This window comes from Arthrobacter sp. 10T44, assembly GCF_056393885.1.
The window spans coordinates 898,369-954,702 of sequence record NZ_JBFTGT010000001.1; the positions used below are offsets into that span (position 1 = coordinate 898,369).

Here is a 56,334-nt window from a genome sequence, read left to right on the forward strand (position 1 = left end):
TGCAGGCGCATGGACTCGGGGACGCGGACCTCTTCGAGCGTGATGTGCGCATTCTGCATCATCCGCAGGGATGTCTTGCCGTGGATTTTCTCCAGGGTCACCCCGGCGGCCTCACGGTCCACGAGGAACGCTTTGACCTGTGCGTCCGCCTCGTCGCGGGCGAACACCGCCAGGACATCGGCGGTGGCTGCTCCCCCGATCCAGCGCTTGGCGCCGTTGATGACCCAGGTGTCGCCCTCCCGCCGGGCGCTCGTGGAGAGCCCGCCGGCGATGTCCGAGCCGGACTCCGGTTCGGTCAGCGAAAAGACGCCTTTGAGGGAGAAATCGAGGACCTTGGGCATCCACTCGGCCTGCTGTTCCGCGGAGGCGCCGACCCGGATGGTGGTCCGGAACAGCCCGGCCTGGGCCGTGTAGAACGTGGCCAGGGACGCATCGGTTCTGGCGAGTTCGAAGATCCGGAAGCCGTGGTAGATGCCGCGGGCGGGTGTTTGCCCTGCACCCGGGGCGCCTGTCAGTTCCGCGGGCTCCATCAGGTCCAGGTCGATCAGCGGCCGGGCCAGCTGGTCCGGGAACTCGCCGCGCTCCCAGTACTCGGCGAGCAGCGGCCGGGCCTGTTCGTCCAGGAAGGCGCGCAGCCGGCCCAGGACCCGCCGTTCGGCGGGGGTGAGCAGGGATTCCGCGTCGTAGAAATCGCAGACGCCGTAGAGCCGCTCCTGCGCGGCGAGTTCCGAGTCCACGCTCACCTCAGGCCTCCAGACCGAGCAGGCGGACGGCGTTGTCCTTGAGGATCTTGGGCCGGACCTCGTCCTTGATCGGCAGGTCCGCGAAGGCGCCCAGCCATTTCTGCGGGGTGATCAGCGGGAAGTCGGTGCCGAACAGCACTTTGTCCTGAAGCACCGAGTTGGCCATCCGGACCAGCGACTCGGGGAAGTACTTCGGGGACCAGCCGGACAGGTCGATGAACACGTTGGACTTGTGCGTGGCGATCGAGTTGGCCTCGTCCTGCCACGGCACCGAGGGGTGCGCCATGATGATCTGAAGCTCCGGGAAGTCTGCGGCGACGGCGTCGAGCAGGAGCGGGTTGGAGTAGGCGAGCTTGATGCCGAATCCGCCGGGCAGTCCTGCGCCCATGCCGTTCTGGCCGGTGTGGAAGATCGCCGGCAGGCCCAGTTCCTGGAGGGCTTCCCAGAGCGGATAAAACTGCTCGTTCGAGGGGTCGAAGCCCTGCAGGCTGGGATGGAACTTGAAGCCGCGTGCGCCGAGATCCACGGCCTGGTGCTTGGCGCCCTGGATGGCCTCGGCGCCGGTGCGCGGGTCAACGCTGCCGAACGGAATCAGCACATCGTTGTTCCGGGCCGCCCCGGCGATCAGCTCGGGAATGCTGTTGGGTTCGTGCTTGAGCTGGGTGCGGGCGTCGACGGTGAAGATGACGGCTGCCATGTTCAACTCACGGTAAATCTCCGCGATCCGGTCCAGTGACGGCGTCCGGTCCTCGGCTTTGAAGTACTTGGCCGAGGCTTCGGTGAGTTGGTCCGGCAGGGAGCCGTGGCCGTGGCCGTCGACCTCGAGGTGGACGTGCATGTCGATCGCAGCGAGCTTTGCGGCGTCGACGCCGAGTTCGTAGCGTGCGACGGTCATGGCTGGCCGACCTTCGCAGGTGCCGCTGCCGGTTCCGGCTGCAGGTCCTCCGGCAGCGGCAGGAACTCCTCCCCCACGCTCTGCAGTTTGTCGCCGAAGAGCGCGCCGAAGTTCTCGACAAGGTCCTGGTAGCCCCAGCCGCCCTCGCGGTACTCGGTGGCCGCCGCCTCGGGATGCGTCCAGAGCTGCAACCTGTCGCCGCCTGCGCCGATTGCCTGGCCGCTGATTCCGGAGGCAGCGTCGGAGGCCAGGAAGGCTACCAGCCCGGCGACGTCGTCGGCGGTGCCGAAGCCGAGGTCGTGGCGGAAGAAGGCCGGCATGGCCTCGCCGCGTTCGTCCGCCTCGACGGCCTTCTGGAAGTACGGCACGGTCTTGGTCATCGCCGTGGCGGCCACCGGGATGACGGCGTTGGCGGTGACGCCCGCCTTCTTCATCTCCAGCGCCCAGGTGCGGACCATGCCCACGATTCCGGCCTTGGCGGCGGCATAGTTGGTCTGGCCGAAGTTGCCGCGCTGGCCGGTGGGAGAGCCGATGGTGATGATCCGGCCGGGGATCCCGTTCTCCTTGAAGTAGCCGAATGCTTCCCGGGCACAGGTGAAGGTGCCACGCAGGTGGACGTTGATGACGGCGTCAAAATCGTCATCGGTCATCTTCAGCAGTGACTTGTCCCGCAGGATTCCCGCGTTCGTGACCAGGATGTCCAGCCGGCCAAACTCAGTAACGGCGGCCTGCACCAGCTGCCTGGCGACCTCGGAGCTGCCCACCGGCGCGACGACGGCGGCCGCCCGTCCGCCGTCGGACTCAATGGTCCGGACCGCATCGGCCGCAACACCTTCATCCACATCGTTGATCACGACGGCGGCGCCCTGCCGGGCCAGCTCCCGGGCGTAGGCCAGGCCCAGGCCGCGGCCGCTTCCCGTGACGATTGCTACTTTTCCTGCCAGGCTCATCGCTGCTCCTTTGCTAGCTGCCGTGTGCATCCTGCCGCTCGGCATGGGATGCTGTTCTGCATCCATGAAAGTATGGATAATTGAGAATGTCAATGATTTATTTTCTGGACTATTGGAGTGGGCATGACGACCGAAGTAGACGAAGCGCCGGGCACCCGGGCCGCGGACAAGCTCGTGGCGGCGTCGATCAGCCTGGATGCCGGTTTCCTGCTGGCCAAGCTGCACGCCGCCGGCTCGATCCTCAACAACCGGGCACTGGCCGAATTCGGACTCAAGGAACGCTCCTACTCGGTACTGGCCCTGGCCAACAGCGGACTGGAGCCCACGCAGCGCGAAATGGCGGAATTCCTGAGCCTCGATCCCAGCCAGATCGTGGCCCTCATAGATGAACTCGAGAAGCGCGGCCTGGTGCTCCGCGCACCCGGAAGACAGGACCGCCGGGCCAAAATTGTTTCCGCCACGGCGGAGGGATCCGCCGTCTTCCGGCAGGCCGAGGCAGCCGCACGGGCGGCCGAATCCGAGGCCCTCACCGGTCTCAGCCACGCCGAGGTCGGCGAGCTGAAGGGCCTGCTCCGGAAGGCGCTCTGGAACGAATAACTCTGAGTCCGCGCCCCACCCGCCCGCAGGGGGCGAGCCGCCCCGGTACCCGCGGGCGGGATCAGCCGCCCGCGCGAAGGCCCGGCAGCAGCGCCCTGACCGTGTCCGCCGCGATCGCGAAGCTGATCCCGTTCGCGGCGGTCCGCGAGGTCGACGTGGCCACCATGGTGTTGATGCCGACCACGCGGCCCCCGGCGTCAAGCAAGGGGCCGCCGGAGTCGCCCGAGCTGATCGACGCATCCGTCTGCAGCAGATTCACCAGCCGGGACTTCCTGCCGAAGCCGGCCTCGGCCGCGGTGGTCCGCCCGGTGGCCGAGATGATGCCGGTGGTGACGCTGGGTCCCCCGTTTAACCCCAAGGCGTAGCCGATGGCAACGACGGCGTCCCCGGGCGCCGCAGACCCCGAGTCGCCCAGCTCCAGCACCGGCAGGTTCTTCACGCCCTCGACCCTCAACAGCGCCAGGTCGTGATCGCCGTCCGCGGCGACGATGCGGGCGGCGCGCGTGCTCGAGTCGTGGAAGGTCACGGTCACGCTTGAGGCTCCGCCGGCCACGCCCCTGACCACATGGGCGTTGGTCAGGATTTCCCCCGAGCTGCCGATTACTATCCCCGTCCCCTCGGCCGTCGCCCGGCCGCCGCCGCCGGGATCCAGGAACGGGTTGGACTGCGTGGTGGTGGCCTTCACGGCGACCACCGCGGGCAGGGCTGCCGCGAGCAGTGCCTTGATATCGGCGGGATGGTCGGACACCCCGCCGCCGGTGACGTACTGCTTGACCACGGTTTCGGCTCCCCAGCCACTGGCGCGGGCAACAAGCAGGGCCGAACCGGCTCCGGCGAGCGCGGCGACCAGGAGGATGCCCAGCAGCCGCAACAGGCCCAGCGAGAACCGGTTGGCCCGGCCGCCGGATGCTTTTGTCCCTGTCCGCGCGGCGGCCGCCTCTGCAGATGGCGCAGGCCTGGCTGGCCCGGCCGTACCGCCCGTCCCGTCCGACCCGTCCCTCCCGTCCGAGGCGGCCTCCGGCGCAGCCCCGTACGGCGCGTCCCCGTCCGCGGCTCCGAACCCAGGCGTTTGGACCGGGGAATCCTGATCCGTCATGGGACACAGTCTGGGAGCGGCACCGACGGCGGTCCAGAGCATTAGGGCCCGCCGGGACCGCCAAGGGCGGCGGCCCCGCCAACAGCGGCAGTCCGGCACACTTGACGCGAACGGAAAGCCGTATGACAGGACTTGTAATATTGCTCGGGTTCCGGCTAGCCAAGAGGCCTCGGCATCCGCCATGCTTAGTCATGACCTCAATGTCGAGCCAGTACCGGATCATCACGGTCTGCACCGGAAACATCTGCCGGTCCCCGATGGCCGAACTGATGCTGGCGGAGGCCGCGGCCGCTGCCGGGCTTACCGGCGTCGACGTCGATTCTGCCGGCATCACCTCCTACGAGGCGGGCCGCCCGATCGATCCCCGGGCCGCCCGCAAACTGGCAGCCCACAACATCCCCTCCGAGCTGCATGTCGCGCGCGAGTGGCGCAGCGAGTGGTTCCACTCGCGCGAGCTGATCCTGGCCCTTGATGTGGACCATTACGGCTGGCTGCGCCAGGCCGCGCCGGATCAGGCCTCGCTGGCGAAGATCCGAATGTTGCGCAGCTTCGACCCCGCGGTCGCCGACAGGGATCCGCTGGATCAAGGCATCGAAGACCCCTGGTTTGGCGGGCACACCGACTTCGACAACACCTGGGAGCTGATCCACGCCGCCGTCCCCGGCATCCTCAAGCACGTTCGCGCCGCCCAGCTGCAGGCCCGGGCAGGGCAGCCGAAGCAGCAACAAGACCAGCCGCACCGGGACGACGCGGGGCACCGGGTACGCTCTAGTTCATGAGCCGCGCACCCGTCATCATCGCCATCGACGGGCGCTCCGGCGCAGGAAAGACCACCCTCGCGATCGAACTCGCGGCCCGGCTCCGGGAGCACCATAAGGTCTCGCTCTTCCACCTGGAGGACATCTACCCGGGCTGGAACGGCCTGGCCGCCGGCATCGAACGCTATGCCGCCACCGTGCTTGCCCCGCTGCGCCGCGGCGAACCGGCCCGTTGGGTCAGCTGGGACTGGGTACAGCACTACGACGGCGCGATCCGCCTCACCCAGCCGGCCGAAATCGTCCTGGTCGAGGGTGTGGGCGCTGCCGCCGCGGCCGCCATGCCGTTCCTCGACGCCGTCGTCTGGGCCGATTCCCCCGAGCAGGAGCGCCGCACCCGGGCCCTTGGCCGCGACGGCGCGAGCTATGAACCCTACTGGGAGCAATGGGCCGGGCAGGAAGACGAATGGCTGGCCGCCGACGATGTGCCCTCCCGCGCCGACGTGCGGGTACTCAACCGCGCCGACGGTGCTGCGCCGAGCGAGGTGCTGCAGGCCCTCCAGTACCTCCCAGCCCTGGCCCCGGTGCTGCTTCCCGAGCTGTCGGCCCGCCGCGGACTCCAGTTGACCGCCGAGCGGATCGATGCCGCGCCGGACCCCGCCCGGCTCTTCGAAACGCTCTACGGCCGTTCGCCGAATGCGGTCTGGCTCGACTCCTCCCTGCCCCCGGACGGCCGGGACGGCGAGGACGGCGAGGACGGCCGGGCCTGGGCCCGGGAGGCCGCCGAACGCAGCCGCTTCAGCATCCTGGCGGACGACGGCGGCAGCTACGGCCAGTCGGTCCGGCACCGCTCCGGCCGGACCCGGGTGCGTGTCGGCAACGCCACCGTGCAGACCGAGGGAGGGTTCTTCCGCTGGCTCGACGGGGTCTGGGGGCGCCGGGCCCTGCGCGCCCCGGAGGGCTACCCGTGCGAGTTCACCCTCGGCTGGCTCGGCTACCTCGGCTATGAACTCAAGCGTGAGACCGGCGGCAGCGACGTCGAAGCCGACACCCCGGATGCCAGCCTGATCTTCGCCGGCCGCGCCGTGGTGCTGGACCACCGGGAACGCACGGTGTGGCTGCTCGCCCTCGACGCCCCGGACGCCGGCGACTGGCTGGCCGCGGCACGCGCGGCCGTCGCGGCGGCGGCCACGGACCTGGAACCGGGCGGCGGCAGCGGCGGCGGCGCCGCCGGGAACACCCCGGCCGCGGAGTTCAGCGCCCGGGACACCGAAGCCGCGTACAAGGCCAAGATCGCCGCGGCGCAGCACGAAATTACCGAGGGCAACAGCTACGAGGTCTGCCTGACGACGGCGCTGACGGCCACCGCGGCCGCCGGGGAGCTCGATCCGTGGCAGGCATACCTGGCGCTGCGCCGTCGCAACCCGGCACCGTTCGCGAGCTACCTGCGCCTGGCCGGCCTCACCGTCGCCAGCACCTCCCCGGAGCGCTTCCTGCGGATCGCCGCCGACGGCGCGATGCGCGCCGAGCCGATCAAGGGCACCCGGCGCCGGGCTTCCGACGCCGCCCGCGACGAGCTGCTGCGCCGCGAGCTGGAAACTTCACCCAAGGACCGGGCCGAGAACATCATGATCGTGGACCTGCTCCGCAACGACCTGAGCCACTTCGCGGTGCCCGGTTCCGTATCGGTCAGCAGGCTGTGCGCGATCGAAAGCTACGCCACCGTCCACCAGATGGTCAGCACCATCGATGCGCGTCTCCGGCCGGGCATGCCGCGGGCCGAGGCCGTGGCGGCCTGCTTCCCGGCCGGCTCCATGACCGGTGCCCCCAAGGTCAGCACCATGGCCATCCTGGACCGGCTTGAGGCGGCACCGCGGGGCGTCTATTCCGGGGCGATCGGCTACTTCTCGCTCAGCGGGGCCACCGACCTCGCGGTGGCGATCCGGACCCTGGTGGTGGCGGCGGGCGCGGACCGGGGAACCACACTCAGCCTCGGCGTCGGCGGCGCCATCACCGCGGATTCCTCACCCCAGGAGGAGTACGAGGAGATCCGGACCAAGGCCTTCGGCGTGCTCTCGGCGCTCGGCGCGGAGTTCCCGGCGGGCTAGTCCACGCGTGAGCCGGCCTGGCTACTGCAGGGTCGACGTGAGCCGGGCGACGTTGTCCACGTACTTGACCCCCATGGGCCGCTTCATCCAGTCCTCGAGCGTCAACTCCCTCGAAATGCCGCGGTACGTGTCCTCGACGGCGCTGATCCGCTGCACGATGTCCTCGCCCAGGAGCATCACCGAGACCTCGAGGTTCAGCGAGAAGGAGCGCATATCCATGTTGCTCGAACCCAGCACGGCAACCTCGTTGTCGATCGTGAAGTGCTTGGCGTGCAGCACGAACGGGGCCTTGTAGAGGTAAATCCGCACCCCGGCCTCCAGCAGCGCCTCGTAGTAGGACTGCTGGGCGTGGTGGACCAGGAACTGGTCGCCCTTTTCCGAGACGAAGAGTTCGACGTCGACGCCGCGCTGCGCCGCCGTCGTCACCGCGTAGAGCAGCGAGTCGTCCGGGACGAAGTACGGGCTGCAAATGGAGATCGTGCGCTGCGCCGAGTAGATCAGCGTGTTGAACAGGCGCAGGTTGTTTTCGGTGATGAAGCCGGGACCGCTGGGCACCACCTGGGCGGTGATGTTGCCGGCGTGCAGTTCGGGCCGGTGGGCGAGCTGGTGCTCCAGGGATTCGTCGGTCTCACTGAGCCAGTCGGTGGCGAAGACCACGTTGAGGGTGGTGACGATCGGCCCGCGCAGGCAGGCCATCAGCTCGACCCATTCCCGGCCGATCTTGCGGTGCCGCGGGTTGTTGTAGGACGGTTCGATCAGGTTCTGCGACCCGGTGAAGGCGACCTCGCCGTCGATCACCATGATCTTGCGGTGGTTGCGCAGGTCCGGGCGGCGCCACTGGCCGTGCACGGGCCGCAGCGGCAGCATGGGCCGCCAGCGGATCTTGCTGGCCTTGAGCCGGGCGATGAGCTTGCTGTACCCCTTAATCCGCAGGGTGCCCAAGTGGTCGAACAGGAGGCGGACTTCGACGCCGCGCTCGGCGGCCTCTTCCATCGCCGTCAGCAGGTCATCCGTGATGTGGTCCGAGCTGAGGATGTAGAACTCGGCGTTGATAAAGGACTCGGCTTCGCGCACCGCCGCCGCCATCGCCTTAATCGAATCCGGGTAGCCGGGCAGGAGCTCCACGTGGTTGCCGTCCACCATGGGCAGGGAACCGAGCGTCTTGTTCAGCTCCGCTGCGGAGGACACCCATTCCGGGCCCTCGTACTTGCTTTCCACCATGGCCAGTTCCGACGTGCCGGCCCGCACCCGGGTGTTCACCGCGTCCTGCTGCGCCCGGCGCTTGCGGGAGAGCCGGAAGTTGCCGAAGAGCAGGAAGAGGACCACGCCCACGGCCGGAACGAAAAAGATGATCAGGAGCCAAGCCATGGCCGTGGTGGGGCGGCGGTTGCCCGGGATGATGCCGAGGGCAACGACCCGGATACCGAGGTCGATGACGGTCAGGATCAGGATCACCCAGGACGGAAGTGACCCCGCCAGCGAAAATGGCCACAGCACAGGCAAACCCCTCAAGCTCCAGACCCGCGGAACAGTTCCGGAACGGGCAACCCGCACAGCTTATCCCGACCCGGGCCGCACTAAGCTGAAGGCATGACTACCCCCGCCTCTGTTCCGGCCCGCGCGACAGTGCTGGTGTTCCTCGATCCCGCGTTTGAGAAGGGCCGCGTCGCCGACTCGTCCAAGCCGCAGCTGATGGCCACCGACCAGGGTGCCACCCGCGGCGACGGCGTTTTCGAGTCGCTGCTGGTGGTGGGGGGACGCCCGCGCAAGCTGCAGGCCCACCTGACCCGGCTGGCCGGCTCGGCGCGCGCGCTGGAGTTGGACATCCCGGCGGAGGACGCCTGGCGGCGCGCGATCGAGACCGCGGTCAGCGAATACCGCGGCCGGGCCGCCACGGCGGTCGGAGCCGCCGGCGACGGGGCCGGCGGAGCGGACGAGGTCGTGGTGAAGCTGCTCGCCAGCCGCGGCGTGGAGGGCGCGGCCACGCCGACGTGCTGGGTGCAGGCCTCGCCGCCGCCGGAAGCCGGCCGCCGGCAGCGCGAGACCGGCATCGACGTCATCCTGCTGGACCGCGGCTACGACAGCGAGGTGGGCGAACGCGCCCCGTGGCTGCTGCTGGGCGCCAAGACCCTGTCCTACGCGGTCAACATGGCGGCGCTCCGGTACGCCCACCACCAGGGCGCGGACGACGTCATCTTCACCTCCGCCGACGGCCGGGTCCTGGAGGGCCCGACGTCGACCGTGCTGCTGGCGCACCTGGAGACCAGCGACGACGGCGCGGGCGGCGTCCGCACCGTGCGCCGGCTGATCACCCCGCAGCTGGACAGCGGAATCCTCCCGGGCACCTCGCAGGGCGCCCTGTTCACCGCGGCCAAGGCCGCCGGGTGGGAGCTCGGCTACGGCCCGCTGGTACCTGCCGATCTGTACGACGCCGACGCCGTCTGGCTCATCTCAAGCATCCGGCTCCTCGCCCCGGTGAACCACATCGACGGCAAGGAGATCGGCACCCCCGAACTGCGGCGGCAGCTCACGGCCGAGCTCAACGAACTGTTCGCCACGATCGAGTAGGAGCCGGCCGGTCCCGGGTGATGCTGCTCCGCCCCCGGAAAGGTGCCATGCCAGCGTCCGCGTGACTTAACATGACGACGCCGCCGGTGCCGCCGGCGTCGTAAGTGCTACGTTTTTGGGGAGTAATGAGACCCGGCGCCAAGCCCTGACTGGCCGGTCGGCAACCCTCCCTTTCGCGGCGGGGTGCCTCAGGTGAATACTCGGCATATCGACCATTCGAGCTGCAAGCGTGAAAGTAAGGAGATCCGTCGTGCCCGACGCATCCGCACCCGCTGTGCCCGCCACAGCCCCCGCCCAATCCCCCGCCGCACCCGGACCCGCCGAGGAAAGACTGGCGTACCGGCTGTTCACCGGGCCCGATGACCGCAGCTTCTGCGAGCGCGTTTCGGCCGCCCTGGCCGAGGGCTACGTCCTGCACGGCAGCCCCTCCGCCACCTTCAACGGCAGCACCGTGATCGTGGCCCAGGCCGTCGTGCTGCCGGCCGCGATCGCGAGCGCCGACGCCGCCGTCGCCAACGCGGTGGATGAGCTCGACGGCGCCGAGTTCACCGGCGAGGGCCACGCATGAGTTACGCCGGAGACCTGAGCCCGCAGGAAGCCTGGGCCAAGGTCGGGGCGGGCGCCATCCTGGTGGACGTCCGCACCGAGGCGGAATGGTCGCAGATCGGCGTCCCGGTCACCGGGGCCGGCACCGAAGACCGGCAGGATCCGCTGTTCGTCCAGTGGACCCTGGCCGGCGGAGCCCCCAACCCGCACTTCCTGGAGCAACTGCAGCGGCAACTCCAGCGGCAACTGCGGCAGCACGCGCCTGGCGCCACGGCGGCCGAGCTCATCTTCCTGTGCCGTTCCGGCGCCCGCTCGGTCGCCGCCGCGAACGCCGCCACGGCGGCCGGCTTCACCGCCTACAACGTCCTCGAGGGCTTCGAAGGCGAACCGGGCCCGACCGGCGCCCGGACCGTGAACGGCTGGAAGAACCACGGCCTGCCGACCAACCTGGAAAGCACTAAGTGAGCTTCAATCCCGATGCCCAGGGCTGGAGCCCGGACACCCAGGCCGTCCGCGGCGGACTCGACCGCACCGGGTTCCAGGAAACCACCGAACCGATCTTCCTGAACTCGGGCTTCGTCTACGAATCCGCCGCCGCGGCTGAGCGCGCCTTCACCGGCGAGGACGAACGGTTTGTCTATTCCCGCTACGGCAACCCCTCGGTGGCCACCTTCCAGGAACGCCTCCGGCTGTTGGAGGGAACCGAGGCGTGCTTTGCGACGGCGTCGGGCATGTCTGCGGTGTTCACCGCTCTCGGGGCATTGCTGGGGGCCGGCGACCGCGTGGTCGCCGCCCGCTCGCTCTTCGGATCCTGCTTCGTCATCCTCAATGAGATCCTGCCGCGCTGGGGCGTGGAGACAGTCTTCGTGGACGGCCCGGACCTCGAGCAGTGGCGGTCGGCGCTGGCCGTGCCGACGACGGCCGTGTTCTTCGAATCTCCCTCGAACCCCATGCAGGAAATTGTGGACATCGCCGCCGTGAGCGAACTGGCGCACGCCGCCGGTGCGACCGTGGTGGTGGACAACGTCTTCGCCACTCCCCTGCTGCAGCGGTGCGGGGAGCTGGGCGCGGACGTGGTCGTGTACTCCGGCACCAAGCACATCGATGGCCAGGGCCGGGTGCTCGGCGGCGCGATCCTGGGCACCCGGGAATTCATCGAGGGCCCGGTCAAGCAGCTCATGCGCCACACCGGCCCGGCATTGTCCGCCTTCAACGCCTGGGTGCTGAGTAAGGGACTGGAGACGATGGCCCTGCGGGTGAACCACTCGTCCGCCTCGGCGCTTCGGCTGGCCGAATGGCTGGAGGCCCAGCCCGCGGTCAGCTGGGTTAAGTACCCGCTGCTGCCGTCCCACCCGCAGTACGAGCTGGCCGCCAGGCAGATGAAAGCCGGCGGCACGGTGTTGACTCTGGAGCTTTCGCCCTCGCCCGGCCGCTCCGCCAAGGAAGCCGCGTTCGCGCTGCTGGACGCGTTGCGGATCATCGATATTTCCAACAACCTCGGTGATTCAAAGTCCCTGATCACGCATCCGGCCACCACCACGCACCGCGCCATGGGCCCGGAGGGGCGCGCGGCTATCGGGCTGAGCGACGGCGTCGTGCGGCTCTCGGTGGGGCTGGAAGACGTCGAGGACCTGATCCGCGACCTCGGGCAGGCGCTCAAGCAGGTCTAGCCCCGGCGCACCCGCGAAAGCACGGGGGCCGGTTCTGACATTCCCTCGGCGTCCGCACCGTGCATCGTGACCCGCACGGCATGGGCGACGACGGCGGCCAGGCCGGCGTCGTCGGAGGGGGTGTCCAGCCCCGGAGCGCAGAGCGCCTGGCGCTGCAACTGCGAGCCCGTGCCGTGCGCCAGGACGCGGTCCACGCCGCGGCGCACCAGGTCCAGCTCCCCTTGCTCCGCTAGGACGGGGGCCACGAAGTCGACCAGGGCGTGCGCCACCTCGCCGGCGGGAGCGGGACGGAAGCTGCCGAAGTCCAGCAGCTCGCCGCGCAGCCCGCAGTTGCTGGCCTGCCACGCGGCCATTTTTAGCAGGACCGTCGGCACCGGGGCCGGATCCACACCGTCGCGCCACTCCCGGCTGGCGGACTCCACGAGGGCGCGCACCAGCACCGCGATCAGCGCCGCGTCCTCCGCCCGCAGGCAGACATCCGCGACCCGGACCTCCACAGTGGGGTGGTGCCGGGCCAGCCGGGCATCAAAATAGATCATCCCTTCGTCGAACAGCACCCCGCTTTCCAGCAGCCTCGTGACCACCCGCCGGTAGACCGGAAGGCTCCCAAATATCATGGAGGGCCCCGCCGCCGGCCAGCGGTTCCAGGCCTGGGTGCGGTAGCTTTCGAAGCCGGTCTCCGTCCCGTTCCAAAAGGGTGAGTTGGCGCTGAGCGCGATCAGCACCGCCAGTTTGTCCCGGATCCGGTCGAGGACGGCGACGCCCTCCTCCGGGGACTCGATGAAGGTATGGACGTGGAAGCCGCACGTCAGCTGCTCCTGCACCGTAAGGCCGAAGCGCTTCTGCATGGTGGCGTACCGCGGGTTGGGCGTCGTGTGGGTGGCAGCTGCCAGCGGCGATGTGGCCAGGGCTGCCACCCGGGCTCCGTGCATCCGGGCTACGCGGCCCGCGAAAGCCCGGGACTGCCTGATTTGCTGGAGCAGCGCGCTGTGGTCAAGGCAGGGCACGGTCTGGGTCTCGATCTGCTCCAGCTTGAGCTCGAAACTGAAGCCCGAGTCATCGTGGTTCGGATCCGCGGCAGACGCCGCGGCCGCTGCCGCGGTGGCGGGTTTCAGTCCGCGCAACAGTGCGTCGGCCAGTGCCAGCGGGACCCCGGTAACGGGATCCACGATCAGCAGTTCCTCCTCTACGCCAAAGGTGCGCATGCAACCATTGTGCGTCAGCACCCGCCCCGGCGCGCTACCCCAAAATCGCCGCTCAGACGATTCAGTCCTGGAAATACTCGATCTTGGCGCCGATGGTGTTAAGCCGCTCGGCCAGGTCCTCGTAGCCGCGTTCGATCACGTAAATGTTGCGCAGCTCTGACACGCCCCGCGCGGCGAGCATGGCCAGCAGCAGGCAGGCAGCCGGGCGCAGGGCCGGCGGGCAGCCGACTTCCGCGGCCCGCCACTTGGTGGGCCCGTTGACGTAGATCCGGTGCGGATCCAGCAGCTGGACCTGGGCGCCCAGCTTGTTCAGCTCGGTCAGGTAGATGGCCCGGTTCTCGTAGACCCAGTCATGGATCATCGTCTGGCCGTGGGCGTTGGCGGCGATGACGGCGAAGAACGGCAGGTTGTCGATGTTCAGGCCGGGGAACGGCATCGGGTGGATCTTGTCCGTTGGCGCCCGCAGCTCGGAGGGTTTGGTGGTGACGTCCACCAGTCGGGTGCGGCCGTTGCGGGCAAGATACTCCGCGGATACCTCCAGCCGCTGGCCCATCTGCTCGAGGGTCGCCAGTTCGATCTCCATGAACTCGATCGGGACGCGGCGGATCGTGACTTCGGAGTTGGTCACGATGCCGGCGGTGATCAGGCTCATCGCCTCGATCGGGTCCTCGGACGGGAAATACTCGATGTCTGCGTCGATCGACGGGCGGCCGACGATCTTCAGCGTCGTGGTTCCCACGCCGTCGATCTCCACGCCCAGCATCTGCAGGTAGAAGCAGAGGTCCTGGACCATGTAGTTTGGGCTGGCGTTGCGAATGATGGTGGTGCCGCGGCGGTGGGCGGCGGCCATGATGGCGTTTTCGGTCACGGTGTCGCCGCGCTCGCTCAGGACGAAGGAACGGTCGTGGCCGTCTGCGGGCGGTGCCTGCACGCTGTAGAAGCCGGACTTCGCCTCGACGCTGAGGCCGAACTGGCGCAGGGCCTGCATGTGCGGCTCCACGGTGCGGGTGCCAAGGTCGCAGCCACCGGCGTAGGGCAGCCGGTATTCGCTGGACTCATCGAGCAACGGGCCGAGGAGCATGATGACGCTGCGGGTGCGGCGGGCGGCCTCGACGTCCATCGAGTCGAGGTCCAGCACGGCCGGTCGGCGGATCTGCAGGTCGTTCGCGTCGAGCCAGGTGCACTCGACGCCGATGCTGGTCAGGACCTCCACGATCCGGTTGACCTCTTCGATCCGGGCCAGCCGCCGCAGGACGGTGGTGCCGCGGTTGATGAGACTCGCGCACAGCAGCGCGACGCCGGCGTTCTTGCTGCTGTTGACGTCCACGGCGCCGGAGAGCGTGCGGCCGCCCTCCACCCGCAGGTGGGTCATCTGCGGCCGGCCGACTTTGACGATGGCGCGGCCGAAAATGGATTCGAGCCGCTCAATCATTTTCAGGCTCAGGTTCTGCTTGCCCTGCTCCATCCGGGCGATGGCGCTCTGGCTGGTTCCCAGCTCGGCCGCGAGCTGTCCCTGGGTCCAGCCCTTCTCGCCGCGGGCGTCCCGGAGTACGGCGCCGACATATTCAGCAGTCTGTTGAGTCATATGCAATAAATATCACGGATGAGCTATTTTGACGGGCCAAATCCCCAGAACTGCAATAAAGCTCACAGAATATCCATCTCGTGCGATATGTAGCGGCTACTGCTGGCCGAGGAACACCATGTTCCACGTCCCGGCAGCGACGGCTGCGGCCACGGCGGCACCTGAGATCAGCAGGCCCCCGAGAACCACCCACGCGTCCAGCCGGCTGAACGTCGCCTTCCGGGCCCAGGTCCGCTGCGCGCCGCCAAAGCCCCGTGCTTCCATGGTCACGGCGAGCCGGGAGGCGCGGCGGACGGCCTGGACCATCAACCCGAAGCTTTGCCCCAGCGTGGCCCTGAGCCGCTGCACCGGGTTTCCGTGCGAGCCGACACCGCGGGCTCGCCGGGCCATGCCGATGGTCTGCCATTCCTCGGCCATGAGCCCCACCAGCCGCATCGCGGCCAGGGTGCCGAGCACGAAACGGTGCGGCAGCTTCGCCTGCTGCGCCAGGGCGTCGGCCAGGTCCGTGGGGTCGGTGCAGCTCATCAGCAGCACCGCCGGTAGCGCGATCGCGAGGCCGCGCAGCAGGAAGCCCAGCCCGAGCTGCAGCGAGCCCTCGCTGATGGACCAGACGCCGACGTCGAGCAGTATCCTGCCGTGGTCCGGGGCCAGGATCGCGGTGCTCCAGCCGCCCACGGCGGCCGCGAGGATCAGCGGCCAGCCGCGCTGCCAGAGCAGGGCCAGGGTCAGGCCCGCCAGCGGGAACAGCAGCAGTTCGAAGGCGAGCGCCACGGACGCGGACACCCAGTCGATGGACAGCGCCAGCGCGACCGTGATGAGCACGACGCCGGAGAATTTCGCCAGCGGGTTGGCGCGGGTCAGCAGAGCGTGGTTTCCGCGCAGGGTCAGGGCGTCCCTCATGGCGCCGCCACCCCCGGATTCGTCCTGCCGGGTAGTCCCGGCGCGCCCGACTGCGGTGCGCCGAGCTTCAGCTCGGTGCCGCCCAGGACCTCGCTGAACTCCGCGTCGTGGGTCACCGAGACCACCGCGGTCCCGGCGTCGAGAAGCTCGGAGAGGAAGGAGGCCAGTTCCGCCCAGGTGTTGGCGTCCTGGCCGAAGGTGGGTTCGTCCAGCACCAGCACCTGCGGGTGGGCAGCCAGCACGGTGGCCACGGAGAGCCGCCGTTTCTCGCCGCCGGAGAGCGTGTAGGGGTTGGCATCCACGAGCTCGCGGAGCCGGAGCCGTTCCAGCAGCTCCTCGACCCGTTCTTCGCCGCGGCCCAGCTGACGGGGACCGAACATCAGTTCGTCCAGCACCCTGCCGGTGACGAACTGGTGCTCGGGTTCCTGGAACACCGTGCCGATCCTGGCGATCAACTGCTGGGCCCTCCATTTGTACGGATCGATGCCTGCGCCGGCGCTCAGCTCGGTGGTGGCGGACACCGCGCCGGAGACCGGGGAGAGCAGGCCTGCCAGGGTCAGGGCGAAGGTCGACTTCCCGGAACCGTTGGGGCCGGTGACGGTCAACGCCTGGCCGGACCGGACCCGGGCCGTGATGCCGGACTGCACCGGGACGGGTGTTACCGTGCTGAAGCCCCGCAGCAAACCGGTGCGGCGGGGCCGTTCGCGGGACACGGCCAGTTCCTCTGCGGCCAGCAGCAGCTGGCCGGCCCCGGCGTCCCCTTCCGGTCCTGTTCGGCCGCGGCGGGCCCGGGTGGCGGGCACATGGCCCGGCACCCAGACGCCGGCGGAGATGAGCATGTCCCGCGCCTGCTCCAGGACCAGGTCCGGGGGCCCGTCCAGCAGCACGGCGGAGTCCGTGGCGGATCCGGGCTGCAGCACGACGATCCGGTCCACAAGGTCTTTCCAGACAGCAACCCGGTGCTCCACCACCACCAGGGTGGCCCCGGTCTTGTCCAGGCACCGTCCCACGGCGTCGCGGACCTCCAGGACACCGGCCGGGTCAAGGTTGGCGGTGGGCTCATCGAGGAGCAGCAGCCCGGGCCGCATCGCGAGGATCCCGGCGAGCGCCAGCCGTTGCTTCTGGCCTCCGGAGAGCGACGACGTCGGGTGATGCAGCGGCAGGCCGCCCAGCCCGACGTCGTCGAGCGCCTCCCCCACCCGCCGCCAGATGTCCGCCGGGGGGACCGAGAGGTTTTCGGCCCCGAAGGCCACGTCGTCGCCGAGCCGCGACAGCACCACCTGGGTCTCCGGGTCCTGCTGCATCAGCCCGGCCCGCCCGCGCCGGGCCCTGGGCGGGGCTCCGTCGATCAGCAGGCTGCCGGTCTCATCGGAGTCCTCGGCATCAGCGGAAGCAGCAGCGGACGCGGCTGCCGCAGTGCTGTCCCCCAGCACACCGGCCAGGGCGTGCAACAGCGTGGACTTGCCGGCGCCGGACGGGCCCAGCAACAGCACGCGCTCGCCCGGACGGATGTCCAGGTCCAGGCCGCTCACGGCGGGCCGGGCCCGGCCGGCGTGCCGCCAGCCCCAGCCGCGGGCGCTGACCGCGGCCGGGCGTACGTCGTCGACAGACCTCATGCGTGTGCGGGCATCAGGAGAAGACGGGTTCCGATGCCGCCTTGCGGGACCCGAACGAGGCCAGCACCCCGGTCTTGGCCAGGCCGCGGGTGGCGAGCCAGGACAGTCCCCCGGCAATCACCGCTCCGGAGATGGCGCAGAAGATGATGTAGGCGAGCTTGTCACCGGTTTCGTACGCGATGTTCCAGCCCCAGGGCAGGAAGGAGTCGTTCAGGCCGCAGAACAGGCCCGCACCGGCACCGGCCAGCAGGGACACCGGAAGGTTGAACTTCTTGTACAGGAACGCGGCAAAGATGAGTTCGGCGCCCAGGCCCTGCAGGATGCCGGAGATCAGCACGGTGGTGCCGTACTGCGAGCCCATGATCAGCTCGCCGGTGGCGGCCACCGCTTCGCAGAACAGCGCCGCCCCGGGCTTGCGGATAACGAGCATGCCCAGCACCGCCGGGATCATCCAGCCGCCGGCGTAGAGCCCGGTCAGCGGCGGGTAGACCGCGTTGAGCGGGACGGAAACAAGGTTGGAACCCTGGGACCAGGCCCAGAAAATCACACCGCCGGCAACAGCGATCAACGCGGCCACCACAATGTCGACCACGCGCCAGCTGTATTTGCCGGTGGTCAGTGTCTGCTTCGCAGAAATGTCAGTCATATCGTCCTCCTGAGGAACAGGAGGGGAGGGTGCTCCGGCGGCACCGCGGCCTTCGCCACGGGTGCCGGGCACCCTGAGAACTCGACTCCCTTGCGCCGGTACTAACCGGATCAGGTTCGAGGGTCTGCGGCTGTCCGCACTCTCAGCGCCCACCTACGGTTACCTTGGATTTCTCCAGTGATGCCCGACGGCGGCGCTCCCCTGTCGTATCTAAATCGCCCTTGTGGGCTGGCTCAGTTTACACCCGGCGGCACTCCCAAGTGACTCGCAGTCGTTGTCGTTTTGAGGGCTCATAACGGCAACAACTGCGAGTCAGTTGGGCTTGCGCGGCGGCGGCCACCTAACGGAAGCTGAGTCCCATGACCGACGCACCAGTGCCTTCCCCCGAGTACGACCCGGACTCCGCGGAACCACAGCCGCCGGGATCCCTGGCCGCGCTCATCGGCCGCATCCTGGCCGAAATCGACGAACTGCAGTTCCGGTCCTTCAGCAAGGACGACGCGCTGGACCTGGGCCTCCTCCTGGTCCAACTCGGCCGCCAGCGCTCCTACCCGATCGCCATCGACATCAGCAAGGGCGATCAGGTCCTCTTCCACGCCGCACTGGAGGGCGCCACCCCGGACAATGAGCGCTGGATCAAGGCCAAACAGCGCACCGCGGTGCGGTATGAAGTCCCGTCGCTGCTGGTGGGCCTGCGGGCGCGTGCTGCCGGTCAGAGGATCGAGGACAACGCCTGGTTCGACCAGCGGGAGTTTGCAGCCCACGGCGGCTCGTTCCCCATCTACCTGCGCGGAACCGGGGTGGTAGGCACCGTCACGGTGTCGGGGCTGCCGCAGAAGGACGACCACGAGCTGGTGGTCGAGGCACTGACCGAAATCCTCGGCCGCCCGGGGACGCTAGGCTAGGGGAAGCCCTGTTTCCTCCCGCAAGGAGTACGAAGTATGAACATCTTCATCAAACTGCTTGGCACCGGCGTCAGCCTCCTCGCCGGCTTCGTCGGCACCAAGGTAGTCGACACCGTCTGGGAAAAGACCACCGGCAACAAACCGCCCAAGGGCCACGACGACGACGTCCCCACCACCCTGCGCCAGGCCCTGACCTTCGCCCTCATTTCGGCCTCGGTCAGCGCCATCATCCAGGTCCTCGCCAACCGCGGCACGCAGCGGGCGATCACCCGCTTCGCCAAGACCCAGGACCTGGTCTAAGCCATATCGCCGCCGGCGGCGTTACTCGTCGTCGTCGTCCGTGAATCCGCGCTTGCCGGCCGCCTGCTGCACCACGGCTTCCAGCTCGTCGGCGCTCAGCAGCTCGGGGTGCAGGTGCTTGGTGCGGTAGCCGGCGCGGCCAACCATGTGGGCGGAGACCGGCACTGTGAGCAGCTGGAAGATCCACGCGACCACCAGCACCGGCCACACCCACCAGGTGCGCAGCTGCAGCCCCACGGCGCAGAGCAGCAGGAAAAGCCCCAGCACCTGCGGCTTGGTCGCGGCGTGCATCCGGCTCATGAGGTCGGGGAACCGCAGCAGGCCGATGGCCGCGCCGAGGGACATCAGCGCCCCGACCACCATGAACACAGCCGAGACGGTGTCGATTACGGCGTCGGCGGAAATCGTGTCAGGACTCATTGGGCTGCTTCCTCCGGTCGGCCACGAATCGGGCCACCGTCACCGAACCGACAAAGCCGATGATCGAGATGGACACCAGCAGCATCAGGTTGTTCAGGTGCCGGTTCACGGCCATGTCGATGCACAGCGCCGCGCCTAGGATGGCCAGCAGCACGTCGGCGGCCAGCACCCGGTCCAGCAGCGAGGGCCCCCGCGCGATGCGGATGATCGCGCCGGCCGCGGCGAGCGACAGCACGACCGCGGTAATGGTCAAAACCAGCGGCATCACGCCCCGGCCTCCTGCTTCAGTGCGGACAGTTCGGCCCTGGTGCCCATGATCCGGATCAGCCCGGCCTCGGTGTCGCGGACCTCCTTGCGGAGCTTGGCCGCGTCCTCGGCGTCTCGGACATTGATGCCGTGGATGTAGAGCGTGGACGTGGACCTGTCCACCTCCACCACCACGGACCCCGGGATCAGGGAGATGACGTGTCCCGTGGCGGTCACCAGCAGGTCTGAATGGCTGCGGAGCGGGACGGCTATGACGGCGCTGATCACCCGCGGACCACGGACCACGGCCAGGTACAGGACCTGGAAGCTGGCCGCCACGACCTTGGCCAGGAAGACCAGCGCGAACGGCACGGCGCGCAGCACGTTGAAGCGGCCCCCCAGTTCCACCGGCGGCAGGTAGAACAGCCGGGCCACCACCACCGCGATCAGGGCGCCGAAGAGCAGGTTTCCGGCGCTGAAGTCCTGCCACAGGGCGCCCCAGACAATAACGAGCCAGACCAGCAGCGGCAGCTCCTGGCGCAGCGAGACCCTCTTCCGTGTCATTTGCCGCCCTCCTGCCGCATCGGCTGGGCGATTACCGGAACCGGCGCCTCGTCCCCAAGCACGGCCTGGATATAGGCGGACCGGTTCAGCATCTCCCCGGCGGACTGGTCCGCCACCCGGAAGAGCGGCCCGGCAAACACCGTCAGCGCCACCCCGAACAGCACCAGGCCCAGAGTGGAGCCCACCATGGTCCGCGGCAGCAGGGTCACGTTCTGCTGGCCCGCGCGGTGGCCGGTGGCCGCGTCGGCGGGGGCGGCGAGCAGCACGGGATCGGGATGTTCGGCGTCCTCGGGCTTGCGCCAGAAGGCGCGGTTCCAGACGCGTGCGATGGCCAGCAGGGTCAGCAGGCTGGTCAGCACGCCGCCGGCCACGAGTGCGTAGGCCAGCGGGGTGCCGAGGGCGACGCCGGCCTGCAGGAGGCCCAGTTTGCCGAGGAACCCGGAGAACGGCGGGATCCCGGCCAGGTTCATGGCCGGCACGAAGAACAGCACCGCCAGCAGCGGCGAGAGCTTGGCCAGCCCGGCGATCCGGTCCACCGAGGAACTCCCGGCGCGGCGCTCGATCAGGCCGGTCACGAGGAACAGGCTGGTCTGGATGGTGATGTGGTGCGCCACGTAGAACACCGCGGCCCCCAGCCCCGCCACGGACGACATCGCCAGGCCGAACACCATGTAACCGATGTGGCTGACCAGGGTGAAGGAGAGCAGTCGCTTGATGTCGCTCTGCGCCAGGGCGCCCAGGATCCCCACCACCATGGTCAGCAGGGCAGCGACCATCAGCGGGGTGTTGAACGTGTCCCCCGGGAAGAGCAGGGTCTCGGTCCGGACCATGGCGTAGACCCCCACCTTGGTGAGCAGGCCAGCAAACACGGCGGTGACCGGGGCGGGGGCCGTCGGATACGAGTCCGGGAGCCAGAAACTCAGCGGGAACACGGCGGCCTTGATGCCGAACGCCACGAGCAGCAGCACGTGCAGCAGGTTCCGGGTGCCCTGGTCCAGATCCATCAGCTTGATGGCAAGGTCCGCCATGTTGATGGTTCCGGTGGCGCCGTAGATCATGGCGATCGCGATCAGGAACAGCACCGAGGAGACCACCGAGACCACCACGTACGTCACACCCGCGCGGATCCGCGGACCCGTCCCGCCCAGGGTCATCAGCACGTAGCTGGCGGTCAGCAGGATCTCGAAGCCCACGTAGAGGTTGAAGAGATCACCGGAGAGGAACGCGTTGGACACGCCCGCCACCAGGATCAGGTAGGTGGGGTGGAAGATCGAGACGGGCGCGTCGCGGTCGCCGTCGGCCATGCCCTGCCCGGTGGCGTAGACCAGCACGGCAAGGCTGACGGTCGAGGACACCACCAGCATGAGCGAGGAGAACTGGTCCACCACCATCACGATGCCCCAGGGCGGCAGCCAGCCGCCGATGTTGACCGCCGCCGTGCCGCCCTGCCAGACGGAGGCCAGCAGCAGGCATTCGAGCAGTAGCGTCAGCGAGAGGAGGGCGATGCTAACGGTCCGTTGCGCCCGTGGTTGCCGGATCAGCAGGAAGGTCAGGGCGGCCCCCAGGATGGGGAGGACGACGGCGAGCGGGGCAAAGCTTGCGATGTTCACTTGGTCCCTCCTTCCGGGCCGGGCGTGATGTTGCGGGATCCGGGTTGTTCCTCGGCGGCGGCGTCCATGGCCGGCATCCGGCGGGCGCCCGCCTGCACGGTCTCCGTCGGGTCGGGTCCCCCCGCAGCGTCCGTCGGATCGGCCGCCACGAGAGGGAACTCCGAGGTCTCCGCCGGGATGACGGCGTCGTCCTCGGCGTCGAAGCTGGGGGTCTCGGCCACCCGGCGGTCCTCGGCGTCGTCCTGGATTTCGTCCTGCCGGGCCAGCACCCAGGTGCGGTAGATGATGCCCAGCATGAAGGCCGTGACGGCGAAGGAGATCACGATCGAGGTCAGGATCAGCGCCTGCGGGAGCGGGTCGCTGTAGTCGCCGGCGGCCGTGTCTTTGTTGAACAGCGGTGCGAGGCCCGCATAGCCGCCAGTGGCCAGGATCAGCAGGTTGGTGGCGTTGGCCAGCAGCATCAGGCCCAGCAGGACCCGGGTGAGGCTGCGTTCCAGGATCAAATAGATGCCGCAGGCGTAGAGGGCTCCCATGACCGTCAGCAGGGTCAGATTGACGCTCATGCGCTCCCCTTGGCGGTGGTTTCGGCCGGGACGCCGTCGGCTTCCCGGTCGTCGGACGGCTCCGCGGGTTCTGCCGCGGGCTGTTCCTCGAAATGTTCGTCGATTTCCGCGCCGAGGCTGCGGAGCACGTCCAGCGCCAGGCCGACAACGACGATGTAGACGCCGATGTCGAAGATGGTGGAGGTGACGAACTTGATGTCGCCGAAGACCGGCAGCCAGAGTTCGATCACGGCACTTTGGAAGACCTGGCCGCCAAGCAGCAGCGGCGCGACGCCGGACGCCGCGGCCGTCGCGAGCCCGATCCCCAGCAGGGCGCCGGCGCTGACCGGGGTGGCCTCGCGCAGCTCAAAGCGGCCCCCGGCGAGGTAGCGGATGGTGAGGGCGAGCCCGGCCGTGAGCCCGCCGGCGAAACCGCCGCCGGGAAGGTTGTGTCCGGCGAGCAGCAGGTAGATGGAGAAGACGATCATCGAATGGAAGATCAGCCGGGTGACGACTTCAAAAATGATCGACCGCCGCTCCGGGGCCATGGTCCGTCCCGCCACTAGCCACGCGTCGCGAGTCGACGCGGCAAACCGCCGGCTCAAGGCCAGCGCCGCGTTGTCCCTGGTATGGGCGGGCTGATGCGTCCGGCGGCCGACGGTTCCTTCCGCCACGGACGACGAGGGCCCGATGCGGTCGCCGCGGCCGCGGACGAAGATCAGGCTGGCGACGCCGGTGGCGGCGAGCGCCAGCACGGAGATCTCGCCAAAGGTGTCCCAGGCCCGGATGTCCACGAGGGTGACGTTGACGACGTTCAGTCCCCCGCCGCCCTCGTAGGCCAGGCGCGGGAACTCCAGCGAAACCGGAGTGGCGACCCGGGAGCTGAGGGCATAGATCGCTACGAAGACCATGGTGAGGCCGAACGCCGCGCCGATGATCACCCGGGTCACCCGGTACTTACCGCCGGTGCGGTCCCGCAGCTCCGCCGGCAGGCTCCGCATGGCGAGGACGAAGGCCACCAGGATGATGGTTTCCACCAGCATCTGGGTCAGGGCCAGGTCCGGGGCGCCCTGGAGCGCGAACATCAAGGCGATGCCGTAGCCGGTGACCGACACCATCAGCACGGCCAGGAAGCGCTTGTTGGCCCGGACCGCGGCGAGTGCGCCGATCACGATGCCGGCGCCCGCGACGAGCTGCAGCGGCGAACCGGGGTCGATGAAGTACAGGCCGCCGGGCAGCGGCTTGTTGGCCAGCAGCATCGCCGTGAGCGGCAGGACGAAGGCCACCGTCAGGATGACGGCCAGGTAGAAGAAGAGTGAGCCTCGCTGGGTGCGGCCGGTGACCCAGACGGCGACGTCGTCGAGGGCGCCGATGGTGCGCTGGTAGCTGCGGTCGCCGTCGATCCAGCCGGGCACCAGCGCCTGCGCGCGGGAAACGGCGTTGCGTCCGTAGAACATCGCCAGTCCAAGGGCGAACGTGATCGCGGTCAGGCCCAGCGCCGGGGTGAACCCGTGCCACAGCGCGAGGTGCCCGGCGGCGTCGGGATCCACACCACCGGCTTCGGCGTGGCCGGCGAAAAGCGCCGCGTACGGCTGGATCCAGGCGTCCACCGGCGCCGGCCACACGCCGTAGAGGAGGGTCAGCAGGCTCAGCACGGCGGGGGCGGCAAGGAATGCCGGCTTGACGGCCTTGAAACGGGTGGCCGGCACGCCGGATTTGACCGCGAAGGCGCCCCACATGAAACGTGCGCTGTAGGCGAAGGTCAGGATGGAGCCCAGCACCAGGCCGACCAGGATAACCAAACCCCACGGCCCGGTCCCGGCGTGATGCACGAAGGCCTCGAAGACGGATTCTTTTGCCACGAAACCTGCCAGCGGCGGCACTCCGGCCATCGACGCGGCACCGATCGCAGCCACCACGGCCAGGGCGCGGGAGGACCGGTAAACCCCGGAGAGCTTGCGGATGTCGCGGGTCCCCGCCTGGTGGTCGATGATGCCGACCACGAGGAACAGCGTGGCCTTGAAGAGGCCGTGGGCCAGCAGCAGAGCGAGGCCGGCGAGCGCCGCATCGGGCTTGCCGAGCCCCACCACCATGGTCAGGAAGCCGAGCTGGCTGACCGTGCCGTAGGCGAGGATGAGCTTGATGTCCGTCTGGCGCAGGGCCCGGTAACCGCCCACCAGCATGGTGGCCAGGCCGAGGCCCAGCACCAGCGGGAGCCAGTACGCCGTCTCGGCGAACCCGGGGGCAAGCCGCGCCACGAGGTAGATGCCCGCCTTCACCATGGCGGCGGCGTGCAGGTACGCGCTCACCGGCGTCGGCGCGGCCATCGCCCCGGGGAGCCAGAAGTGGAACGGGACCAGCGCGGACTTGGTGATCGCGCCCACCAGGACCAGCACGACGGCGGCCGCCACGGCGGCCGCGGCCGGTCCCGTCACCAGCTCGGGCGCCATCTGCAGGATGGTCGAGATCCGGTAGGTACCCGCGGTTGAGCCCAGCATGATCAGGCCCACCAGCATGGCCAGGCCGCCTGCAGTGGTCACCACCAACGCCTGCAGCGCCGAGCGACGGGCCGACAACCTCGTGCGGGCGTAGCCGATCAGCAGGTAGGACAGGACCGTGGTGAGTTCCCAGAAAATAAACATCAGGAGCAGGTCGTCGGCGGTGACCAGGCCGAACATGGCCCCGGCAAACGCCAGCAGTTGGGCTCCGAAGCCGCCGAGGTGGCTGTCCTTGTCCTTGAAGTACCGGGCACAGTAGACCAGGACCAGCGCACCGACACCCAGGACCAGCAGGGACATGACCCAGGCCAGGGCATCCATCCGGAACGCCAGCTCCAGCCGGAGGTCCGGAATCCACGGGAGGGTCACCGCGGTGGACCCGGCGTATGAATACACCGCGCCGTGCTGGAGGAGCAGCCAGACGAACGAGCCTGCGGGCACCGCGGCCAGCGCGAAGAACGCGTTCCTGCCCAGCCTGCGGAAGAGGAACGGCGCCACAGCAGCCACCGCGAAGTGCACGGCAAGGACTGTGATCACTGGTATCTCCGCAACGTCAGGAATTCGATTGTCAAAAAGTTGGAGCAGGCGGGGCAATTGGTTAGGTTCGGTGCGGCTAGTTTACCAAGCGTGCACAAATTGTTTTTACGGTGACGTGCGCGGAGGACGGCGACCATTGGAGCCGCGGTTCCACCGGCCCGGCAACGAAGACCCGGCGTTGCCTAGCCGTTTCTCCGCCGGCGGTCCGCCGCGGACGGCTAACATTCAGGCTATGAACTCCGCCACCGCCCCCGAGGCCATGCGTCCGGCCTCGGAACTCGAGTCCGGCAGCCATGCCACCGGCAAGGGCCGGGTCGTGGCCTGGGCCGCCTGGGACTGGGGCTCCGCGGCCTTCAATGCGGTCATGACCACCTTCGTCTTCACCGTCTACCTGACCTCCAAGGCCTTCGGCGGCGAAGACGAAGCCTCGGCGGTCCTCGGCTCCGCCCTGGCCATCGCCGGGGCGGCCATCGCCCTGCTGGCCCCGGTCACCGGCCAGCGTTCGGACAGCGGAGGCCGCCGCAAGCTGTGGCTGGGGGTCAACACGGCCGCCGTCGCGCTGCTGACGGGGCTCTGCTTCTTTGTCTTCCCGCGTCCCGAATTCCTGCTCCTCGGGGTGACCCTGATCGCGCTTGGCAACGTGTTCTTCGAATTCGCCGGCGTCAATTACAACGCCATGCTCGCCCAGATCTCCACGCCCGCGAACATCGGCAAGATCAGCGGCTTCGGCTGGGCCTCTGGCTACCTCGGCGGCATTGTCGCGTTGCTGATCGTGCTCCAGCTCTTCGTCCAGCCCAGCTTCGAGTGGTTCGGGGCATCCACCGAGGAGAGCCTGAACATCCGTCTCGTGGCGGTGTTCTCCGCGCTCTGGTTCCTGGTCTTCGCGATTCCGGTGATGCTCGCAGTCCCGGAAGTGCCCAAGGCCCGGCAGTCCGGTCTGGGGTTCTTCGCCTCCTACAGCCTGCTCGTGCGCCGCATCCGCGCCATCTACCGGACAAGCCCGCACACCATTTACTTCCTGCTGGCCAGCGCCATCTTCCGCGACGGGCTGGCCGCGGTGTTCACCTTTGGCGGGATCATCGCCGCCGGCACCTTCGGCTTCGAACTCAAGCAGGTCATCTTCTTCGCCATCTTCGGCAACGTTGTGGCCGCGGTTGGCGCGCTGCTGGGCGGTTTGCTGGACGACCGGGTAGGGCCCAAGGCGGTCATCATCGGTTCGCTGATCGGCCTGCTGATCGCGGGCAGCGTGCTCCTGGCGCTGGGGAACGGGAACTATTCCTTCTTCGGCATGGACTGGGCCGGAAGCACGACGTTCTGGGTGTTCGGCCTGTTCCTGTGCCTCTTCGTGGGTCCGGCCCAGTCCTCGTCCCGCGCCTACCTGGCCCGGCTCGCGCCGCACGGTGAATCGGGCGAGCTCTTCGGCCTCTACGCCACCACCGGCCGGGCCGTCAGCTTCCTGGCGCCGGCGCTCTTCACCCTGTGCATCGCGGTCGCGACGCCCCTGGTTGCGCCCGGCGAAGCGCAGCGCTGGGGCATCCTCGGCATCATGGTCGTCCTGCTGGCCGGGCTGCTGGTGATGCTGCCCGTCAAGCCGCCGGGCAGAACCGAAATCGCCGTCGTGCCGGGGGCCTGAACCCGCCCCAAAACTCCGCCGGGACACTAGGCTGGAGGCATGAACGTGGATGAGACAGACCTTCCCGGCCTGGGCCGGCGCAAGGACTTCATGACCGCCTCGGGACGCCGGATCGGCGTCGTCGAGTACCGCGAAGGCCAGACCGAGCTGATCGTCTCGACCTGGGACGACCCGGACACCTGCCAGGCCTCCATCCCGCTGACCGCCGACGAGGCCGCCGCCCTCGGCAACCTTCTGGGCGGACAGCGCCTTGCCATGCAGCTGTCCGAAGCGCACCGGGAGGTCCCCGGGATCGTCACCCGGCAGTTCTCCATCGCCGCGGATTCCCCCTTCCAGAACCAGCCCATGGGCAAAGCCTGCATCCGGACCCGCAGCGGCGCCTCGATCGTGGCCATCATGCGCGAGGGCGAAGTCCTCCCCTCGCCGGGCCCCGACGTCGTCCTGCACCCCGGCGACCTCCTCGTCGCCGTCGGCACGCAAGAAGGCCTGGACACGGCAGCCAGCATCCTGCGCAACGGATAAGCGGCATGGATCCGCTCGCCCTGACCCTCATCGAACTGGGGGCCGTCGTGTTCTGTCTTGGCCTGCTGGCCAGACTGGCCGGGCGGATCGGCATGTCCCCCATTCCGCTTTACCTCGTCGGCGGCCTGTTCTTCGGGGCCGGCGGTCTGGTCAAGCTGGAAGGGATGCACGAGTTTGCCCATCTCTCCAGTGAAATCGGCGTCATCCTCCTTCTGCTTATGCTCGGGTTGGAATATACGGCGGCCGAGCTGGTGACAGGCCTGCGGCGGTCCTGGCAGGCCGGCGTCCTGGACCTGGTGCTGAACTTCCTGCCGGGGGCGGGCCTGGCACTGCTCCTGGGCTGGGGGCTGGTGGGGGCGATGGTGATGGGCGGTGTCACTTACATTTCCTCGTCCGGGATCGCCGCGAAAGTCATCACGGACCTCGGCCGGATCGGTAACCGCGAGACACCCGTGATCCTGTCCATCCTGGTCTTCGAGGACCTGGCCATGGCCGTCTACCTGCCAATCCTGACGGCCACGCTCGCCGGAGTCAGTTTCCTGGTGGGGCTGCAGACGGTGGGGATCTCCCTCGCCGTCGTCACCCTGGTGCTGGTGGTCGCCTTGCGGCACGGCCACCACGTGTCCAAGGCCGTCCACAGCGAAAACTCCGAGGTGTTCCTGCTCAACCTGCTAGGGGCCGCGCTGTTGGTCGCGGGACTGGCCGCCGCCATGCAGGTCTCCGCCGCCGTCGGCGCCTTCATGCTCGGGATCGCGATCTCCGGAGCCACCGCGCACAGCGCCACACGGATCCTTGAACCCCTGCGCGACCTTTTCGCCGCGATCTTCTTCGTGGTCTTTGGCCTCAACACGGACCCGACGTCCATCCCGCCCGTGCTTGGCTGGGCCCTGGTCCTGGCCGTCCTGACGGCGGCCACCAAGATGATCACCGGAATCTGGGCAGCCAAGCGGGCCGGCATCGCCCTGCCGGGCCGCTTCCGTGCCGGGGCGGCCCTGATCGCCCGCGGAGAATTCTCCATCGTGATCGCCGGGCTCGCGGTGGCTTCCGGCGTGGTGCCCAGGGAGCTCGCTGCCCTGGCCACCGCCTATGTGTTGATCATGGCCGTGATGGGTCCGCTGGCTGCCCGCTTCGTGGAGCCGATCGTGCGGACGCTGCGCCGCCCGGCCAGGCGCACTGCCCTCCCGGTCCGGCCCGCAGGCTAGGACCCTTCCGGCCCGCCTAGATCTCGGTGCGGTGGAAGTTCAGGTGGCTGCGGCTTGCCGTCGGGCCGCGCTGGCCCTGATAGCGGTTGCCATACTCGCCGGAACCATACGGGTGTTCGGCGGCCGAGGACAGCCGGAAGAAGCAGAGCTGCCCGATTTTCATGCCCGGCCAGAGCTTGATCGGCAGGGTGGCCATGTTGGAGAGCTCCAGTGTGACGTGTCCGGAAAATCCGGGGTCGATGAACCCCGCCGTCGAATGCGTCAGCAGGCCAAGGCGGCCCAGCGAGGACTTACCCTCGAGCCGCGCCGCAATATCGTCCGGCAGCGTGACGGTCTCGTAGGTGGAGCCCAGCACGAACTCGCCCGGGTGCAGGATGAACGGCTCGCCCGCGTCAACCTCCACCAGGCGGGTCAGCTCGGGCTGGTCCTCGGCAGGGTCAATATGCGCGTACTTGTGGTTATCGAAAAGCCGGAAAAAGCGGTCAATCCGCACGTCCACCGACGACGGTTGAACCATGTCAGGGTCGAACGGCTCCAGCACAATCCGCTGGGAGTCGATTTCGGTACGAATGTCGCGGTCAGAGATCAGCACAGGATCAAAAATACCCCAGTAATTGCCGGCTGGTCCGCGTGGGGCAAGTGTTACTCCCGTGAGGCCCTATGCGGCGGCCCGCTGGTGCTCCAGCACGGCCTTGAGCCGCTCGAGCTGCGCGACCTGCGCCTTCATGGCCCGGCGCACCCTTGGATACATCAGTACCCCGGCGCCGGGCGGCCGGTACCGGAGGGCGAAGCGGACGCGGGTGCTGCCGCCCTCTGTGCTCAGGTAGTAGCCGCCGTGCGGACGCGCCGGTCCGGCAATGACCTGGAACTGGATCTCGGCTCCGGGCCGGGTCGCGGTGAGTTCGAAGTCGGCAACCGCCGGCCGCCCCGTGCCGGCAAAGACCGGGCGGTAGACCGCCCCCATCGATCCCGCTGCGCCGGAAATGAGTTCAACACCGCTGATCCCGTCCCGCCAGGACGCCAGGTTCCGGGGATCCAGCAGGAAGTTGTAAACGCTCATCGCGTCGCGTTGGATCACGACTTCGTACTCGGCAAAGGCCACGGAAATCCTCGTTCGGCGGACGGCTAATGGACGTAGCCCGTTCCCCGGAGACTGCAGCTAACCCCTTCAGGGTACCCAGCAGGGCCCGGCACACCACCCCTGCGCGGCAGGCCTTTACCGAAGAGTTACCGACGGAGTTGGTGTCCGGGCATCACGGTGGGGCCGGTCCCGGCTGCGTAGCCGATGCGAAAAGTCATCGCCCCTCAGTACGCGCCGACGGGGCTGCGCATGGCCCTGAAAGTCCTCCACATGATGATGAGGTCGCCGGTGAGGGACCAGTTCTCCACGTAGTACAGATCCAACCGGACGCTCTCCTCCCACGGAAGAGTGGAACGGCCATTAACCTGCCACAGTCCGGTGATTCCAGGCTTGATGAGCAGCCGGCGGTTGGTGAACTTCTCATACCGTTCAACTTCCGATGGCAGCGGCGGCCGAGGGCCGACCAAGCTCATCTCACCGGTCAGTACGTTCCAGAACTGCGGGAGCTCATCCAAGGAGTACTTGCGCATCCAGCGTCCGCACCTGGTGACCCGCGGATCGTTCCGGATTTTGAACAGCAGTCCGGATCCTTCGTTGAGTTCCCGCACGGACTCCAGGTCCTTTTCGGCGGTTTGGACCATCGATCGGAACTTCAGCATGTAGAAAGGCTCGCCGTTTCTGCCTGCCCTCAACTGGCGGAAGAAGATGGGGCCGGCGCTGTCCCGCTTGACGATGATGGCGAGAACCAGCATGAGCGGCGACAGCACCAGCAATGCCAGCGACGCGACGGCGATGTCGATGACGCGCTTGAGAACGTGCTTGCCGCCCGCATATTGGGGAAGCTCGACGTGCACGAGCGGCAATCCATCAACCGGACGCCAGTGGATTCGCGGACCGGCAACGTTGGTGAGGGTGGAAGCCAGGACGAGTTCCGTCGCCGTCGCCTCCAGCTTCCATCCCAGCTCCCGGATGTACTTGCTGCCACCGGGTACCCGTCCCGCGACGATGACCGCGTCCGCGCCCGCGACTTCTACCATCCTCGACACGTCCGCCAGGGTGGACACCACCGGGATCCGGTACCAAGGCGACCGGAGCTCGGTGGACTTCTCCAGGGTCGGCAACCCCACGCCGGAAATTTCGTAGCCGGCGGTAGGGTTCTTTTCGATCTGGTTGATGACGTACTCGACGTCGCTCCGGTCTCCGATCACTATCACCCGCGACAGGTACTTGCCTTCCGCCCTCTTGCGGTTCAACCACCGGCGCCAGAGCCAGCGGTTGCCGGTAAGCAGCAGGAGCCCCAGGGGCAACGCCACAGCGAAGTAGCCGCGAACCACTTCAAAGCGGAAGAAAACCATCGCAATGGCCAGGGCGCCGAACAGCTTGAGCGTGGCCTGTGCAACTCTCTTGTATTCGGCTCCGCCGACGCCAAACGTCCGGCAATCGCGGGTGTGGTAAATCTCGAGGGAAGCGATCCAGGCAACAAGGAGCAGTGTGGAGACCACCAGATATTTCGCTTCAAATTCCGCCCCGGCCGAGGTTGTTGCCTCGGAGCCGAACCTGAACACGTAAGCCGACGCCACCGCGACGGCAATGGCTGCCCCGTCGGTGATTCGAAGGCGGTTGGCGAAGTTCCTCCACCGAAGTGAGACCGCCCTCCTGGAGGCCGCCATGTCAATCCGGGATTCGTCGTCCCACACCGAGTGCTGCGGCCTCGCCGAAGCCAACTTGCGCTGCGGGATGCTCGCTGGGGCGGCCAACCGGGCCGCTGCGTGCAAAGGCCGGCGGTGTTTGAGTTCGCTCATGACCGCCGCCGCGCGGAGCCGGAAGCCTCTTCAGCCCTTTGAGCGGGGGGCTGGACATTGTCAAAGCCAGAGCCCCGCCATTTGCCTATATCCAATAGTCGGACAACAGGAACAGGGATAAGCGCTCCACGAACCATGATGAGACCTTCTAGCGACTAGGGGTTGGCTGCGATCTCCCCTAGTCAAGTGGATGGTCTTGGGGGGCACACGAGTGTGGGCTACCTCTTTTTGCCTTCTGACCACGCGACAGTGGAGGCAGGTATACGCGCATCTGAGATGGGTCTACCCGTTGAAATTCGAGTCCGTCCTGAATTGGCAAAGCGAGGTGTCCGCCGGACGCGAAGGGGAGGCCGGAGATCCGGTCTTCCATGGGTAGAGGCCCTGGGCTCCTCGCAGAATGGCCCCGGTGTGGCTGTTCCAAGTGGGCTTCAGACTGCGGTAGTGTAAATCTCGTTGTTTTCGCCGGGATTATTGGCCAGTCCCACTGCGGCTGTAGCTCAATGGTAGAGCGCTAGCTTCCCAAGCTTGATACGCGGGTTCGATTCCCGTCAGCCGCTCCAGTTCGTCCACCGCTCCGCGCCCGCACGACTGCACCGGAGTCGGTTAGGTAGCTACCTGTATCGTCAGGAGTCAGGAACCTCTTCGGTTCCGCTACAGGAGCAATCATGGCTGACAAGTCCCCCCGTCAAGCAGCATCCAAGAAGTCCGGCAAGTCCATCAAGGAAAAGCGCGCTGACAAGAGGGCCGCCGCGGCGCCGCCCAGCTCCCTCGACAAAGTGACCGCCGCCAAGACGGCGAGCCCCAAAAAGAAGTGACCGGTTCCCCGAACCACCTCACCCTCGGTGTCCTGGCCACCACACGCAAGCCGGACGAACGCCGCCTTCCCATCCATCCCCGGCACTTTGAACGCATTGCCCCGGAGCTCAGGCAGCAACTGATCCTGGAAGAAGGCTACGGCGAGCGCTTTGGCGTTTCGGACGCCCACTTGGCCGGTCTCGTGGGCGGCATCGTGCCGCGGGCGCAGCTGTTGGCCGAGGCCGACGTCGTACTGCTGCCCAAGCCGCAGCCGGAGGACCTCGCTGAATTGCGCGACGGGCAGGTCCTCTGGGGCTGGCCGCACTGCGTCCAGGATGCGGCGATCACCCAGCTGGCGATCGACAAGAAGCTCACGCTCATCGCGTTTGAGGCGATGAACCACTGGGCCAGCGACGGCGGCTTCGGCCTGCACGTCTTCCATAAGAACAACGAGTTGGCTGGCTACTGTTCGGTGCTGCATGCCCTGGCCCTGACCGGCACCACGGGGGACTACGGCCGCCGGCTGAGCGCCGTCGTAATCGGTTTCGGCGCCACCGCCCGCGGCGCCGTGACGGCCCTCAACGCCCACGGCGTCCACGACGTGCAGGTGCTGACCAACCGCGGAGTCGCCGCGGTGGGTTCACCCATCCACTCGGTGCGGATCGCGCAGTTCGACCACGACAATGAGGCGCCGTTCCTGAGCGAAGTCATCACCGAACGGGGCCGGGTGCCGCTGGCGCCCTTCCTCGCGGAGAGCGACATCGTGGTCAACTGCACCCTGCAGGACCCGAACGCTCCGCTGACCTACCTGCGCACCGAAGACCTGGACGCTTTCCGGCCGGGCAGCCTGATCGTGGACGTGTCCTGCGACGAAGGCATGGGCTTCAGTTGGGCGAAAACCACCACCTTCACCGAGCCCATGTTTACGGTAGGCGACCACATCGACTACTACGCGGTGGACCACAGCCCGTCCTACCTCTGGAACTCGGCCAGTTCCGAGATCAGCGAGGCGCTGCTGCCGTTCCTGGAGACTGTGCTCGCCGGGCCCGCAGCCTGGGACAGCAACGAAACCATCCGCCGCGCGATTGAAATCCGCGACGGCGTGGTGCTCAACCCGGATGTGCTGGAGTTCCAGCAGCGGCAGTCGGGGTACCCGCACCTGCCCGTGGCCGGCTAGCAGCTTCGCGCCGCACCCGGTTTTCTGCTCCGTTTCCGGACAGCCGCTACGCCGATCCGCGTAGCGGCTGTCCGTTTTCGGCGCGAAAAGTCGTAGCCGGCGCGGAAAGCTTAGGCCGGGACGATCCGGAGCAGGCGCCGCCGGTCCTTCAGGTCCACCTTGAGCGTCAGCTCGCCACGCCGGGCCAGCACGACGGCGACCACCGCGGCCGCCAGCGCGGGCACGCCGCCGGAAACCAGGATCGCCGTGCGGGGATCCAGGTGCTCTGCCAGCCATCCCATCAGCGGGCCGCCGATCGCCTGCCCGCCGATCAGCACCATGATGTACAGGCTCATGACCCGGCCGCGGATTCCCATGTTGGCGCTGACCTGGACGAGCTGGTTGGCCGCGGTGAGGAACATCAGGCACCAGAAGCCGGCCAGCACCATGGCCGCGCCGAACCACTCCTTCGAGGGTGCCGCGGCGGCCAGGCAGAGCATCAGCCCGTACATTCCTGCCCCCAGCATGACCGAGCGCAGCCGGAGCTGCCGGCGCCGGGCGGATGTGATGGCCCCGGCCAGGGCCCCGAGTGCCACCAAAGAGTTGAGCAGCCCGTAGCCGCCCGCACCGGCGTGGTACACGTGGTCGGCGAAGGCCGCCAGCAGCACGGGCAGGCTCATCGCGAACACCGCGACGAAGCCCGCCATCAGCCAGGGCCAGTAGATCGTGGGCTTGGCCAGGGCGTAGCGCAGCCCCTCTTTGAGCATGCCCTTCCGTTTGGCGGCCGGCAGCGTGAGGTGCAGCTCGTCCCTGCGCAGGACCAGGAGCATCGTCAGCGTGGAACAGCACGCCACCGCATTGGCGGCGAACGCCCAGCCGGCCCCCACCGCGCTGAGCAGGACCCCCGCAACGGCCGGGCCGATCAATCCCCCGAGCTGGAAGATGGTGGAGTTCACGCTGATGGCGTTCCGCAGATACGCCGGGCCCACGAGTTCGTTGACGAAGACCTGCCGCGCCGGCTGGTCCAGCACCGTGACCAGACCCAGGACCAGCGCGATCGTGTAGACGTGCCAGACCTCGATCCGCTGCGTCAGGGCCAGGCTTGCGAGGGTTGCCGCCAGGACCGCGGCCGCGCACTGGCACAGCACCAGGATTTTCCGCTTGGCGAAGCGGTCGGCCATCATGCCGCCCCAGGGGCCCAGAAGAAGCGAGGGCAGGAACTGCAGGGCCACGGTGACGCCGACGGCGGTGACGGAACCGGAGAGCTGGAGCACGAGCCAGTCCTGGGCGATCCGTTGCATCCACAGGGCGACCACCGCGATGAAGTGCCCGATCGCGAAAATCCGGAAGTTGCGGACCTTGAGTGAAATGAAGGTGTGCCGCCACGGCAGCCGCTCACTGACGACGCCGACCGGCTGGGTGACAGGTGGCAGCGAGAGCTGCGCGGGGTGGTCATGCTGGGAATCGGCGGCCTGGAGAGGCGGAGGGGGTGGCACGGAAGATCCTCAGGGGAACGGGGCCTACGGGGGTTGGCTTAACGCTAAGCTAGCCGCAATCGATAATGGAAGGCTATTCCGCGCATAACTAGCATCACGAAACGCAATGGACTGGGGGCGATGGTGGACCGAGCAAGAGACGCACTGACCGGGAGGCCGCATGTTTGAACCCGCCCAGCTCCGCTCCTTCCTGGCGGTGGCCGAGACGCTGAGCTTCACGAGGGCGGCAGAACGCCTCGGGCTGGCGCAGCCGACCGTCAGCCAGCACGTCAGGAAACTGGAGGCCGCGGCCAGGCGCACCCTGATAGCCCGCGATACCCGCGATGTGCGCCTGACGGACAACGGCGACGCCATGGCCGGCTTCGCGCGCAGCATCCTTGCCGCCCACGATTCCGCCGCCCGCTACTTCTCCGGATCGGCCATGCGCGGCCGGCTGCGCTTCGGCACAGCGGACGACCTGGCGATCACCGGGCTCCCCCGGATCCTGCGCGAGTTCCGCCAGATCTACCCACAGATCAACCTCGAACTCACGGTGGGCCAAAGCGACCAGCTCTACAAACGGCTCAATGCCGGCCAGCTGGACCTCGTCTTCGTCAAGTGGGTGGCCGGGGCCAAGGACGGCACCGTGGTGCAGCAGGACTCCTTCTCCTGGGTGGGGCTGGAGCAAACTGTCCTGGACCCGGGCAATCCGGTGCCGCTGATCGCCTACCCCGCGCCCAGCCTGAGCAGGAAGCTGGCCATCGACGCCCTCGAAGCCACCGGCCGGACCTGGCGCATCACCTGCACCACCCGGCAGATCAGCGGCGTGCTCGCCGCCGTCCGGGCAGGCATCGGCGTCGCCGTGATGCCGTCCTCTCTGGTTCCGGAGGACCTGAAAATCATCACCCGGCGTTTCGACCTGCCGCCCGTCGGCGACGTCGACTTCACCCTGATTCGCAACCCGCTGGCCAACACGGAGGTCATTGAAGCGCTCACCCAGACCATTGTTGGCCGGGCCCTCAACCGCTCCACCTAGCTCGCCTACCCGGGTACCTACTCAGCCGGGACCCGGTACCTACTCCCAAATTACTCGGCCGGACGGGTCGGTACGCACCCATTGAACACAGGTGGTACTTGCCCTATCCTGACCTTGTTGAAGGTCAAGCAGAGGCCCGCCACTACTATTCGAAAAACGAACGCTCTCCCCTGTCGCTCCGAGCGGCAACGGCGGAAAGCGCTCGGGATAGGCCAGCAATGACGCCAGCCATAAACCACCCCCACCCCACAGTGCGGTCCAGCCGCCCGCTGAATGCCGCCCGGCCCCTGGCGGCAACGGCACGCCTCGAGAGCGTGCCGCACCCCGGCCTCGGCCGGCTCGACCCGCACGCCCCCCTCGCCCGGAGCGACGACGACTTCGTCGGGATCCCCTATTGCGAGCGGTGCGGGACCGACGAGTTTGTGTACCTCGAGACGTTCGTTCCCGCCAAGCACCGCCGGGATGGCTCCGTCAGCAGACTGGGCGAGGTCACCTACTTCTGCTCGGGATGCGAGGACTTCTCAGCGCACGCCGTCCCGGCGTCCTGGGTGCCGCCAGGCTGGTACCTAGGCTGAGAACTGCACCCGGGCTGCTGGAACCGCACGCCCCCTTAAACGGCCATCGCCGCCGCTCCCGCACCCTGGTGCGGTTGCGGCGGCGATGCTGTCTGCCGGGAAACTCTACCTGCCCCGGCGGCGCCACAGCCCGGGAGAACTAGGCCGGGCCCGGAGAGTCAGACCAGCCCGTCCGAGAGGTGGTTGGCGGTGCCGAAGCGGTGCGCCGTGATGCTGACGGCCTGCTCGTGCAGGAACGGCAGCAGCTCCACCCGCCCGGCCTCCGTCACCGGGTGGGAGTAGACGGCCAGGTCGGGACGGCCGCCGGTGGCCTCTGCCAGCGCCTTCGCGTCCCCGCCGATCAGGCGGATCCGCGTCACGGACGGCTTAGCGGCCCCGGCGAGCCGGGCCACGGAGGTCAGCCAGTCGGCGTCGTTCTCCACCGTGATCGCGATGCCCAGGCCGGAGAATACGGCGCGCAACTGGGACGGCAGCTCGACGGCGCTGGTCACCGCGAGCTTTGATCCCGCCTGGACGCCGGCGGCAACGGTCCGGACGAGTTCGCCAAGCGGTTTCCCTTCGGAGAGGCGCACCGTGACCGGCAGCGGGCGGTAGCGGAACACGTTGCGTTCGGCGCTCAACCCGGAGACGTCCTTGGCGGTGCCGAACTCCCCGGCCCAGGCCACGGCATCGGAGGCCAGCGAGCGCTGCAGCGGGGCCAGTTCCTCGGCGGTCAGGAAACCCTTGGCCGCGTCCTCGATCCGGCGGACGCCGGAGTGCAGCGGAGCGGGGGCCACCGCCCCGGTCTCGGCTGCGGTGCTGGGCTTGCTGACCCATTCGCCGAGTCCGGCGAGGTAGTTGGGGCCGCCGGCCTTGGTGCCGGCACCCACTGCGGACTTCTTCCAGCCGCCGAACGGCTGGCGCTGCACGATCGCGCCGGTGATGCCGCGGTTGACGTAGAGGTTTCCGGCCTCGACGGTGTCCAGCCAGAGTGCCAGTTCGTCCGAGTTGAGCGAGTGCAGGCCGGAGGTCAGGCCGTACTCGATCTGGTTCTGGATCGCGATGGCCTCCTCCAGGGTCTCGGCGGTCATGACGCCGAGCACCGGGCCGAAGAACTCGGTGAGGTGGAAGTAGGACCCGCGCCGGACACCGTGGCGCACACCCGGGCTCCAGAGCTTGCCGGAGTCGTCCAGCTGCTTCGGCTCCACGGCCCAGGCTTCACCCTCGCCGAGGGTGGTCAGCGCATTGAGGAGCTTGCCGCTGGCGGGCTCGATAATCGGGCCCATCTGGCTGGCCGGGTCCTCCGGGTAGCCGACCTTGAGCGAGGTCACGGCGTCGATCAGCTGGTTGTGGAAGCGCTTGGACTTCGCGACGGACCCCACGAGGATCACCAGGGACGCCGCGGAGCACTTCTGGCCGGCGTGGCCGAAGGCGGAGTAGGCAACGTCCTTCGCCGCCAGGTCCAGGTCGGCGCTCGGGGTGACGATGATGGCGTTCTTGCCGCTGGTTTCGGCCAGCAGCGGCAGGTCCTTGCGGAAGGAGCGGAACAGTTCGGCCGTCTCGTAACCGCCGGTCAGGATGACGCGGTCCACGGCGGGGTGGGAGATCAGCTGCCGCCCCAGCTCACGCTCGCCCAGTTGCACCATGGTGAGCACGTCGCGCGGTACGCCGGCCTCCCACAGGGCCTCGATCATCACGGCGCCGCTGCGGCGGGCCTGCTTTGCCGGCTTGATGACGACGGCGGACCCGGCGGCGAGTGCCGCGAGGGTGGAACCGGCCGGGATGGCCACCGGGAAGTTCCACGGCGGCGTCACCACCGTCAGCTTCGCCGGCACGAAGGTAGCGCCGTCGACGTCGTCGAGCTTGCGGGCCGACTCGGCGTAGTAGTGCGCGAAGTCCACGGCTTCGCTGACCTCGGGGTCGCCCTGGTCGATCGTCTTGCCGGTTTCGCTGGCCATCACCTCGAGGAGATCGGCGCGGCGGGCTTCGAGCACGTCACCGGCGCGGTGCAGGATCTCGGCCCGCTCGGCGCCGGAGAGGGCGCCCCAGGCCTTGCCCTTCTCAAGGGCGGTATCGATGACGGCGTTGAGCGTTGCCTCGTCGTTGATCGTGGCTGCTTCGACGGCGGCATTGCCCAGGGTCGACGTCGCCACGCGGCCCAGGATGGCACGGCCCCAGTCGCGGTTCGCGGGCAGCGACGGATCGGTATCCGGGGTGTTCTCGAACGAGTCGTGCGGCATCGGCGCGGCCGGAAGGGCGCGGTTCTGCCGGCGGTTGGGGGCCGGGACCTCGTCGTCGAGCTTGGCGAGGGAGGCGAGGAAGCGCTGCTTCTCACGCTCGAAGAGGGATTCGTTTTCGCTGAGCTCGAAGACCGCGGACATGAAGTTGTCCTGGCTGGCGCCCTCTTCGAGGCGGCGGATCAGGTAGGCGATCGCGACGTCGAACTCGGCCGGGTGGACCACCGGCGTGTAGAGCAGGAGCGAGCCGACGTCCTGCTTGACCGCTTCGGCCTGGCCCTGGGCCATGCCGAGCAGCATCTCGAACTCGATACCCTGCTGTGCGGTATCCGCGATGCCGCGCTGCTTGGCCAGCAGCCAGGCGAAGGCGATATCGAAGAGGTTGTGGCCGGCGACGCCGATCCGGATGTTGCGGATCCGGTCCGGGTGCAGCGCGTAGTTGATGACGCGCTTGTAGTTGGTGTCCGAGTCCTGCTTGGTGCTCCAGGTGGCGAGCGGCCAGTCGTGCAGCGAGGCTTCGACCTGTTCCATCGGCAGGTTGGCGCCCTTGACCACGCGGACCTTGATGGCGGCACCGCCGTCGGCGCGCCGGGCGGCAGCCCAGTCCTGGAGGCGGATCATGGCGGCGAGGGCGTCCGGCAGGTACGCCTGGAGCACGATGCCGGCCTCGAGGTTCTTGAACTCGGGCTTGTCCAGGATCCGGGTGAAGACCGCGATGGTCATGTCCAGGTCCTTGTATTCCTCCATGTCCAGGTTGATGAACTTGGCTTTCTGCCCGTCGGTGGCAAAGGATGCGGCGCGGGTGAAGAGCGGGGTGAGCTTTTCGACCACGTGCTCCACGGCCTCGTCGAAGGCCCAGGCGGAGTGCGGGGCCACGGTGGAGGAAACCTTGATCGAGACGTAGTCCACATCGGGCCGGGCAAGCAGGGTGTGCGTGCCTTCGAGCCGGCGGGAGGCCTCGTGTTCGCCAAGCACGGCCTCGCCGAGGAGGTTGACGTTCAGCTTGATGCCGTCCTTGCGGATCTTCGCGATGGCCGGGCCCAGCTTGGCGTCGGTGGCGTCGACGATGAGGTGGCCGACCATTTCGCGGAGCACCCGGCGTGCGATCGGGATGACCACCCGGGGCAGTGCCGGGGCCATCGTTCCGCCGAGGCGGACGGCGCTGCGCATGTACCACGGCAGGAACGCCGGGACTTTGGGGGCGAGGGCGGCGAGGTTGCGGGCGGCGACCTGCAGATCCTCGGGGCGCACGACGCCGTCGACGAATCCGACGGTGAAGTCCAGGCCGTTCGGGTCCTTCAACACACCGGCGAGCTGCGCGGCGGAGGCGTCGACGGGGACCTTGGCTGCCGCCGTGAGCCAGCGGCGGACCAGCGAGATGGCCTCCTCGGCGAGGGCTGCAGCCTCAAGCACGGGCGAGCCTTCCGAAACGGCGGCGTGCGTGGCTCCCTTGCCCGCGTGCGCGCCGGCGTTCAGGCCGGATTCCGTTGAGGTGTTGGTCATGGTGGCACTCGTTCTTTCTCAATATGTGGACCGTTCTTGAATCAGTATGCGACCGGATTTTCATAAGATAAAGCGATGTTTTCCGAGCAATACTGGTTAGGAAAATCGCACGTTCCAGCGCCCCTCCCCCACCTCGGGCACACCAACGGCGAACCCTCCCCCACGAGGTGAGGGAGGGTTCGCCGGAATTGGGCCGGATCTGACGGAGCACCCGGATAAGGGCCGCAGAACGTGAGGGAGCGTAGGCGGTTTAGCCGACGTGGCGGTGCATCTCCACGGCTTCTTCATGCCGCGGGCTGTCCGGGTTCATCAGCGAGTGCTTCCGGCCGTAGCCGAAGTAGATGGCCAGCCCGACGACCAGCCAGACGCCGAACCGGACCCAGGTCTCCCAGTGCAGCTGAAGCATCAGGAACGCGGACGCGAGCATGCCGAAGAGCGGAACCACCGGCATGAAGGGCAGCCGGAAGGTGCGCGGGGCGTCCGGACGCTTGTAGCGGAAGATGATCACGGAGAGGCAGACGACGACGAACGCGGCCAGGATGCCGATGTTCGTCAGGTCGGCCACGGCCTTGATCGGGAAGACGCCGGCCAGCACGGCCGAGGCCACACCCGCGATCCAGGTGACGCGTTGCGGGGTGCCGTGCCGGTCGGTCTTGGCGAACCAGCCCGGCAGCAGCCCGTCGCGGCTCATCGAGAACCAGACGCGGGTGACGCCGAGCAGGAAGGTCAGCATGACGGTCAGGATGGACAGCACGGCGAAGACGGAGATGATCGTGGCGATCACCGGCAGGCCGACGCCGTTGAAGGCGGACGCGAAGCCGGCCTTGGGATCGATGTCCTTGTAGTTCTGCATGCCGGTGAGGACCAGGGTCGCCGCGACGTAGAGGAGCATGGCCACGATCAGGGACAGGATGATCGCCTTCGGCATGTGCTTCTTGCCGTCCGTGGCCTCCTCCGCAGCCGTACTCATCGCGTCGTAGCCGAACACGGCAAAGAACACGGTGGCGGAGCCGGCCAGCACCGGGCCGAAGCCGCTGGGCATGAACGGGTTGTAGTTGTTGGTGTTGATGTAGAAGATGCCCAGGCCGATGATGAACAGGATCAGGACGACCTTGATGGCGACGGCCACGAGCTCGAAGCGCCCGAAGGTCTTGGTGCCGCGGGAGAGGATCCAGGTCACGAGCAGGCAGACGGCAATCGCGGGGAGGTTGACGATACCGCCCTTGCCCTCGTCGAACGTGGAGGTCATCCAGGTCGGCATGTGGATGCCGATGCCGGAGAGAAACGCGTCGAAGTAGCCGGAGATACCAATGGCCACCACCGCCACGATGGCAATGTATTCCAGCAGCAGGTCCCAGCCGATGAACCAGCCGATCACCTCGCCCAGGGCCACGTACCCGTAGGTGTAGGCCGAACCGGCGCGGGGGATCATGCCCGCGAATTCAGCGTAGGACAGGGCGGCGGCCGCGGAGGCCAGGCCGGCGATCAGGAAGGAGAACAGCACGGCGGGGCCGACGCCGGGTTCGCTCTCGCTGCCGTGGGCGACGAGGCCCGCGAGCGAGAAGATGCCGACGCCGATAATGCCGCCGACGCCGATGGCCGTCAGCTGCCAGAGGCCAAGGCTTTTGAACAGGCCGCTGTGCTTGTTCTCTTCTTCGATGTCGTCGATGGGCTTGCGCCGCATGATTGATTTGGTTAAATCTCTGGTGCTCATCAGGGTCTCCTGCTCGGAAGTGGCGCCCATCAATCCACCCTGTGATGGGGGTAACTCAGTGACAACAGTATGCAAGCCCGATTGCATTAGATAAAGTGAATTCTCCTAATCAATAACCATTAGAATTCACAAAGGAATAGCGATGCTCGACGTCCGGCGGCTGCGCCTCTTGCGCGAACTCAAGATCCGGGGCACCCTCGCCGAAGTCGCCGAAGCGTTGCAGTACAGCCCGTCCTCGGTCTCGCAGCAGCTGGCGTTGCTGGAAAAGGAAGCCGGCGTCGAGCTCCTGCGGAAGACGGGCCGCCGGGTGCAACTCACCCCGCAGGCCGAAGTGCTGGTCGCCCATACCGCCCAGCTGCTGGAAACCCTGGAGCAGGCGGAAGCCGACCTCGCAGCCTCGCTGACCACCGTGACCGGAACGGTGCGGATCGCCGTCTTCCAATCCGCGGCCCTGGCCCTGATGCCCGATGCCCTGACCCGGATGTCCGCAAGCTATCCGGAGGTCCGGATCGAGATGATCCAGCGCGAACCCGAAACGGCCCTGCATGAAACCTGGGCGCGGGACTTCGACCTGGTCATCGCCGAGCAGTATCCGGGCCACGCGGCACCCCGCTACGCCGAACTGGACCGGATCCGCCTGACCGGCGATGCGATCCGGCTGGCGGTGCCGCCCGCTTCCCCGGAGCGTCCCGCCGTCACGTGCCTGGCCGACACCGCGGGGATGTCCTGGGTGATGGAACCCCGCGGTGCGGCGTCCCGGCACTGGGCCGAGCAGGCCTGCCGGAGCGCGGGGTTCGAGCCGGACGTGCGCTTTGAAACCGCCGACCTGCAGGCCCAGATCCGGCTGATCGAGTCGGGCAATGCTGTGGCGCTGATGCCGGACCTGGTCTGGACCGGGCGAGGCACGACGGCGCAACTGATCGACCTCCCGGGGGACCCGCACCGCACCGTCTTCACCTCCGTCCGCCGCTCCAGCGCTACGCGCCCGGCCATCCTGGCGGCGCGCGAGGTCCTCGCCGAGACGGCCGCTTCCATCGCCCCCGCGGCCTGACACGGGCCTCCTCGGCGGTGTTTCCTGGCTCACAGCGCGCCGCGTGCGCCGGCGTTAGACTGGTGACGTTATGAATCGCACAATGTTCAAGTCCAAAATCCACCGCGCCACGGTCACCCACGCGGACCTTCACTATGTCGGCTCGGTCACCGTGGACCTGGACCTGCTGGAGGCCGCCGACATCCTGCCAGGGGAACTCGTGGCGATCGTTGATGTCACCAACGGTGCCCGGCTTGAGACGTACACGATCGCCGGCGAGCGCGGCTCCGGTGTCATTGGCATCAATGGCGCGGCCGCTCACCTGATGCACGAAAATGACATCGTCATCCTCATCACCTATGCCCAGATGACCACGCAAGAGGCCAAGGCCTACACCCCCAGGGTGGTCCATGTGGACAAGGACAACAAGGTGGTCCAGATCGGCAGCGACCCCGCGGAGGGCCACACCGCCGGCCTGATGCGCCCGCCGCACGCACTGAACAACGCCGCGCTGAACTAACGCGCCAGCCGCAGACCCCGCCGAAAGTTCCCGGGACGCTCCCGCGCGGACAGGTTCATGTCGCCCCGTTGCCAGCCCAGAAGGGTTGGCGGGAAAAATCTGATTATTGTGGGACGGTGCCTGACACCCTTTGCCCGACCACGCCGTCACGGACTGCCGCATGCTAGGCGTCCTGGCCGGCTTCTTCGTCGTCTGGTTCATCATCCTGGTCGGCATGTTCGTCGGCCGGCGCAACATTCTGGGCGATAACGCCCGCTCCGTCCTGAGCGCGCTGACGTTCTTCGTGGCGAGCCCGGCCCTGCTGTTCGAGACGCTCAGCAAAGCCAGGCTGAACGACGTCTTCGCCGCTCCGCTGCTGGTGACGGCGGTGGGGGCGGTCACGACGGCGGCCATCTACTTCGGCGTCGTGCGCCTTCTGCTGAAGCGCTCCCTGCCCGAAGCCCTGGTCTCCTCCATGAGCGCGTCCCTGGCCAACTCCGCCAACCTTGGCATTCCGATCGCCGTATATGTCCTGGGTGACGCCAGCTATGTGGCGCCCTTGTTGATCTTCCAGCTGGCCTTCTTTACGCCCCTATTCCTCATGCTCCTGGATGCCACCACTAGCGCCCACCGGACAACGCCGCTGAGTTTTGCCCTGATGATCCTGCGGAATCCCATGATCGTTGGCTCCGGGCTCGGGCTGCTGGTGGCCGGGACGGGCTGGGAGGTTCCGCAACTCATCTTGCAGCCCATCCACCTGATCGGAGGCGCCGCGATCCCGGCCATGTTGTTGTCCTTCGGTATGAGCCTGAACGGCTCCCGGCCGCTGCAGGCCTCGGCGGAACGCCGGACCGACACCCTGCTGGCCAGCGGTTTCAAGCTCATCGTCCACCCGCTGCTGGCTTTCCTCTTCGCCCGGTTCGCCCTTGGCCTGCAGGACCAGGCACTCTTCGCCGTGGTGGTGACCTCCGCGTTGCCGACGGCGCAGAACGTCTTTGTGGTGGCCAACCGGTACAGAACCGGGCTCACCGTCGCCAAAGACACCGTGCTGATCACCACCGTGGTGGCCGTCCCCGCGATGATCGGGGTGGCCCTGCTCCTCGCCTGAGAAGCACCCGGCGCGGGCGGACGACGGCGCCCAGCACCTGCGTGATGCGCCGCTCCTTAGCCCGGGGCAGTAGCCACTGAGATGCTGTAGGGCGGCAGCGTTATGGTGGCGTGCCTGTCCGTGCCTACGCTGGTGCTCACCGGCGGGTCATTCGGGTCCGGATACCCTCCGTTGCCCCTGCCGTGTGACGGGTTCCACTTGTACTGCTCGGCCGAGTACTGGTCGAGCTCCAGGCCGCCCTTAACAACCTGGGAATTGCCGTCTTTTTCCTGCATCAGCCGGACGGTGATGGCCCGTTTGGGATCCTTGTTGAACAGGAGCACGCTGAGCTTGCCGTCGGGGCGTCGCACCGTATAGGCAGTGACCAGCTCCTGGCCCTTCGCGTTGCGCACGTCACTGGTGGTCTGGAACATGGTGTGGCTGCCGGTGCCGGCCTCCAGCCAACTGTGGTTCACCAGCCTGGCAGCTTGGTAGGCGGCCACGGGCCGGATTTCCCACTCATCGTAGAACTGGAACAGCATCAGGTTGCCCCGCGTATCGCATTTCTCGCCGACTTCGTCCTGGAACACCCAGTTCGGCTCAATGCCGTAGAAGTAGCTGCTCTCCCCGCCCATCGCCAGGAACATGGCGGACGTTTCCGCGTTGACTATGGCGCCGGGCAGCTCCAGTTCGACCTGTCCGACAAACGAGGAATAGCCGTACTCGGTGATGACCTTGGGAACTTCGGCGGGCAGGCCGGCATCCTCCTCGCGTTTGAGCAGCCGCCTCAGCAACTCCGGGTTCTGCGGCAGAGTCCCGGCGGGGTCGGCACACACATTATCGAAGGGGTACCACTCGAAGGAAAAGAAGTCGAAGTCCGACATTGCGTCGCGGTGCCGCAGGTAGGAAACAAAGCGACCGGTCCAGGACCGGACCCCTTTGTCGTCCGGCCAGTGCACCCAGTCGGGCAGTGTGGTCTGGTAGCCCGGGCCGCCGAACTCCAGGGACGGGTTCACAGCCCGCATGGCCGCGGCCATCTGGACGTACAGCGCCCCGTAGTGCTCCGGCTGGGCGAGCTGACCGTCCGGTTCCTCACCGATCTCAATCCGTTTGATCGGATAGCCGCGCTTACCGAGGTAGCGGGCCAGGGCCGCGGCGTCGTCGGGCGTTCCGTACAGGGCCGGAACCGGGACCATCATGGGCTCGTCCTTGGTAATCCCGCTGGCAAAAAGCCGCTCGAAACTGGCGTGCTCATAATCCTTGTCGATGTCGTCCTTGCTGTGCCACGGGTCCGTCGAGGAGGTCCACATGACCGTTTGCCGTTGGGACGTCCGGTGCCGAACGTGGTCGAGGAACGCACCGCCTTGCTGCTGCCCGATATAGATTTCTCGCACGGCCACCCCCAGCCGGTCGCGAATGTCGCGGGACCCAGCAGGGGCGGTGTTCGAGTCCGCAGTGAACAGGATGCGCACGTATTGGGCGTTTATCGGCGTGGAAGCGATCCGTACCGTCTGGGTCCCCCCGGTTCCCTGCTGCACGGCCTGCGGGAAGTCACGCCAGGTGCCCTTGTCAACGGGGAAGCGCGCGTCGCGGCCGGTCCAGTACTGCACCTTGAACCGGGTGGCGTACGGGGTACCCCAATCGAAGCGGACGGTGTCCATCGGCAGGGCCTGCGGGAACTCAACCATGATCCACTGCGGATTGAGGCTGTCAGGTTCTCCGGTGAAGTGGGCGTCCAGGTAGGGGTTGCTCTTCCAGAAGGTGTCAACGTCGCCGTCGTTCAAGCGGGAGTGGCCGCTGTTCTTTCCTTGATCGATGGTGTTGCCGCGCCGGGGAAGGCGGTAGCCGTACGAGACCCCATAATCTTCCGCGGGCTCGGACGAGGACGTCCAGTACCCCTGCTCCTTGTCCGGCTGGCTCCACGTCCCGTGCGGGTTCCAGTGCCACGCCTTGACGCCCAGTTCGGTGCGCAGCCGGTAACTCACCGGGCCGAATCCGGCTGACTTCATGGCTTGGACATTCGGTGGCGACCACACCCGGTCGATCTCGTTTTCTTCGAGGCCGTCGACGCCGACCCCCATGGCGCGGTGGCCATCGAACTTGTTCACCGGATTGTCCATCTCGATGCTAATGATGCCGTCGGCGTGCGGAAGCGGCTCTGGCCCCGCGCCCCGCATTGCGACGGTCGAACCAAGCCAGAGACCCACCGCAGCGAGGGCCGCCACGGAGATCATGGTTGCACGCCGAGATGGTCGAAGAGTCCGCTTCTTACGCTCGGGGTCAGGCGCCATGGCATCCTCGGGTCCGGTGTTGTCCGTTCAAGGCTCGGGGGAACTTGTTGGGGCAGCCCCGGCCTCATGCCGCGCGCCACCCGCCCCCAAAGGGCATCGCTGTACTGGTTGTTGACGATCAAATCCCAGTGTGCACGGCCGTGCGGGAAATAGCTACGGACTTCTTGCCCTTCCCCGCTGCATGATCGAGCGGTCCCTCGCCCGCCGGGACCCCGGCGTGGCACCGGCCCGACGTCGGGGACTCCGCCGGTAGGCTGTGAAAGGCCGGACACCGGCCCGCCGACGGGCAAGCAGCGGGGCAAGTAGTAGGGGAAGAATTGCGCAGGATTAATGCACGCGGAGCTGGTAACGGGCGGGTTCCATCCGACACCGGCCGCCGCAGGGGCGCCGTCGACTGGATCGCCTGCGGCGTCGCCGGGCTGCTGCTGGTCTCGTCCACCGCCTGCGCCGGAACCGCAGCTGTCCCCGGTAAGTCCGCCGTCGAGAGTGCATCACCTGGTGTGGCGCCCCCCGGATCCGCCACGTCCCGTTCCGCTCCGACGCCGGTGGCCGCGCCAACAGCCGCTTTGACCGGGGCGTCGGCCCCACATAAGCAGCCGGCCTACGCCAGCAAGGCGCTTGAGGTGCTGGCCACGCTGCCGGTCAAGGGGAGGGCGCCCAAGACCGGGTACTCCCGTGGCCAGTTCGGACAGGCCTGGGCCGACGTCGACCGGAACGGCTGCGACACCCGCAACGACACGCTGCGCCGCGACCTCACAGCGGAGGCGCTCAAGCCCGGAACCCGGGGCTGCGTGGTGCTTTCCGGGATTCTGAAGGACCCCTACACCGCGAGGCTCATCAACTTCCGCCGCGGAGCCGACACCAGCAGCGCGGTCCAGATCGACCACGTCGTGGCCCTCAGTGACGCCTGGCAAAAAGGCGCACAGCGGCTGAGCCCCGCCCAGCGGCTCGCCTTCGCCAACGATCCGCTCAACCTCCTGGCCGTGGACGGCCCGGCGAACATGCAGAAGAGCGACGGCGACGCCGCCACCTGGTTGCCGCCGAACAAGTCCTACCGCTGCGCTTACGTGGCGCGCCAGATCTCGGTCAAGGCCAGCTACGCATTGTGGGTCACCCGGGCCGAGCACGACGCGATGGCGCGGATCCTGGCGGACTGCCCGGGCGCCCTGGCCCCCACCGGCCGGCAGCCGACGACTCCCGCGCCGGCCGCTCCGCCGGCGCGGAAAGCCCCGGCCACGGCACCCGCCCCGGTGGCACCCGCCCCGCCTGCGCCCGTTCCGGCAGCGCCCGTTCCGGCAGCGGTGTACTACGCAAACTGCACTGCCGTCAGGGCCGCGGGCGCCGCACCCATCCGGCTGGGGCAGCCCGGTTACAGCAGCAAATTGGACCGCGACGGCGACGGCGTCGGCTGCGAGTAGCCCACGCCTGAAAGGCTGATCGAGGCGCCCTTCAGGGCACCGGCGGGCGCGTCTGGCGGGCGCTGTCCCGGCTCAGACCCGGGCGAGCCCGGCGACCTCCGCGAGGAGCTCCACGGAACGCAGCCTGTCCTCCACTCCGGCGCTCTGGTGCGCGACGATCAATTCGTCGGCGTCGGCGTGCGCCGTGAACTCGTCCAGGTATTCCAGCACTGCGCCCGGGGTGCCCACGGCGGAGTACTTCATCATCTGCGCCATGTGCTGGCCCTGCGGGGAGTCCAGGATCATATCCGCCTCGTCGTCGCTGAAAACGCGGCCGTTGCCGAAGAAGAGCGAGACCCGGGCCCGTTTGGTGGCCTGGAACATTGCCTGCGCGTCGGCGGCGGAATCCGCGGCGATCACGTTGACGCCGGCGATCACGTGCGGGGCCTCCAGCTGCGCGGACGGCCGGAATTCACGGCGGTAGAGCGCTACGGCGTCCTGCAGGGCGTTGGGGGCGAAGTGCGAGGCGAAGGCGTAGGGCAGGCCCAGCTGCGCCGCCAGCTTCGCCCCGAACAGCGAGGAGCCGAGAATGTAGAGCGGCACGTTGGTGCCCTTGCCGGGGGTGGCCTCCACACCGGGGATGCGGGTAGGACCGGTCAGGTAGCCCTGCAGTTCCAGGACATCCTGCGGGAAGCTGTCAGCGCTCATCGGGTCGCGGCGCAGGGCGCGCATGGTGTTCTGGTCACTGCCGGGGGCCCGGCCCAGGCCGAGGTCGATCCGGCCCGGGTGCAGGGTCTCGAGCGTGCCGAACTGCTCGGCGATGGTCAGCGGCGCGTGGTTGGGCAGCATCACACCGCCGGATCCGAGCCGGATGGTCTTGGTATGCGCGGCGATGTGGGCGATCAGGACGCTCGTCGCGGAGGAGGCGATGGACGACATGTTGTGGTGCTCGGCGTACCAGATCCGGCGGTAGCCCAGTTCCTCGGCGCGCTGCGCCATGGCCACGCTGCCGGCGAAGCTTTCCGCCGCCGTCTGGCCCTTGCCGATGATTGCCAGGTCAAGGATGGAAAGCGGAACAGTCACGGAAAAGCCGGCCTTTCGTAGCGGAGCAGGGTGTCTGGAAAATCTGGCGCAAGCCGGATTCCGGCAGGCGCATACTAGTGCCAACGACGGCGGGGCCGGGCTTATTTCTGCGCGGCCGGAATCACCGGCAGGAGTGCGCGGAAGGAATACTCAGCACCCTTAGTGGGTTGCCGCCCTTATGAGCCACGACAACCCACAGCATCCGGAATCATCCGCAACGATCGAGTTGAAGGACCTGGGCACGGTGCACCGCCTGGGCTTCGGCGCGATGCGCATCGTCGGCGACGGTGTCTGGGGCGAACCCGCTGACCGGGGCACGGCCATCGCCGTCGTCCGCCGGGCCGTCGAGCTCGGCGTCGACTTCATCGACACGGCTGACTCCTACGGGCCCAATATCAGCGAGGAGATCCTTGCGGAGGCCCTGCATCCCTACAAGCACGGCCTCAAAATCGCGACCAAGGTCGGATTCACGCGCACCGGTCCGAACGAATGGGTGCCGCTGGGCCGGGCCGAGTACCTGCGCCAGCAGACCGAGCTGAGCCTGCGCAAGCTCAAGGTGGACGCGCTGGATCTGCTGCAGCTGCACCGGATTGATCCCAAAGTCGATCCGGAAGAGCAGTTCAGTGTCCTCCGCGACCTGCAGAAAGAAGGCAAGGTCAAGGCCCTGGGCCTGTCCCAGGTCAGCGTGGCCGAGCTGGAGCAGGCCAGCCAGTACTTCACCGTCTCCACCGTGCAGAACCGCTACAACCTGACGGATCGCAGCTCGGAGGATGTCCTCGACTACGCGGAGGAGCACGGCATCGGCTTCATCCCGTGGGCCCCGATCTCGGCCGGCGAACTTTCCCGTCCGGGCGGCCCCCTGGATGAGGCCGCCACGCGGCTGGGCGCCACCACCTCCCAGGTGGCCCTCGCCTGGCTGCTTCGCCGCTCACCCGTCATGATGCCGATCCCGGGCACCGGCTCGGTCAAGCACCTCGAAGAGAACCTGGCCGCCGCCGGCGTCGTCCTCGATGACGCGACGTTCGCCGAACTCGAAGCCGCACGCTAAGAACCCACCCCCATCCCCACCTTTGACCGGCTCCTTGGCCGGCAGAACAGGAGCAAGAACATGGCTAACATCCTGATGGTCGTATCCGCAGCAGATTCCCTCACCATGCGCGACGGCAGCAAGCACCCCACCGGTTACTGGGCCGAGGAACTCGTGGTCTCCCACCAGACCCTGCTGGGCGCCGGACACACCGTCCGCATCGCCACTCCGGCCGGCGCCAAGCCCACAGTGGACGAGGTCAGCCTGGCCGCAGAATCCGCCGGCGGCCAGGACCGCGCCGACGGCTTCCGCAAGTACCTGGCCGAGATCGACGCCGAGCTCTCCGCCCCGCTGGTGCTGGCCGACGTCGACCTTTCCGGGTACGACGCGATCGTGATGCCCGGCGGCCACGGCCCCATGGCCGACCTGTTTGAGGATGCGGACCTCGGCCGGCTGCTGATCGAGGCGAACAAGGCCGGCAAGGTCATCGCGCCCTTCTGCCACGGTCCCGCCGGCCTGCTGAGCGCCGTCGACGACGCCGGGAACTTCGCCTTCGCGGGGCGCCGTCTCACCGTGTTCACCAATGAAGAGGAACTGGGTGGCGGCACCGGGGAGAACACGCCGTGGTTCGTCGAGGACGAGCTGAAGGAAAAGGGCTCAGTCGTGGAAAACGGGGCCGCCTGGAGTTCACACGTGGTCCGCGACGGCAACCTCATCTCCGGACAGAACCCGCAGTCCAGCGAGGACGTGGCGAAGGAAGTCCTCAAGGCCCTCGCCGAATAACGACGGCGGCGAAGCAGAAAAATAAACATCGGCCGTGGCCGGGTCCGGTCTTCCGGACCCGGCTAAGCTAACGGCATGGCCATCAAATCCACTGCAGATAAAGTCGCCACCATCCAGAAGGGGTACACCCTGGAGGGGCCCACGATTGAGCTGGGGGCCGCGATCGTCGACGGCGAGCTCCACAAGGAAGCCCCTGTCCGGTTGCCGCTGGCCATGATGAACCGCCATGGCCTGGTGGCGGGTGCGACCGGGACCGGCAAAACCGTCACCCTGCACATGATGGCTGAGCAGCTCTCCACCGCCGGTGTCCCGGTGTTCCTCGCGGACATCAAGGGCGACCTCTCCGGCCTCGCCACGGCCGCCGCCGGTTCAGAGAAACTCAAGGCGCGCACCGACAGCATCGGGCAGGCCTGGTCCGGCAAGACTTTCCCGGTGGAATTCCTGGCCCTCGGCGGCGACGGCGCCGGCATACCGGTCCGGTCCACCATCACTTCCTTCGGCCCCATCCTGCTGTCCCGCGTGATGGAGCTCAACGAAACCCAGGAGTCCAGCCTGCAGCTGGTCTTCCACTTCGCGGACAAGAACAACCTCGAACTGATCGACCTGAAAGACCTGCGCGCGGTCATCCAGTTCCTGACCTCGGACGAGGGCAAGGACGAACTGGAGAACCTCGGCGGCCTCTCGAAGTCCACCGCCGGCGTCATCCTGCGCGAACTCATCACGCTTGAGGCGCAGGGGATGGAGAAGTTCTTCGGCGAGCCCGAGTTCGACACCGCTGAACTGCTGCGGACCGCCCCCGACGGCCGCGGCGTCGTGACCTGCCTGGAGCTGCCGACCCTGCAGACGAAGCCCATGCTGTTCTCCACCTTCCTGATGTGGCTGCTGGCGGACCTGTTCGAGGACCTGCCCGAGGCGGGCGACTTGGACAAACCGAAACTCGTGTTCTTCCTGGACGAGGCGCATCTGCTGTTCAACGGCGCCTCCAAGGCTTTCCTTGACGCGATCACCACGACGGTCCGGCTGATCCGGTCCAAGGGCGTGGGCATCTTCTTCGTGACCCAGACACCGAAGGATGTCCCCGCGGACGTCCTGGGCCAGCTGGCGAACCGGGTGCAACATGCCCTGCGCGCCTTCACCCCCGAGGACGCCAAGGCACTCAAGGCAACGGTTTCCACGTTCCCGATCAGTGACTACGACCTTGAGGAGACGCTGACCTCGGCCGGAATCGGCGAGGCCGTGATCACGGTCATGAATGAGAAGGGCGCGCCCACCCCGGTGGCCCTGACCCGGCTGCGGGCGCCGGAGTCCGTGATGGGACCGAGCGATGATGCGCTAATAGCCAGCACTGTGGCCGGGTCCGCCCTACTCGCCAAATACGGCACCGCCGTGGACAACGTCTCCGCCTATGAGAAGCTCGCGAGCCAGTCGGCAGCGTCCACCGGCCCCGCCGCCGGGTCCGACGCCGGTTCGGGTTCCGGCACCGGCCTGGACCCCAACGCCGTCGATGCCGACGCCCGGCGGATCGAGGAAGAAATCCTCGGCCGACCCAGCAGCCGCTCCACACAGTCGCCGACGCCCGATCGGGAACGCACCCCGCAGCGTCGCGCCCCGCAGCCGCAGGAATCCAGCGGCGGAATGGCCGGCGACCTCGCCGGCGCGCTGGGCGGCGCCCTCGGCGGTGGGCTCAAGAGCATGGCACGTTCGCTGGGCACGCAAATCGGCCGGGAGCTGCTCCGGGGCGTCTTCGGCACCTCATCCCGGCGGCGCAGGCGCTAGGCGGTCTTCCGCAACCGGGCCGCCGCGGCCGGGACCGCCCGGCGGGCATGGTGCACGTCACAACGGGCGCCCGTGACACCTGCGTTCAGCGGGCGTGCAGGTAACGTAAGGTACGTGCAGATGAGTCAGGCGTTGGTCAGGATTGCAGCCGTGTGGCTGTTGGGCCTGATGCTCGCCATAGCCGGCGCGGTCGTCGCGATCAATCTGGTGAACAATTCCATTGCCAGCCCCCAGCAGCCGGTCCGCGAGTATCTGGACGCGCTGCAGAAGGGCGAAGGCGAGAAGGCGCTCGGCCTTCTTCACGCCTCCGTGCCGCAGAGCAACCCGGCGATGCTGGACGGAGAGGCGCTGAAGACCGCCGCCGCGAGGATATCCGACGTGAAGATCGGCAACGCGCAGGACCAGGGCGGCAACCAGGTCATGGTTCCGATCGATTACACCATCGACGGCAGCCAGTTGCGCACCGAGTTCCTGCTGCAACGGTCCGGCACCCAGTGGCTCTTCTTCCATGACTGGTCCTTCGTCCCGGCCGCGCTGCCGGTGATCGACGTCACCGTCGTGAATTCGAACCAGGCCCTGCTCAACGGGGTCCCGGTCAACATGCCCAACGGTCGCAACTCCTTTGCCGTGTTCTACCCCGGCGAGTACGAGGCGGCCCTGAACGGCCAGTTCTTCGCCGCCCCCGCGACCCGGACAACCGTGACCAGTCGGGATATGCCCTCGGCGCCGTTGAACCTGCTCACCCAGGCCACGGACGGGCTCAAGGACGCCGTCACCGCGAAGGTCAAGGAGTTCCTGGACAGCTGCGCGGAGCAGGCGGACAAGCAGCAGCGGCTTCAGCCGGACTGCCCGTTCTACCACGCCACCAACAACCGGGTCGTGGACGGCACGATCGACTGGAGCATCGCCGACTATCCGGCCGTCAGCATCGAGCCCTTCGGCGGCCGCTGGGTCGTCGCGCCGCTGGACGGCAAGGCACGGATCAAGGCACGTCAGGTGGACCTGTTCACCGGCGCGGTTACGGAGCTCAACGCAGTCCACGATTTCAGCTTCACCACGCGCCTGGACATCGACGGCGACACGGTCAAGCTCACCCCGCAGCTAAGCAACTAAGCCTGCTGTGCGGCGGCCGCGGCCGCCGGCTCCCCCGGACACGCAAAAGGCTGCCGTCCGTGACACGCAAGCCACGGACGGCAGCCTCACAGCGCCAAGTACCTCAGGACTCCAGCCGGGCGCTTAGTCCATGCCGCGCAGGTCCAGGACCAGCTCGGTGTCCCCGTCGGCCTGCAGCAGCACCGGGATGCCCCAGTCCTGCTGGTACAGGTGGCACGCCGCGTGATCCGGGATCTCCCCGTCCTCGGTCTCCGGACCGTCGCAAGCCGCCGCCCGTGCGGTTATGTGCAGCACGCCCTCGGGGACGTCGGAGGCGAGCTCCAGGGTGCGGAGCAGGCCCACGGAGGTCCCGCCGCCGGCCACCAGCAGCTCCGGCGGGGTGGAGGAAATCTTCAGCTGCGTCGGGTCACCCCAACGGTCATCCAGCTTCTGCCCGGTCGGGGCCGTGAACCGCACGGTCAAGGACAGCAGACCTGGGGCCACCGGGCTCTTGGGCCGGTGGGTCTGCGCCGCCCCTTCGTCCACCTGCTGCGCTTCCTTGGGGATGGGCACATAGACCAGCTGGTGCTTGTTCGCCTCGACCACCACCAGCAGCGGCTCGGTGCCGGCCACCTGGGTGTGGTCCACGATGACGTCGGAGGGCTCGGACAGCCCCCGCGCGAGCGTTGACACCGTGCCGGTAGCGGGGTCGTAGCGCCGGACGGCACCGTTGTAGGTGTCCGCGATCGCCACCGAACCGTCGGGCAGGACTGTCACACCCAGCGGGTGCTGGAGCCGGGCCTCGGCCGCCGGTCCGTCGCGGAAGCCGAAATCGAACAATCCCTTGCCGACGGCGGACTCGACCGTGATGGCGCCGTCGTCGGCGATCACGAGTTTGCGCAGTGCCGAGGTCTCCGAGTCGGCGACCCAGATGTTGCCGTCGGCGTCTTCGGCGAGGCCGGAGGACTGGGCGAACCAGGCCTCCGCGGCCGGGCCGTCGAGCAAACCTTCGAGGCCGTTGCCGGCGATGATGGACACAGCACCGGTAACCGGGTCGAAGCTGAAGATCTGGTGCACGCCGGCCATCGCCACCACGACGGCGTTGAGCTTGCTGGACCAGACGACGTCCCAGGGCGAGCTCAGCGAGACCTGCAGCGGATCCGCTTCAAGCCGGCCACCGTAGGCGGCGCCCTCTTCGTCCACGCGCGCCGGGCCGGTCTCGAGCAGCCGCTGTACCCCGTTGCCGGCAAGGGTGGTGGCGCTGCCGTCCGCGAGGAAAAGCCCGCGGAGCCGGTGATTGACCGTGTCGGCAATCACGACGTCGTAGCCGGCCTTCGCGGCCACGTCCTCCGGAAGCAGGACCAGGCCCTGCGGTTCGTTGAAGCGGGCCTCGGCGGCACCGCCGTCGGCGTGGCCTTTCTCGCCCGAACCATAGGTGCCCAGCACCGTCTCAAAGTCGGTGGACAGCTCGACCAGGCGGTGGTGGCCGGTGTCGGTCACCAGCCAGGAGCCGGCGTCGGCCGCTGCGGCCGAGTCGCCGCGGCCGGCCGGAAGGTAAAGGGCCTTGCCCGGGAACCGCAGCGTGCCCGACGTCGGCTCCGGGGCCACGTACGGGCCGTCGCCGCGGTGCAGGGTGCCCTTCGCTTCGTGCTCGGCGATCAGTTCGGGGATGAGCACGGCCAGGCCGTCCGCATGGCCCTCACCGGAAAGGTGCGCCACGATGTAGCCCTCGGGGTCGATGACCACCAGGGTGGGCCATGCACGGGCGGTGTACGCCTTCCACGTGTCCAGCTCCGGGTCGTCCAGGACCGGGTGGCGGATCTCGTAGCGCTCCACGGCGGCCGCCAGGGCCACCGGATCTGCTTCGTGCTCGAACTTGGGCGAGTGCACGCCGACGGTCACGAGGACGTCCGAGTACTGCTGCTCGAGCGGCCGGAGCTCGTCCAGGACATGGAGGCAGTTGATGCAGCAGAAGGTCCAGAAGTCGAGCAGCACGATCTTGCCGCGCAGGGATTCGAGGTCCAGGGATTTGCCGCCGGTGTTCAACCAGCCTCGGC

General features: G+C 67.9%; 49 protein-coding genes, 1 tRNA gene and 2 riboswitches (2 of these 52 cut by a window edge). Of the genes, 25 read left to right on the forward strand and 25 right to left on the reverse strand.

Annotated features, from left to right (window positions below; translation table 11 throughout):
* The 3 genes in view from AC1DBL_RS04245 to AC1DBL_RS04255 are tightly spaced (at most 1 nt apart) and all read right to left on the reverse strand, a layout consistent with a single transcriptional unit that may run on beyond the window.
* Positions 1-743, reverse strand: the 5' portion of a protein-coding gene (locus AC1DBL_RS04245) for an acyl-CoA dehydrogenase family protein (RefSeq protein WP_476891901.1). The gene continues 478 nt to the left of window position 1, outside the view; 743 of the gene's 1,221 nt are visible here — the first part of the coding sequence; the start codon lies at positions 741-743; its stop codon lies off the left edge, out of view.
* Position 744: 1 nt separating this feature from the next.
* Complete coding sequence (locus tag AC1DBL_RS04250) at positions 745-1,638, reverse strand: amidohydrolase family protein (protein ID WP_476925527.1); 894 nt, start codon at positions 1,636-1,638, stop codon at positions 745-747.
* Positions 1,635-2,588, reverse strand: a complete 954-nt coding sequence (locus tag AC1DBL_RS04255) for an SDR family NAD(P)-dependent oxidoreductase (RefSeq protein ID WP_441416592.1) — start codon at positions 2,586-2,588, stop codon at positions 1,635-1,637. Before AC1DBL_RS04255 ends, AC1DBL_RS04250 begins: the two co-directional genes overlap by 4 nt.
* Positions 2,589-2,711: 123 nt before the next feature.
* On the opposite strand from AC1DBL_RS04255, the gene AC1DBL_RS04260 reads away from it, so the two are divergent.
* A complete protein-coding gene (locus tag AC1DBL_RS04260; protein ID WP_476925528.1) occupies positions 2,712-3,185 on the forward strand; it encodes a MarR family winged helix-turn-helix transcriptional regulator in 474 nt (157 codons plus the stop codon).
* Positions 3,186-3,246: 61 nt separating this feature from the next.
* Here the strand turns inward: AC1DBL_RS04260 and AC1DBL_RS04265 are convergent, their stop codons facing one another.
* Positions 3,247-4,281 carry a S1C family serine protease gene (locus AC1DBL_RS04265; RefSeq protein WP_476925529.1) on the reverse strand — a complete coding sequence of 345 codons (1,035 nt, stop codon included), beginning with the start codon at positions 4,279-4,281 and terminating at the stop codon, positions 3,247-3,249.
* 191 nt (positions 4,282-4,472) lie between these two features.
* Here AC1DBL_RS04265 and AC1DBL_RS04270 point away from each other — a divergent pair, with 191 nt between their 5' ends.
* Positions 4,473-5,060, forward strand: a complete 588-nt coding sequence (locus AC1DBL_RS04270; RefSeq protein ID WP_441416589.1) for a low molecular weight protein-tyrosine-phosphatase — start codon at positions 4,473-4,475, stop codon at positions 5,058-5,060.
* Positions 5,057-7,144 (forward strand): aminodeoxychorismate synthase component I, encoded by a 2,088-nt coding sequence (pabB, locus tag AC1DBL_RS04275; RefSeq protein ID WP_476891895.1) that lies wholly within the window; start codon positions 5,057-5,059, stop codon positions 7,142-7,144. The genes AC1DBL_RS04270 and pabB overlap by 4 nt, the downstream gene beginning before the upstream one ends.
* Before the next feature lie 21 nt (positions 7,145-7,165).
* Here pabB and cls read toward each other — a convergent pair whose 3' ends face one another.
* Positions 7,166-8,641, reverse strand: a complete 1,476-nt coding sequence (cls, locus tag AC1DBL_RS04280) for a cardiolipin synthase (protein ID WP_441416587.1) — start codon at positions 8,639-8,641, stop codon at positions 7,166-7,168.
* A 93-nt stretch (positions 8,642-8,734) separates the two neighbouring features.
* Here cls and AC1DBL_RS04285 point away from each other — a divergent pair, with 93 nt between their 5' ends.
* The 4 genes from AC1DBL_RS04285 (at position 8,735) to AC1DBL_RS04300 (ending at position 11,928) form a co-directional block, all read left to right on the forward strand.
* A complete protein-coding gene (locus AC1DBL_RS04285) occupies positions 8,735-9,712 on the forward strand; it encodes an aminodeoxychorismate lyase (protein ID WP_476891894.1) in 978 nt (325 codons plus the stop codon).
* 121 nt (positions 9,713-9,833) lie between these two features.
* Positions 9,834-9,948: riboswitch (SAM riboswitch) on the forward strand.
* Between the two features lie 14 nt (positions 9,949-9,962).
* Positions 9,963-10,280: a DUF1737 domain-containing protein gene (locus AC1DBL_RS04290; RefSeq protein ID WP_441416585.1), complete on the forward strand. Its 318-nt coding sequence runs from the start codon at positions 9,963-9,965 to the stop codon at positions 10,278-10,280.
* The gene (locus AC1DBL_RS04295) at positions 10,277-10,723 is read left to right on the forward strand and encodes a rhodanese-like domain-containing protein (protein ID WP_476891893.1); all 447 of its coding nucleotides are present in this window, start codon (positions 10,277-10,279) and stop codon (positions 10,721-10,723) included. The genes AC1DBL_RS04290 and AC1DBL_RS04295 overlap by 4 nt, the downstream gene beginning before the upstream one ends.
* Positions 10,720-11,928, forward strand: coding sequence for an O-succinylhomoserine sulfhydrylase (locus AC1DBL_RS04300; protein ID WP_476891892.1), 1,209 nt, complete (start codon positions 10,720-10,722; stop codon positions 11,926-11,928). Before AC1DBL_RS04295 ends, AC1DBL_RS04300 begins: the two co-directional genes overlap by 4 nt.
* On the opposite strand, the gene AC1DBL_RS04305 is transcribed toward AC1DBL_RS04300, so the two are convergent.
* The 5 genes from AC1DBL_RS04305 to AC1DBL_RS04325 form a co-directional block, all read right to left on the reverse strand.
* On the reverse strand, positions 11,925-13,133 hold the full coding sequence (locus AC1DBL_RS04305) for a glutamate--cysteine ligase 2 (protein WP_476891891.1): 1,209 nt from the start codon (positions 13,131-13,133) through the stop codon (positions 11,925-11,927). The genes AC1DBL_RS04300 and AC1DBL_RS04305 overlap by 4 nt on opposite strands.
* A gap of 61 nt (positions 13,134-13,194) precedes the next feature.
* Positions 13,195-14,718, reverse strand: a complete 1,524-nt coding sequence (locus AC1DBL_RS04310; RefSeq protein WP_441416581.1) for a UDP-N-acetylglucosamine 1-carboxyvinyltransferase — start codon at positions 14,716-14,718, stop codon at positions 13,195-13,197.
* Between the two features lie 96 nt (positions 14,719-14,814).
* Positions 14,815-15,618 (reverse strand): energy-coupling factor transporter transmembrane component T family protein, encoded by an 804-nt coding sequence (locus AC1DBL_RS04315; protein WP_476891890.1) that lies wholly within the window; start codon positions 15,616-15,618, stop codon positions 14,815-14,817.
* A complete protein-coding gene (locus tag AC1DBL_RS04320; RefSeq protein WP_476891889.1) occupies positions 15,615-17,234 on the reverse strand; it encodes an ABC transporter ATP-binding protein in 1,620 nt (539 codons plus the stop codon). The genes AC1DBL_RS04315 and AC1DBL_RS04320 overlap by 4 nt, the downstream gene beginning before the upstream one ends.
* 13 nt (positions 17,235-17,247) lie before the next feature.
* A complete protein-coding gene (locus AC1DBL_RS04325) occupies positions 17,248-17,880 on the reverse strand; it encodes an ECF transporter S component (protein WP_476891888.1) in 633 nt (210 codons plus the stop codon).
* 69 nt (positions 17,881-17,949) lie between these two features.
* Positions 17,950-18,093, reverse strand: a riboswitch (TPP riboswitch).
* 146 nt (positions 18,094-18,239) lie between these two features.
* Between AC1DBL_RS04325 and AC1DBL_RS04330 the strand changes: the two genes are divergently transcribed.
* Positions 18,240-18,785, forward strand: a complete 546-nt coding sequence (locus AC1DBL_RS04330) for a heme-degrading domain-containing protein (protein ID WP_441416577.1) — start codon at positions 18,240-18,242, stop codon at positions 18,783-18,785.
* 36 nt (positions 18,786-18,821) lie between these two features.
* Entirely contained in the window at positions 18,822-19,085 is a 264-nt protein-coding gene (locus tag AC1DBL_RS04335; protein ID WP_441416576.1) for a DUF4235 domain-containing protein, read from the forward strand.
* A gap of 21 nt (positions 19,086-19,106) precedes the next feature.
* Here the strand turns inward: AC1DBL_RS04335 and mnhG are convergent, their stop codons facing one another.
* The 6 genes from mnhG to AC1DBL_RS04365 are packed head-to-tail and all read right to left on the reverse strand — an operon-like array spanning position 19,107 to position 25,502.
* Entirely contained in the window at positions 19,107-19,505 is a 399-nt protein-coding gene (mnhG, locus tag AC1DBL_RS04340) for a monovalent cation/H(+) antiporter subunit G (protein WP_441416575.1), read from the reverse strand.
* Entirely contained in the window at positions 19,495-19,770 is a 276-nt protein-coding gene (locus AC1DBL_RS04345) for an MrpF/PhaF family protein (RefSeq protein WP_476925553.1), read from the reverse strand. The genes mnhG and AC1DBL_RS04345 overlap by 11 nt, the downstream gene beginning before the upstream one ends.
* Positions 19,770-20,315 carry a Na+/H+ antiporter subunit E gene (locus AC1DBL_RS04350; protein ID WP_441416574.1) on the reverse strand — a complete coding sequence of 182 codons (546 nt, stop codon included), beginning with the start codon at positions 20,313-20,315 and terminating at the stop codon, positions 19,770-19,772. Before AC1DBL_RS04350 ends, AC1DBL_RS04345 begins: the two co-directional genes overlap by 1 nt.
* Positions 20,312-21,925, reverse strand: coding sequence for a Na+/H+ antiporter subunit D (locus tag AC1DBL_RS04355; protein ID WP_476891887.1), 1,614 nt, complete (start codon positions 21,923-21,925; stop codon positions 20,312-20,314). Before AC1DBL_RS04355 ends, AC1DBL_RS04350 begins: the two co-directional genes overlap by 4 nt.
* Complete coding sequence (locus tag AC1DBL_RS04360; RefSeq protein ID WP_476909211.1) at positions 21,922-22,488, reverse strand: Na(+)/H(+) antiporter subunit C; 567 nt, start codon at positions 22,486-22,488, stop codon at positions 21,922-21,924. Before AC1DBL_RS04360 ends, AC1DBL_RS04355 begins: the two co-directional genes overlap by 4 nt.
* Entirely contained in the window at positions 22,485-25,502 is a 3,018-nt protein-coding gene (locus AC1DBL_RS04365) for a Na+/H+ antiporter subunit A (RefSeq protein WP_476925530.1), read from the reverse strand. The genes AC1DBL_RS04360 and AC1DBL_RS04365 overlap by 4 nt, the downstream gene beginning before the upstream one ends.
* A gap of 232 nt (positions 25,503-25,734) precedes the next feature.
* Between AC1DBL_RS04365 and AC1DBL_RS04370 the strand changes: the two genes are divergently transcribed.
* Genes AC1DBL_RS04370 through AC1DBL_RS04380 form a run of 3 tightly spaced genes read left to right on the forward strand, consistent with a single transcriptional unit; the run spans position 25,735 to position 28,859 of the window.
* Positions 25,735-27,135: an MFS transporter gene (locus AC1DBL_RS04370; RefSeq protein WP_441416570.1), complete on the forward strand. Its 1,401-nt coding sequence runs from the start codon at positions 25,735-25,737 to the stop codon at positions 27,133-27,135.
* A 39-nt stretch (positions 27,136-27,174) separates the two neighbouring features.
* On the forward strand, positions 27,175-27,657 hold the full coding sequence (locus AC1DBL_RS04375) for a cation:proton antiporter regulatory subunit (RefSeq protein ID WP_175322308.1): 483 nt from the start codon (positions 27,175-27,177) through the stop codon (positions 27,655-27,657).
* A gap of 5 nt (positions 27,658-27,662) precedes the next feature.
* Positions 27,663-28,859, forward strand: coding sequence for a cation:proton antiporter (locus AC1DBL_RS04380; RefSeq protein ID WP_476909208.1), 1,197 nt, complete (start codon positions 27,663-27,665; stop codon positions 28,857-28,859).
* Between the two features lie 16 nt (positions 28,860-28,875).
* On the opposite strand, the gene dcd is transcribed toward AC1DBL_RS04380, so the two are convergent.
* From dcd to AC1DBL_RS04395, 3 genes are all read right to left on the reverse strand, one after another.
* Positions 28,876-29,451 carry a dCTP deaminase gene (dcd, locus tag AC1DBL_RS04385; protein ID WP_441416567.1) on the reverse strand — a complete coding sequence of 192 codons (576 nt, stop codon included), beginning with the start codon at positions 29,449-29,451 and terminating at the stop codon, positions 28,876-28,878.
* A gap of 66 nt (positions 29,452-29,517) precedes the next feature.
* Positions 29,518-29,961: an SRPBCC family protein gene (locus AC1DBL_RS04390; RefSeq protein ID WP_441416566.1), complete on the reverse strand. Its 444-nt coding sequence runs from the start codon at positions 29,959-29,961 to the stop codon at positions 29,518-29,520.
* 203 nt (positions 29,962-30,164) lie between these two features.
* Positions 30,165-31,742 carry a sugar transferase gene (locus tag AC1DBL_RS04395; protein ID WP_476909207.1) on the reverse strand — a complete coding sequence of 526 codons (1,578 nt, stop codon included), beginning with the start codon at positions 31,740-31,742 and terminating at the stop codon, positions 30,165-30,167.
* A 486-nt stretch (positions 31,743-32,228) separates the two neighbouring features.
* Between AC1DBL_RS04395 and AC1DBL_RS04400 the strand changes: the two genes are divergently transcribed.
* From AC1DBL_RS04400 to AC1DBL_RS04410, 3 genes are all read left to right on the forward strand, one after another.
* Positions 32,229-32,302, forward strand: a tRNA-Gly gene (locus tag AC1DBL_RS04400).
* A 105-nt stretch (positions 32,303-32,407) separates the two neighbouring features.
* On the forward strand, positions 32,408-32,557 hold the full coding sequence (locus tag AC1DBL_RS04405; RefSeq protein ID WP_441416564.1) for a hypothetical protein: 150 nt from the start codon (positions 32,408-32,410) through the stop codon (positions 32,555-32,557).
* Positions 32,554-33,714 (forward strand): N(5)-(carboxyethyl)ornithine synthase, encoded by a 1,161-nt coding sequence (locus tag AC1DBL_RS04410; RefSeq protein WP_441416563.1) that lies wholly within the window; start codon positions 32,554-32,556, stop codon positions 33,712-33,714. Before AC1DBL_RS04405 ends, AC1DBL_RS04410 begins: the two co-directional genes overlap by 4 nt.
* 110 nt (positions 33,715-33,824) lie before the next feature.
* On the opposite strand, the gene AC1DBL_RS04415 is transcribed toward AC1DBL_RS04410, so the two are convergent.
* Entirely contained in the window at positions 33,825-35,189 is a 1,365-nt protein-coding gene (locus tag AC1DBL_RS04415; protein ID WP_476925531.1) for an MFS transporter, read from the reverse strand.
* A 160-nt stretch (positions 35,190-35,349) separates the two neighbouring features.
* Here AC1DBL_RS04415 and AC1DBL_RS04420 point away from each other — a divergent pair, with 160 nt between their 5' ends.
* Positions 35,350-36,204 (forward strand): LysR substrate-binding domain-containing protein, encoded by an 855-nt coding sequence (locus AC1DBL_RS04420; RefSeq protein WP_441416561.1) that lies wholly within the window; start codon positions 35,350-35,352, stop codon positions 36,202-36,204.
* 218 nt (positions 36,205-36,422) lie between these two features.
* Complete coding sequence (locus tag AC1DBL_RS04425; RefSeq protein ID WP_441416560.1) at positions 36,423-36,779, forward strand: hypothetical protein; 357 nt, start codon at positions 36,423-36,425, stop codon at positions 36,777-36,779.
* Positions 36,780-36,937: 158 nt separating this feature from the next.
* On the opposite strand, the gene AC1DBL_RS04430 is transcribed toward AC1DBL_RS04425, so the two are convergent.
* Together AC1DBL_RS04430 and AC1DBL_RS04435 are read right to left on the reverse strand one after the other, a co-directional pair.
* Complete coding sequence (locus AC1DBL_RS04430; RefSeq protein WP_476925532.1) at positions 36,938-40,498, reverse strand: bifunctional proline dehydrogenase/L-glutamate gamma-semialdehyde dehydrogenase; 3,561 nt, start codon at positions 40,496-40,498, stop codon at positions 36,938-36,940.
* Between the two features lie 250 nt (positions 40,499-40,748).
* Positions 40,749-42,212, reverse strand: a complete 1,464-nt coding sequence (locus tag AC1DBL_RS04435) for an amino acid permease (protein ID WP_441417821.1) — start codon at positions 42,210-42,212, stop codon at positions 40,749-40,751.
* Between the two features lie 142 nt (positions 42,213-42,354).
* Here AC1DBL_RS04435 and AC1DBL_RS04440 point away from each other — a divergent pair, with 142 nt between their 5' ends.
* The 3 genes from AC1DBL_RS04440 (at position 42,355) to AC1DBL_RS04450 (ending at position 44,849) form a co-directional block, all read left to right on the forward strand.
* Positions 42,355-43,263 carry a LysR substrate-binding domain-containing protein gene (locus tag AC1DBL_RS04440; RefSeq protein WP_441416558.1) on the forward strand — a complete coding sequence of 303 codons (909 nt, stop codon included), beginning with the start codon at positions 42,355-42,357 and terminating at the stop codon, positions 43,261-43,263.
* Positions 43,264-43,333: 70 nt separating this feature from the next.
* Positions 43,334-43,762, forward strand: coding sequence for an aspartate 1-decarboxylase (panD, locus tag AC1DBL_RS04445; protein ID WP_476925533.1), 429 nt, complete (start codon positions 43,334-43,336; stop codon positions 43,760-43,762).
* A gap of 160 nt (positions 43,763-43,922) precedes the next feature.
* Positions 43,923-44,849, forward strand: a complete 927-nt coding sequence (locus AC1DBL_RS04450) for an AEC family transporter (protein WP_476925534.1) — start codon at positions 43,923-43,925, stop codon at positions 44,847-44,849.
* Between the two features lie 56 nt (positions 44,850-44,905).
* On the opposite strand, the gene AC1DBL_RS04455 is transcribed toward AC1DBL_RS04450, so the two are convergent.
* Positions 44,906-47,062, reverse strand: coding sequence for a discoidin domain-containing protein (locus tag AC1DBL_RS04455; RefSeq protein ID WP_476925535.1), 2,157 nt, complete (start codon positions 47,060-47,062; stop codon positions 44,906-44,908).
* A gap of 374 nt (positions 47,063-47,436) precedes the next feature.
* On the opposite strand from AC1DBL_RS04455, the gene AC1DBL_RS04460 reads away from it, so the two are divergent.
* Positions 47,437-48,537, forward strand: a complete 1,101-nt coding sequence (locus AC1DBL_RS04460) for a GmrSD restriction endonuclease domain-containing protein (protein WP_476925536.1) — start codon at positions 47,437-47,439, stop codon at positions 48,535-48,537.
* A 72-nt stretch (positions 48,538-48,609) separates the two neighbouring features.
* Here the strand turns inward: AC1DBL_RS04460 and AC1DBL_RS04465 are convergent, their stop codons facing one another.
* Complete coding sequence (locus AC1DBL_RS04465; protein ID WP_476925537.1) at positions 48,610-49,599, reverse strand: LLM class flavin-dependent oxidoreductase; 990 nt, start codon at positions 49,597-49,599, stop codon at positions 48,610-48,612.
* Between the two features lie 178 nt (positions 49,600-49,777).
* Here AC1DBL_RS04465 and AC1DBL_RS04470 point away from each other — a divergent pair, with 178 nt between their 5' ends.
* The 4 genes from AC1DBL_RS04470 (at position 49,778) to AC1DBL_RS04485 (ending at position 54,298) form a co-directional block, all read left to right on the forward strand.
* Positions 49,778-50,647 carry an aldo/keto reductase gene (locus AC1DBL_RS04470; protein WP_476891884.1) on the forward strand — a complete coding sequence of 290 codons (870 nt, stop codon included), beginning with the start codon at positions 49,778-49,780 and terminating at the stop codon, positions 50,645-50,647.
* A 60-nt stretch (positions 50,648-50,707) separates the two neighbouring features.
* A complete protein-coding gene (locus tag AC1DBL_RS04475) occupies positions 50,708-51,409 on the forward strand; it encodes a type 1 glutamine amidotransferase domain-containing protein (RefSeq protein WP_441416551.1) in 702 nt (233 codons plus the stop codon).
* Positions 51,410-51,484: 75 nt separating this feature from the next.
* Positions 51,485-53,185 (forward strand): helicase HerA-like domain-containing protein, encoded by a 1,701-nt coding sequence (locus AC1DBL_RS04480; RefSeq protein ID WP_441416550.1) that lies wholly within the window; start codon positions 51,485-51,487, stop codon positions 53,183-53,185.
* Positions 53,186-53,305: 120 nt separating this feature from the next.
* On the forward strand, positions 53,306-54,298 hold the full coding sequence (locus AC1DBL_RS04485; protein WP_441416549.1) for a hypothetical protein: 993 nt from the start codon (positions 53,306-53,308) through the stop codon (positions 54,296-54,298).
* Between the two features lie 123 nt (positions 54,299-54,421).
* On the opposite strand, the gene AC1DBL_RS04490 is transcribed toward AC1DBL_RS04485, so the two are convergent.
* Positions 54,422-56,334: the 3' portion of an NHL domain-containing thioredoxin family protein gene (locus AC1DBL_RS04490; RefSeq protein WP_476891882.1), read on the reverse strand. It continues 52 nt past the right edge of the window; 1,913 of the gene's 1,965 nt are visible here — the last part of the coding sequence; the start codon falls outside the window, past its right edge; it ends in the stop codon at positions 54,422-54,424.

Coding starts and splice junctions, on each gene's coding strand:
- AC1DBL_RS04395 (WP_476909207.1), bottom strand. CDS start 31,742: ATGAGCGAACTCAAACACCGCCGGCCTTTGCACGCAGCGGCCCGGTTG.
- AC1DBL_RS04425 (WP_441416560.1), top strand. CDS start 36,423: ATGACGCCAGCCATAAACCACCCCCACCCCACAGTGCGGTCCAGCCGC.
- AC1DBL_RS04435 (WP_441417821.1), bottom strand. CDS start 42,212: ATGAGCACCAGAGATTTAACCAAATCAATCATGCGGCGCAAGCCCATC.
- AC1DBL_RS04265 (WP_476925529.1), bottom strand. CDS start 4,281: ATGACGGATCAGGATTCCCCGGTCCAAACGCCTGGGTTCGGAGCCGCG.
- AC1DBL_RS04485 (WP_441416549.1), top strand. CDS start 53,306: ATGAGTCAGGCGTTGGTCAGGATTGCAGCCGTGTGGCTGTTGGGCCTG.
- AC1DBL_RS04380 (WP_476909208.1), top strand. CDS start 27,663: ATGGATCCGCTCGCCCTGACCCTCATCGAACTGGGGGCCGTCGTGTTC.
- AC1DBL_RS04330 (WP_441416577.1), top strand. CDS start 18,240: ATGACCGACGCACCAGTGCCTTCCCCCGAGTACGACCCGGACTCCGCG.
- AC1DBL_RS04370 (WP_441416570.1), top strand. CDS start 25,735: ATGAACTCCGCCACCGCCCCCGAGGCCATGCGTCCGGCCTCGGAACTC.
- AC1DBL_RS04420 (WP_441416561.1), top strand. CDS start 35,350: ATGTTTGAACCCGCCCAGCTCCGCTCCTTCCTGGCGGTGGCCGAGACG.
- AC1DBL_RS04350 (WP_441416574.1), bottom strand. CDS start 20,315: ATGACACGGAAGAGGGTCTCGCTGCGCCAGGAGCTGCCGCTGCTGGTC.
- AC1DBL_RS04260 (WP_476925528.1), top strand. CDS start 2,712: ATGACGACCGAAGTAGACGAAGCGCCGGGCACCCGGGCCGCGGACAAG.
- AC1DBL_RS04470 (WP_476891884.1), top strand. CDS start 49,778: ATGAGCCACGACAACCCACAGCATCCGGAATCATCCGCAACGATCGAG.
- AC1DBL_RS04270 (WP_441416589.1), top strand. CDS start 4,473: ATGACCTCAATGTCGAGCCAGTACCGGATCATCACGGTCTGCACCGGA.
- AC1DBL_RS04305 (WP_476891891.1), bottom strand. CDS start 13,133: ATGCGCACCTTTGGCGTAGAGGAGGAACTGCTGATCGTGGATCCCGTT.
- AC1DBL_RS04480 (WP_441416550.1), top strand. CDS start 51,485: ATGGCCATCAAATCCACTGCAGATAAAGTCGCCACCATCCAGAAGGGG.
- AC1DBL_RS04335 (WP_441416576.1), top strand. CDS start 18,822: ATGAACATCTTCATCAAACTGCTTGGCACCGGCGTCAGCCTCCTCGCC.
- AC1DBL_RS04255 (WP_441416592.1), bottom strand. CDS start 2,588: ATGAGCCTGGCAGGAAAAGTAGCAATCGTCACGGGAAGCGGCCGCGGC.
- AC1DBL_RS04360 (WP_476909211.1), bottom strand. CDS start 22,488: ATGAGCGTCAATCTGACCCTGCTGACGGTCATGGGAGCCCTCTACGCC.
- AC1DBL_RS04295 (WP_476891893.1), top strand. CDS start 10,277: ATGAGTTACGCCGGAGACCTGAGCCCGCAGGAAGCCTGGGCCAAGGTC.
- panD (WP_476925533.1), top strand. CDS start 43,334: ATGAATCGCACAATGTTCAAGTCCAAAATCCACCGCGCCACGGTCACC.
- AC1DBL_RS04475 (WP_441416551.1), top strand. CDS start 50,708: ATGGCTAACATCCTGATGGTCGTATCCGCAGCAGATTCCCTCACCATG.
- AC1DBL_RS04320 (WP_476891889.1), bottom strand. CDS start 17,234: ATGAGGTCTGTCGACGACGTACGCCCGGCCGCGGTCAGCGCCCGCGGC.
- AC1DBL_RS04310 (WP_441416581.1), bottom strand. CDS start 14,718: ATGACTCAACAGACTGCTGAATATGTCGGCGCCGTACTCCGGGACGCC.
- AC1DBL_RS04345 (WP_476925553.1), bottom strand. CDS start 19,770: ATGCCGCTGGTTTTGACCATTACCGCGGTCGTGCTGTCGCTCGCCGCG.
- AC1DBL_RS04315 (WP_476891890.1), bottom strand. CDS start 15,618: ATGAGGGACGCCCTGACCCTGCGCGGAAACCACGCTCTGCTGACCCGC.
- pabB (WP_476891895.1), top strand. CDS start 5,057: ATGAGCCGCGCACCCGTCATCATCGCCATCGACGGGCGCTCCGGCGCA.
- AC1DBL_RS04440 (WP_441416558.1), top strand. CDS start 42,355: ATGCTCGACGTCCGGCGGCTGCGCCTCTTGCGCGAACTCAAGATCCGG.
- mnhG (WP_441416575.1), bottom strand. CDS start 19,505: ATGAGTCCTGACACGATTTCCGCCGACGCCGTAATCGACACCGTCTCG.
- AC1DBL_RS04405 (WP_441416564.1), top strand. CDS start 32,408: ATGGCTGACAAGTCCCCCCGTCAAGCAGCATCCAAGAAGTCCGGCAAG.
- AC1DBL_RS04325 (WP_476891888.1), bottom strand. CDS start 17,880: ATGACTGACATTTCTGCGAAGCAGACACTGACCACCGGCAAATACAGC.
- AC1DBL_RS04450 (WP_476925534.1), top strand. CDS start 43,923: ATGCTAGGCGTCCTGGCCGGCTTCTTCGTCGTCTGGTTCATCATCCTG.
- AC1DBL_RS04375 (WP_175322308.1), top strand. CDS start 27,175: ATGAACGTGGATGAGACAGACCTTCCCGGCCTGGGCCGGCGCAAGGAC.
- AC1DBL_RS04285 (WP_476891894.1), top strand. CDS start 8,735: ATGACTACCCCCGCCTCTGTTCCGGCCCGCGCGACAGTGCTGGTGTTC.
- AC1DBL_RS04250 (WP_476925527.1), bottom strand. CDS start 1,638: ATGACCGTCGCACGCTACGAACTCGGCGTCGACGCCGCAAAGCTCGCT.
- AC1DBL_RS04430 (WP_476925532.1), bottom strand. CDS start 40,498: ATGACCAACACCTCAACGGAATCCGGCCTGAACGCCGGCGCGCACGCG.
- AC1DBL_RS04455 (WP_476925535.1), bottom strand. CDS start 47,062: ATGATCTCCGTGGCGGCCCTCGCTGCGGTGGGTCTCTGGCTTGGTTCG.